Raw genomic sequence first — 50,480 nt, 5'->3', positions numbered from 1 at the left:
GGAGACCCCCGCCTCGGGCAGGCGGGCTGCCGCCCGCGCCGCCAGCTCGGCCACCGGGTCCCGATCGCCGTCGAGCACCGCGGCCAGACGTTGCCGCAGCAGCGGCGCATCGGGCGGACCGCCGAAGGTCGGCATCACCACGAACGAGTCGACGGCGTGCCCGGCATGACCGGCGACCGTCGCCGAGTGCGCGTGCAGGCCCGACAGTGCGAGCACACCGGCCATCTTCGACAGCAGTCCCGGCCGGTCGGGCGCGATCATGGTGACGATCGTCATGTTCGGACCGTCCCCGGGACGCAGGCTCACGTGGAGACCGCCGCGGTCGGCCAGCTCACGCAGGTCCGGCGGGATCGGGTCGGGTGCGGGCACCGGCGCTCCGCCGATGTGCGCGACGACGCGTTCGACCAACCCGGAGATCAGGGTGGCCTTCCACTCCCCCCACACCCCCGGGCCGGTGGCGCGGGAGTCGGCGTCCGAGAGGGCTCCCAGGAGTTCGGCCAGGACCGCGCTCCCGCCGAGCACGTCGGCCACGTGCGCCACGACCTCCGGATCGGCCGGGTCGCGACGCGTCACCACCCGGTGGAGCAGCAGATGGTGGCGGACGAGTTCGGCGAGCAGGCGCCGATCCTGCTCCCACAGGCCCAGACGCCGTCCGATGTGTTCGGCGAGTTCGGCGCCGACGGCGCAGTGGTCGCCGCCGCGCCCCTTGCCGATGTCGTGCAGCAACGCGCCGAGCAGCAGCAGATCGGGACGCGAGACGCTGGTGGTCAGTTCCGCCGCCGCGGCGACCGTCTCGATGAGATGCCGGTCGACGGTCCAGGTGTGAATGCCGTCGCGGGGCGGCAGGTCGCGGACCCGATCCCATTCGGGGAACAGTGCGCCCCACAGTCCGGCCCGGTCGAGGGCCTCGATCGGGCCGGCCATGTCGTGCCCCGACGCCAGCAGCACCAGCAGATCGGCGAGGGCCTCCGACGACCACGGCTCCGGCATCGGCGCACCGTAGGTGGCCAGGCGCTCGAGCGCCGGGCCGTTGATCGGCAGCCGGTTCCGGGCGGCCGCGGCGGCCACCCGCAGCACCAGACCCGGATCCTGGCTGGGAATGGCCGAGCGTGCGAGTACCACCTCGCCGCCCTGTTCGACCACCCCTTCGTCGAGCGGGCGCCGCAATGCCGCGGCGCGGCGCAACCGAGAGAACCCGCGTCGGCTCACGGCGTTCTGGGCGGTGCGCAAACCGGCGTCGACAGCGTACGAGGTGGTCCGTCCGGCATCGCTGATCCGCCGGGAGAGCTCGAAGCGATCGGCGACACCGAGTGCCGCGGCGATGTCGTCGGCATCCTGGGCGCGGATCTGGTCACGTGCCCGGCCGGCGATCCGATGCGCCTCGCCGCGCGCGGCGAGCAGGAAGTCGTAGGCACGCGGCAGCGGCGAACCCTCGGTGCCGGGATCGAGACGGGCGAGCCCGTCGGTCAACTGCGCGAGCGCGAGCGCGTTCAGCAACTGGATGTCGCGCAGTCCCCCGCGGCCGTTCTTCAGATCCGGCTCGGCGCGGTGGGCGATGTCGCCGGTGCGCCGCCAGCGGTCTTCCGCGGCTTCGATCACCTGCGGCAACCGCATCCGCGCCTCCGACCGCCAGAGGTTGCGCACCGAGACGGTCATCAACCGGGCGAGGTCCTCGTCGCCGGCGATGAACCGGGAGTCGAGGAGCCCGAGCGCGGCCGTGGCGTCCTCGCGCGTCACCCGCATGGCCTCCGGCACCGATCGCACACTGTGGTCGAGGGAGATTCCCGCGTCCCACAGCGGGTACCAGAGTCCGTCCGCCACCTCCGACAGTCGTTCGGGGTACCGGTCGTCGTGCACCAGGATCAGGTCGAGGTCGGAGTAGCCGACCATCTCCCGGCGACCCAGGCTGCCGACCGCGACAACGGCGAATCCGCTGCGCTCGACGATCCCGAGCGACCGTGCCCGCTCCACGAGCCAGTCCTCGAACAGTGCGCCGATCGCCTCGCGCTGACGCGCTCCGACCAGGGAATCGTCCTGCAGCAGCACCGATCTCGCCGCACCGAGCGTGGCGCCGGAGGTGGACCCCGGCGCCCGCCCGGCCTCAGATGGCCTCTGGTCCGCGTTCACCGGTCCGCACCCGGATGATCGACTCCACCGGTGTCACCCAGACCTTCCCGTCACCGATCTTCCCGGTGCGGGCCGACTCGACGATCACCTCGGCCACCTGGTCCACTGCCTCATCGTCGACGACGACCTCCACCCGGACCTTCGGGACGAAGTCGACGGCGTACTCGGCGCCGCGGTACACCTCGGTGTGCCCCTTCTGCCGCCCGTAGCCCTGTACCTCGCTGACGGTCATCCCGACGATCCCGATGTGCTCCAGACCGGCTTTGACGTCCTCGAGGGTGAACGGCTTGACGATTGCGGTGATCAGTTTCATGGATAAACCCTTCTCTCCCGATCGAGACTAGTGTCTGCTGAACTCATGCCGGCTCGTACGCACTCTCGGCGTGCTCGGCGCTGTCGATGCCGGTGAACTCCGCCTCCCGGTCCACACGCCAGCCGAGCGGCTTGAGCACCATCGCGATCGCGAAGGTCAGGATTCCGGTGAACACGAGCGCGAACAGGGCGATCGCCGCCTGCACCACCAGCTGTTTGTAGTCGTGGCCGTAGAACAGACCCGAGTCCTTGGCGAGGAGACCGATCGCGATCGTGCCCCACAGACCGGCGACGAGGTGCACGCCCACCACGTCCAGCGAGTCGTCGAAGCCGAGCCGGTACTTCAGCCCGATCGCGACGGCCGCGAGCGCACCGGCGACCACGCCGAGGAACAACGAGCCGACCGGGGTGAGGGCGCCGCAGGCGGGCGTGACTGCCACCAGTCCGGCGACGACGCCGGAGGCCGCACCGACGCTCGTCGGGTGGCGGTCTCGGATCCATTCCACGGCCAGCCACCCGATCATCGCGGCGGCCGTCGCCGCGGCGGTGTTGATCCACACGAGGCCGGCGGTGGCGTCGGCGGCGAGCTCGGAGCCGGCGTTGAAGCCGAACCAGCCGAACCACAGCAGGGCCGCGCCGAGCATCACGAAGGGAATGTTGTGCGGACGGTACGAGGTGCGGCCGAACCCGCGGCGTTTGCCGACCACCAGCGCCAACACCAGGCCGGCCATGCCGGCGTTGATGTGGACGACGGTGCCTCCGGCGAAGTCGATGGGCGCGACCTTCGCCACTCCGTCGGCGACGCCGAACAGCCAGGAGGCGATCGAGTCCTTCGCGTTCGACATCAGTCCGCCGCCCCACACCATGTGGGCGAGCGGGAAGTAGACGATGGTCGCGAACAGCACGGTGAACGCCACCCAGGTGGCGAACTTGACGCGTTCGGCGATCGCACCGCTGATGAGCGCGACTGTGATCACGGCGAAGGTCAGTTGGAACGCCATGAAGACGGTCGCCGGAATCTGGGTGCTCCCCCACACCACGAACTGCGTCGCATCGCCGACCGACCTGGTCTGCATCAGTTGGTCCGACCCGAACAGTGAGAACGGATTGGCGAACAGTCCCCCGATGTCGCCGGTGCCGGTCAAGGAGTTCCCGAAGGACATCGAGAATCCCCACAGCACGTAGATCACCGTGACCGTGCCGAGCGCCGCGAACGACATCATCATCATGTTCAGCACGGACTTGGCACGCGAGAGCCCTCCGTAGAAGAACGCCAGCGCGGGTGTCATCAACAGTACGAGCGATGCGCTCACGATCACCCAAGCGGTATTACCCGCATCAACGGTTCCGAACACGTTGTCCGGCAATGCAGTCTGCACTCCTCGCACCTCCTCGCGAGACGTCGCCGATCGACGTCTCGCGATAAGAGTGCAACGCTGGTGTTGCGTGCCGCGTCGCGCAGAAGTTTCGGGGCCGTCAAGGAATCCGCGGAAATGTTTCGCGGGTGTTGCGCGGCGGCCGGGTCACACTTGTCCGCGCAGGACGTGCTTGAGGATCTTTCCGCTGGGATTGCGCGGCAGTGTCTCGACCGTCACCACCTCGCGCGGCAGTTTGTAGCGAGCGAGCTTGTCGTCGAGGAACTCGCGCACCTCGTCGAGCGTCAGTTCGGTCCCGTCGACGGTGACGCACATCGCGACGACCGTCTCGCCCCATTCGGGGTGCGGACGGCCGATCACCGCGACGTCCGCCAGGCGGGGATGCGCGCGCAGCACCTCCTCCACCTCCTGCGAGTGGACGTTCTCGCCCCCGACGATGATCACGTCCTTCAGTCTGTCGACGATGTAGAGGTAGCCGTCCCGGTCCATCCGTGCGACGTCGCCGGTGCGGAACCAGTCGCCGACGAAGCAGTCGGCTGTGGCGGTCTCGTTGTTCAGGTAGCCGATCATCCGGGTGTCGCCGCGCAGCCAGATCTCGCCCGTGTCGCCGGGACCGACGTCGCGTCCGTCGGCGTCGACCAAGCGCAGGTCGACGCCGACCATCGGACCTCGGCCGATCGAGCCGGCCTTCGCCAGTTGCTCGTGGGGATACAGGGCCGTGCCCGACGGCCCCATCTCGCTCATGCCGTACACCTGGAAGAAGCGGTCGCTGCTGTAGGCCGCCACCAGCCTGCGGGCCGTGGCCTCGCCGAGCGACGCGCCGCCGTACAGCCACTTCGACACGGTCGACAGGTCGTGGTCGGCGAAGTCGAGCGCGCCGGCGTCGGCCAGTTGCACCGGCAGGAGGTACGCGATCGGCGAACCGAAGAAGGCGGTGATCCGGTAGCGCTCGACGGCGGGCAGCAGTTCGGCCGGATGGAACTCACGCATCAGAACAGTCGTCGCACCGAGGGCGATCATCGTCAGCAGCCAGTCGTTGAGCGGCGCGGCGTGCCAGATGGGCATCGCGAGCAGGAACCGCTCGTCCTGCGTGAACCCCAGGGTGGCCGCGAGCGCCGGCGCCAGGCCGGACAGGGTGCGATGCGTGTGCAGGCAGCCTTTGGGCGAACTGGTGGTCCCCGACGTGTAGAGCACCTGCGCCACCGCGTCGAGGTCCGAGTCGACGGCGCCCGGGACAGGAGCGGCGGCGCGGACCGACTCGTCGAAGTCGGGCAGGCCGTCGTGAGCGCTCTCGGTGGTGAACCACCGGAACCCCGGCGCGCCGGCCACCGCGGTCTCGGCGAGGGATCCGGAGACGACGCCGACGACCGCGCCGCTGTGCTCGAGCGCGTAGGCCACCTCCGGCGCGGCGAACTTGTGGTTGACCGGAACCAGCGCGGCACCCGCGAACCAGGCGCCGAACGCCGCCACGACGAACCCCGGCGTGTTGTACGTCATGACCGCCACCCGGTCGCCCGGCCCGACACCGGCGCCGATGAGCACCGACGCCGCACGTCGCGCCCGGTCGAGGAGCTCGCTGTACGTGATCTCGTCCTCGCCGTGGACGACGGCGGCTTTGGTCGGATTCAGGCGCGCGCTGCGCTCCAGAGTGGCGGTCAGATGCATCGAGACGCTCTTTCGAAAGACGACGGCCTCGGGAGGCCGGGGAGGGAGGGTGCGGTGGTGTGGACCGTGGGCCGGTCGCGCCGGATTCAGGCGCGGGCGACGATTCCCGCGAGGTCGAGTGCCGAGTCGAGGACGCCGTACATGTGACCCGGATCGGCGATCCGGCCGGCGACGAATGCGTCGGTCACCGACTCGGGCGCCTGCCGGATGAGGATCGAGCCCTGCAGCGCGATCGCCATCGATTCGGTGAGCCGGCGGGCCACTGCGGGAGCGCCCGCGGGGTCGGCGGACACCTGCGCGATGAGTTTGCGGGTCTTCTCGACGTGGAGGTCGTACTCGCGATACACCCCGAGTGCGCGCTCGAACTCGTTGTCGACCGCCTCCACGGACATCGGGTCACGCATCATGGCACGCAGGACGTCGAGTGCGATGACATTGCCCGACCCCTCCCAGACCGCCATGACCGGCTGTTCCCGGTACCGGCGCGAGAGCGGGAAACCGTTCTCGCAGTAGCCGTTGCCGCCGAGACATTCGAGCGCCTCGTAGGCGTGGTTGGGACCGCGTTTGCAGACCCAGTACTTGCCGACGGCGGTCGCGAGCCTGCGGAAGGCCGCGGACTCGTCGGCGTCGTCGTCATAGGCGGCGGCCAGTCGCATCGCGGTCCAGATCGCGGCCTCGGCCTCCACCTGCAGGTCGGCGACGACGGCGGTCATCGCCGGCTGGTCGACGAGCCTCGCGCCGAAGGCCGAGCGGTGGCGCACATGCCACGCCGCCTCGGCCACCGACTGGCGCATGCCCGCGGCGCTGCCGATCACGCAGTCGAGCCGGGTCTGGTTGACCATCTCGATGATGGTCCGTACGCCCGCGCCCTCGTCGCCGAGGCGCCAGCCGACGGTGCCGTCGAACTCCACCTCGCTCGAGGCGTTCGACTTATTGCCGAGCTTGTTCTTGAGCCGCTGGACGTTGAAGACGTTGCGGGTGCCGTCGGGCAGCACGCGCGGCACCACGAAGCAGGTGACGCCCGGAGCGGTCTGGGCGAGCACCAGGAAGGCGTCCGACTGCGGTGCCGAGCAGAACCACTTGTGGCCGGTGATCGAGTACATGCCGTCCGACAACTCCACCGCGCGGGTGGTGTTGGCGCGGACGTCGGAGCCACCCTGCTTCTCGGTCATCGCCATGCCGAAGATCGCCGAGGTCTTCTGTCCGGAACCGAGGTCGTGCCGGTACTCGCGCGAGAAGACACGCGGAAGCCACTGCTCGGCGAGCTTCTCGTCCACTCGCAGCGACGGGACGACGGCATGCGTCATGCTCACCGGGCAGGCGTGGCCCGGCTCGATCTGCCCGAACTGCATGAACATCGCGGCCCGCGCCACGTGCGCACCCGCGCGCGGGTCCGACCAGCAGCTGGTGTGGGCGCCGTGGGCGATCGCGTCGCCGATGATGCGGTGATAGGCCGGGTGGAACTCGATGTCGTCGATCCGGTTGCCCCAGCGATCGTGGGTGTGCAGTTCGGGGGTGATCGTGTTGGCGAGTTCGGCGTCGCGCTGGAAATCGGCCCGGCCCACCAGGGCGCCTGCCTCGGTGAGCGCATCGGCGGCCCATCCGGCGCCGTAGACGTTCACCGCCTCCACCAGCGCTGTGTGGCTGGTGAACTCGTTGACGTCGACGCGGGCGGGCGCCTGATTGAAGACCTCGTGTGTGGCGGGCATGGCGGCGGGCTCCTTCGGTTGATCGATCGGGGTCTGTCGGTTCGGTTCAGACCGGCGCGGTGGCACCCAGCGCCAGAAAGCAGAATCGGCGGATGGTCGCCACCAGCTCGGCCGGGTCGGAGTGCGGAAGCGGTGCCGTGTCCGGGTCGAGCGCTCCGACGAGCGCTTCGGAGATCGCTCCCATCACGGCCGACGCCACGACCGGCGCGTCCTGGTCGACGAACACTCCGGCGGCGACGCCGTCGGTGATGATCCGCTCGCCGAGCTCGCGGTACGACTGCCGGAGATGCAGACGTTCGGCCTCCACCGTCGGTATCACCGGCTCGAAGAGCAGCGACCACGCCAGGCGGCGGCCGCGAAGAGCACGGTCGGCGAAGACGTCGATGAGCGTGCCCAGCTCCCGGCCGGGATCGCCGCCGACCGCCTCGACCGCGTGACGCACCTGGTCGAACTCGTAGCCGGCGGCGTCCCGGAAGACCTCGGCCAGGAGCGCCTCTCGGTTGTCGAAGTACGAGTACACCGATCCGACGCTGACTCCGCTCCCCTCGGCGATCGCCGCGACGGTAGCGCCGGAGAAACCGGAGTCGGCCACGATCCGGCGCGCCGTCGCGAGGATCGAGGCACGTTTGGCCTCCGCACTCCGTCGGGTGGCCGCGGTCGGTCGGTACGCCATCGTCACCTCTCAGCCCGGGGTCAAACTTTGAATCGCGATTCAACTGTTAGAAGAATTGAATCACGATTCAACCGAAGTCACAAGGGGGTCGGAAAACAAGATCGTCCCTGTGACGGACCGGCGAGGGCGATATGTCCTCGACCGTCCGTCACAGGGACGATCCTGGCGACTCAGTTCGGTACAGACGTCAGTTCGGTACAGACGCCGGTTCGGTACAGACGTCGGTTCGAAAAAGCAGCGCGCTACAGCAGCGCGTCGACGAACGCCTCCGGCTCGAACGGAGCGAGGTCGTCGGCGCCTTCGCCGAGACCGACCAGCTTCACGGGGACGCCGAGCTCTTCCTGGATGCGGAACACGATGCCGCCCTTGGCGGTGCCGTCGAGTTTGGTGAGCACCACGCCGGTCAGCGAGACCACGTCGGCGAACACCTTGGCCTGCATCAGACCGTTCTGGCCGACCGTGGCGTCCAGGACCAGCAGCACCTCGTCCACCACGGCCTTCTTCTCGACCACTCGCTTGACCTTGCCGAGCTCGTCCATCAGGCCCGCCTTGGTGTGCAGACGGCCCGCGGTGTCGATCAGCACCACGTCCACGCCTTCGGTGATTCCGGTGCTGACGGCGTCGAAGGCGACCGAGGCCGGGTCGGCACCCTCCTTGCCGCGGACGATTCCGGCGCCGACGCGCTCACCCCAGGTCTGCAGTTGGTCGGCCGCGGCGGCACGGAAGGTGTCGGCGGCGCCCAGCAGCACGCGGCGGCCGTCGGCCACCAGCACGCGCGCGAGCTTGCCGGTGGTGGTGGTCTTGCCGACGCCGTTGACCCCGGCCACCAGCACGACCGCCGGTCGGTCCGCATGGGGAAGGGCCCGAACGGAGCGATCGAGTTCGGGATGCAACTGCTCCACGAGGACCCGCTTGAGGGCGGCGCGCGCGTCCTCGGCCGAGCGGACCTTGCCCGTCGCCAGTTCCTCACGGAGCCGTTCGGTGACCGTCGACGTGGCGGCGGTGCCGAGATCGGCCATCACCAGCGTGTCCTCGATCTCCTCCCAGCTGTCCTCGTCCAGATCGCCCGCGCCGAGCAGCCCGAGCACGCTCGCGCCGATCGCACCCTGCGACCGCGACAGGCGCCCGCGCAGGCGCGAAAGCCGTCCCGCGGTCGGCGCGATCTCGTCGAGCGCCGGAGCGGTGTCGACGGGTGCCGGTTCGGCGACAGGTGCGGGTTCGGCCACGGGCTCGGGTTCTGCAACCGGCTCGGGCTCGACGACCGGTTCGGGCTCGACGACCGGTTCCGGTTCGGCCGCCGGCGGTTGTACGACGGTGGTTTCGTCGGTCTCCGGCTCGACCTGAGCGGCAGGCTCGGGCTCGGCGACGGGCTCCGGTGTGGGCGGCGTCGGCGGCTCCGGACGGTCGAGGGTCGCCGATCCCGCCCCGCCCTGGCTGAAGGAGAATCCGGAACCGGCCTTGTAGCCCCCGGAACGATCGACTTGCCGTTGCGATCCGTCGGTGACCTGATCGGTCCCGGCGGCGGGCTCGTCCCGGAGCGAGATCCGGCGGCGGCGATTCAGCGCGTAGCCGGCGCCGGCGACCAGGGCGAGGATGACGACGATCGCGATGACGATGCCGACGATGAGTTGGGTGTCCACTGGAGAAGTTGTCCCTTCAGCTCGTGGGAGCGGAGTCGGTTGGTGAAGTCGAAGGATCGGGTGCGGCGGCGGCCGGGGTCACGTCCACCCCGCGCAGTCGTTGGGAGATCACCTGGGTGATCCCGTCGCCCCGCATGCTCACGCCGTAGAGCGCGTCCGCGATCTCCATGGTCGGTTTCTGGTGGGTGATGACGATCAGCTGGGACTTCTCCCGCAATTGTTCGAACAGGGAGATGAGCCTGCGCAGATTCGCGTCGTCGAGGGCGGCCTCCACCTCGTCCATCACGTAGAAGGGCGAGGGCCGCGCCCGGAAGATCGCGACGAGCATGGCGACGGCGGTCAACGACTTCTCGCCGCCGGAGAGCAACGACAGTCGCTTCACCTTCTTGCCCGGCGGCCGCGCCTCCACGTCCACCCCGGTGGTGAGCATGTCGTCCGGATCGGTCAGGACCAGCCGGCCCTCGCCCCCGGGGAACAGCGTCGCGAAGACCTGGACGAACTCTCGCTCCACGTCGGCGTACGCATCGGTGAAGACTTGGAGGATCCGGGCGTCGACGTCGTCGATGACGTCCATCAGGTCTTTGCGCGCAGCCTTCACGTCCTCCAGCTGCGCCGACAGGAAGTTGTAGCGTTCCTCGAGGGCCGCGAACTCCTCCAGGGCGAGCGGGTTCACGCGGCCGAGTGTCTTGAGGTCCTTCTCCGCCTTGCGCGCACGCATCTCCTGGGTGGCGCGGTCGAAGGGCATCGGCGCGGGGGCCACCACTTGTTCGCCGCGAGCCTTGGCGTCCTCGTACTCGCGCATCTCCAGATCCGACGGCGGCATCGGGACATCCGGTCCGTACTCGGCCACCAGGTCGTCCGGCGCGATCGCGAACTGTTCGAGCACCTGTTCCTCGAGCTGTTCGATGCGCAAGGCGGCCTGCGCTCTGGCGAGTTCGTCGCGGTGGACGGCGTCGCGCAGTTTGTTCATCACCGTGCTGAGCTGGTCCACCTGCGCCCGCAGGGCGTCCACCTCGGCCGTGCGCTGGGAACGGATGGCTTCGAGTTCGTCGCGAGCCTGCGCCGCGTCGGTCACGGCCGCGGCCACCGCGTCCGCGAGTCGTTCTCCGGTGTCGGCCACCGCACTCGCCACGCCGGCCGCGTACTTGCGGAGAGCGTCCTGGCGCCGCTGGCGCTCCCGATTGGCCCGCTCGTTGGCCGCCGCGCGACGCAGACTCTCGGCCTTGCCGCGCACCGACGCCAGGCGTTCCTCGGCGGTCCGCAGTGTCAGACGCGTCTCGACCTCGGCGGACCGAGCGGACGCGACTTCCGCCGCGGCGGCATCGCGCATCGCTCTGTCGCCGTCGGCGACCGGCTCTTCGGCTGCACCGTCGACGGCGCGGGCCAGGCGCTCCTCCACCTCGGTGAGCTTCTCGAGATTCTCCGCGCGGCCCTGTTCGACGAAGTTGCGTTGCCGCACGAGCCGGTCGGCCTCATCCCGTGCAGCACGGATGTCCGAACCGAGACGCCCGAGCGACTCGTAGGCCGCCCCGAGGTTCGCGTCGGACTCGTGGAGGGCAGCGAGCGCCCCCTCGGCGTCCTCACGCGCCCGTTCCTGTTCGGCGATGGCCGCGGCCAGCTCCGATTCCAGACGCAGTGCCGTCTCCTCGGCGGCCGCGAGGTCGTGTGTCGCGGTATCGATCGCGGACTGCACCTCGATGGTCGACGGCCGTCGTGCGGATCCGCCCTCCACGCTGGCCGAGGAGATGCGGTCGCCGTCGCGCGTGACGCCGACCACTCCGAGCTCACGGGCCAGGTCCAGCCCGGTCTCGGGATCGTCGACGACGATCGTCTCGGCGAGCAGTACGTCGAGCGCGCCCGCCACCTCGTCGGGTGCGGTGACCAGGTCACGGGCCCACACCGCACCGTCGGGCAGCGACGGCCGACGGTCGGGGTCGACGCCGGGCAGTCCCCCGACGATGAGGGCCGCTCGCCCGCCGTCGCCGCTGCGCAGTTCGCGCAGGGCCCGCACCGCGGCGAGCGCGTCGACCGTCGTGATCGCATCGGCGGCCGGCCCCAGCGCTCCCGCCATGGCGGCTTCGTAGCCCGGCTTCACCGTCAGCAGCTCCGACAGCGGCACGAGGACGCCCTCGGTTCCGCGTTCGATCAGCCAGGCCCCGCCGTCACCGCGTTCCAGACCGACCGAGAGCGCTTCGATCCGCGCGCTGAGCGACGCGATCGATCTGGCGGTCTCGCGCTCACTCTGGCGGAGCCGTTCGACGGTCGCGGAGGCCTCGGCCAGCGCCGCCGCACATCGTTCGTGGTGCTCGTCGAGGCCGCGTTCGGCGTCCTCGAGGATCCTGACCCGCGCCACCTCCTGATCGAGGGCCGCCTGCGCGGTGTCGGCCCGCTCGGCGGCCGCCTCGATCGACGCCGTCAGCCGGGCGGTCTCGGCGTCCACCGACTCCACCTTGGTTCGCAGGTTCGCGGCCTCGCCCTCCAACCGCGCCAGACCCTCGCGGCGGTCGGCGACGGCCTGCACCGCGGCCAGGTGCGCGCGCTCGGCCTCGTTGGCCACCTGCTCGGCGGCCTGCAGCGCGGCGGTCGCGTACTCCAGCCGCTCGGCGGCCTCCTCGACCGCCTCGGTGTGCTCGGCCTCGGTCATCGCAGCGCGTTCGGCCTGCCGTTCCAGTTCCTCGGGATCGGGACCGGAGTTGGCGACGCTCGGCGAGGCCAGGTTCGCCGCGCGTTCACCGGCGAGCCGCAACGTGCCGCCGACCCGCTCCGACAGTGCGCCGAGTTGGTAGAAGACGCGTCCGGCCTCACTCGCCGCGGGCGCCACCTGCGCCAGATGCTCCTGTGCTGCCGACAGCGCCTCCGTGGCGGCGTCCAGCGCGGCCGCCACCTCGTCCTGCTGTCGCCGGACGTCGGCCTCCACGGCGCTGTGCTGCGCCATCTCCTCGCGTCGCTTCACGAGGTCGTCGGCGGCCAGCCGCAAGCGGGCGTCGCGCAGGTCGGCCTGGACGGTCGCCGCGCGCCGCGCCACCTCGGCCTGCCGGCCGAGCGGCTTGAGCTGGCGGCGGAGTTCCGTCGTCAGATCGGTGAGACGGTCCAGGTTGGCGGCCATCGCGTCGAGTTTGCGGACCGCCTTCTCCTTGCGGCGACGATGCTTGAGGACCCCGGCGGCCTCCTCGATGAACGCGCGCCGTTCCTCCGGCCGGGCCTCCAGGATCGCCGCCAGCCGGCCCTGCCCCAGGATGACGTGCATCTCGCGGCCGATGCCCGAATCGGACAGCAGTTCCTGAACGTCCATCAGGCGGCACGAATTGCCGTTGATCTCGTACTCGCCCGCGCCGTCGCGGAACATGCGCCGCGTCACCGACACCTCGGAGTACTCGATCGGCAGCGCGCCGTCCGAGTTGTCGATGGTCAGGGTCACTTCCGCGCGGCCCAGCGGGGCGCGACCGGAGGTCCCGGCGAAAATGACGTCGGCCATCTTTCCGCCGCGCAGGGCCTTGGCCCCCTGCTCCCCCATCACCCAGGTCAGGGCGTCGACGACATTCGACTTGCCCGACCCGTTGGGCCCCACCACACACGTGATGCCGGGCTCGAACCGCAGCGTCGTCGACGACGCGAACGATTTGAACCCTTTCAGGGTGAGGCTCTTCAAGTGCACGACCTGACAGCCTACCCGGATCAGCGCTCGACGAAGCCCGTCAAACCACCGCGTGCCGCCTCGAAGGACTCCACCACCAGATCGACTCGGCCGGGGGTGTCGGACGAGCGCAGCGCGGCCAGCAGTGCCGTCAGCGATTCATGCGGACCTTCGGCGACCACGAGCACCCGACCGTCGGGCTGGTTCGAGGCGTATCCCACCAGACCGAGTTCCAGCGCTCGCGACCGGGTCCACCAGCGGAATCCGACGCCTTGGACTCGCCCGTGCACCCACGCGGTGAGGCGCTGCATCACTCGGTCTCCATGGTGAGCGAGACCTGAGTTCCCGCCTTCAGGGTGCGGCCGACCGTGCAGACCTTGTCGATGGCGCGCTCGACGACCACGAGCAGGCGCTCGGCGGCCTCCGGGTCGAGTTCGGAGAGGTCCACTTCCAGGACCTCGTCCAGCTGCGGGTACTGCTCGTTCTCCCGGTCGGCGTCGCCCGAGACCCGCACGGTGGCGTCGTAGTCGTCGCCCAGTCGGCGCGAGAGCGGCCGGTCCGACGACATCCCGGTGCACGCGGCGAGTGCGATCTTCATGAGTTCGCCCGGGGTGAAGACGCCCTCGACGTCCTCCGAGCCGATGAGGACCTGCGCCCCGCGCGAGCTCTGCCCGGTGTACCTCCGGGTTCCGGTCCGCTGGACCCACAGTTCAGTCATGTCGTCGTGCCTTTCATCTGCCGTTCGTGGAGGTGTTCACGTCTCGGTGTTCACGTCTCGGTGTTCACGCCTCCCCCGGTCGAACGCCGCCGGCCTCGCAGACCTTCCCGGCCGTCGGCGTTCCAAGACTGTTCAACCTACCGGGTGGCCGGCTCGCCCTGCGGATCGGCTTGAGGACGTCGACGAGAGCGCGTCGCCGAGAACGGTGCGCTGAATCCGCCTCGTTCCGTTCGAGTGATTTGTCAGACCCTGCCGATATCATCGAATGTAAGTTCGAGGCACTCGAAGGGGAGGCGTGAACATGCAGGTGAGGGAGCATTCCGGCTCGTCGGTGGTGGTCGACGACGGGTCGATCGTGATCCGGATCGGATGTCCGGCAGGTTCGACCGACGGGTCCGGTTCGGATGCGGCTGCGGTGTCGCGGGCTGATCGTGCCGCGTTGTTGACCTTCGCAGCGCGGGCTGACTGCTATCAGGGGTTGGTGATGTGGCATCGCTATCAGGCGGTGTACTCGCTGTATCGGGCGAAGCAAGCGGAATTAGAGGCCGACGCGTCGGTCGATGCGTACACGCGGTTGTTTGATCCGCAGTGCCAGATGGCGGCCTCGTATGCGACAGCGGCCGGGGTCCGGCAGTACGCGGGTGAGTTGTTCGTCGATCGGGCGATCGCGTGTTTCGAGCGGATTCCGTCGATCGGCCGACTGATGCGCGACGGGGTTCTCACTCCGGGGTGGTTCGTTCGAGCCGTGGAGCAGACCGCGTTGGTCGACGACGGCGACCTGCTCGCCTTCATTGATGCGGAGATCGCACATCGTCTGGCCGGAATGGGTGGACTGTCGGCGAACCGGGTGGAGTCGACCGTCGCCGCGATCGTGGCCGAGCACGACCCGGACGCCGCGACCCTGACTCGTGAGCAGGTCGCGTCGAGCAAGAAGGTGTCGGTGACGCCGGTCGCCGACGGCGTGTCGGAGATGGTGATCGTCGGCTCCACCGAGGACGCGGCGATCTCCCTCGGGGCGATCAACGCGCTCGCCGACGGCGTGTGCCCGTTCGACCCGCGAACCAAGCAGGCCCGCCGGTCCGACGCCGCTACCGCACTGCTGCAGCAGAGCCAGTTCACCTGCCTGTGCGAGCGGGACGACTGCGTCTCGGAGTTGGCGCCCGCGCAGATCGACGCGCGGCGCGCCCAGGTGATGGTTCACGTCGTGGTGCGCAAGGAGGCGCTCGACGGCGTGTCGCAGCTACCGGCGTACGAGGATGGCGTCGGTCCGATCTCCGCCCGCCACGCCCGGGAGTTGGTGCGTCGTCCCGACGCGGTGATTCGCGAGTTGGATCTGGACACGGTGATCGCCGACTGCATGCGACACGCCGGTCGGTACCGCCCCTCGGCGGCGGTCGACACAGCCGTCCGCGCCCTGTTCGGCACCTGCACCGTCGCCGGCTGCGACCGCCCGGCGTGGAAGTCCGACCTCGATCACGTCGTCGAATTCGACCACCGCGATCCGGGCAACGGCGGGCCGACGTGCGTGTGCAATCTGAATCCGAAGTGCCGTTTCCATCATGGCGTGAAAACCCACGCCGAAGGGTGGGTCGATGATCAGATCGTCGACGCCAACGGCGTCATCTGGACCGAAGTCACCACGCCGGACGGGATGACCGTCCGCCGACAGGCGATGAACCTGTGGCTGCTGCCCGAGCTCGGGCACATTCAGTGCCGGCACGGCGTGTCGTTCGGCATGTCGGACTCGCCCGCGACGCGCCCGGAGAACCGACACGCCGAGAATGAACCGGAACGGCGACTGACCCGCACTCAGGCCAAGCACCGCTACCGCACCCAGAGGCGCGCCGCCAACCGCCGACAGCGGGAAATCGCGACGGTCACCGACGGCGAGCCGCCGTTCTGAGTCCAGCGGCATCGGCGGAGCCGGTCGATCGCCACAGACTCGGGGCCTCACCGAAGGCGCGTTTGAACGCACGACTGAACGCTTCCTCCGAATCGTACCCCACCCGTCTGGCCACCGAGCCGATGGGCAGACTCGTCGACGCGAGCAGATTCTGCGCGATGTGCATGCGCCAGTCGTGCAGGTACCGGATGGACGATCGCCCGAGGACGGTTCGGAATCGCTCGTCGATCACTGATCGTGAGACGGCCGCCGCTGAGGCGAGTTCGGCGACGGTCCATTTGCGATCCGGCGCCGAATGCAGTTGTTCGAGTGCCGGGCCGAGAACCGGGTCGCGGAGGGCGGTCAACCAGCCGTGACCGGCCGCGGGAGCCGTGTCCAGATGCAGACGCAGCACCTCGGTCAGCAACAGTTGCATGAGGTCAGTGACGATTGAATCGTCCCGGGTTTGATGGAGACAGGTTTGACCGGAAGGGACACTTGTTTCGTGCCTCGCCCACCGAAGTACTCACCCGAGTTGCGGGACCGTGCCACACGGATGGCCATCGATGCTCGGAAGGATCCCGAGACCGCGCCCGGAGCTCTGGCGCGGATCGCCAAGCAACTCGACGTCAACCCCGAGACCCTGCGGACCTGGGTCCGCCGCGTCGAAGACGGCCAAGCCGAAGCGCCTGGGTCGAGACAGTTTCAGATATCGAGCGGATCCGCTTGTTGGAGAGGGAAGTTCGAGAGCTGCGTCGGGCGAACGAGATGGCGGATTCAAGCGGTCAGTGCAACGAGTCCTGTGAGATGAGGCAGTCACTGATCACAGGAGGATCCGGATGCAGGGCAAGCACGGTCATCTCAGTCGGGAGCAGAAGCGGCTGGCACTCAGGCTGCATGCGAGGGGTTGGCGGCTGGTCGACATCGCCAAGGAGATCGGCTGCAGCGCGCCGATGGTCGGGATCATGGCCCGCACCGGCAGGCACGCCGACGCCAAGCCGTTCGGCTGGGAGCCACGCCAGGGCTGCCTGACGATTGACGAGCGCGAGCAGATCCTGGTGGGGATCAATCGTGGCGACACCTTCACCGCGATCGCCGAGCACCTGGGGCGCGCGGTGTCGACCATCAGCCGCGAGGTGAAGCGCGGCGGTGGTCGCTGCGGCTACTCGGCATGGCATGCGCACGAACGCGCTCGCGATCAAGCTCGTCGGCCGAAGTCTTTCAAGCTCGCGTCAGGCCGGTTGCTCGAGGAGGTCTCCAGCCGGCTGGAGCAGTTGTGGTCCCCCGAGGAGATCGCGGCGCGCCTACGGTTGGATCACGCCGATGATCCGGAGATGCGCGTGAGCCACGAGACGATCTACCAGTCCCTGTTTGTCCAGGGCCGAGGCGAGTTGCGCCGCGAGTTGGCGCGGTGTCTACGGTCCGGAAGAGCGGCCCGAAAGCCCCGCGGCACCACTGACGGCCGCGGCCGGATCCCCGGCATGGTGATGCTCAGCGAACGCCCCGCAGAAGCCGACGACCGCGCCGTGCCCGGACACTGGGAAGGCGACCTCATCCTTGGCGAGGGCAGCCGCAGCGCGGTCGGGACGCTCGTCGAGCGATCGACGCGGATGACGCTGCTGTTGCACCTCCCAGATGGCAAGACAGCCGAGCAGGTCGAGGCAGCGATGCGCGCCGCGATCAGCAAACTACCGTCCTCGTTGGCCAGAACGATCACCTGGGACCAGGGCGCGGAGATGTCGCAGCACGCGGCGTTCACCACTGCCACGGGTATCCCGATCTACTTCTGCGATCCCCACTCGCCCTGGCAGCGCGGGAGCAACGAGAACACCAACGGCCTGTTGCGTCAGTACCTGCCCAAGGGCACCGACCTGAGCGCCGTCACCCGCGAGGAGTTGGACGCGATCCAGGACAGCCTCAACAGCCGACCGCGCAAGACTCTGGGCTATCTGACACCATCAGAGAAGCTCGCAGAGCTTCTTGCGCCCACCGCTTGAATCCGCCGATTCTGAAGACAGCGTCGGCTTTCTTCGCGGCCGAGCTCGACCGGCCACACCGCTGATCGGTCAAGTCCCGGGTAGTGGTGTAACTGGTTGTGGTCCTTCGTAGGTGGTCAGGCGGGTAGTTGGATCAGTGGGTCGGTGTTCACCTCCGGCGTGTGGTCGGTGACGGTCAGGCGGCAACGGCTGAGCACCTCGAGGCCGAGGTAGCGGCGGCCTTCGGCCCATTCATCTGTCTGCTCGGCGAGCACTGCTCCGATGAGCCGGATGATGGCGTCGCGGTTGGGGAAGATGCCGACGACGTCGGTGCGGCGGCGGATCTCGCGGTTGAGCCGTTCGGTGGGGTTGTTGGACCAGATCTGGCGCCACACATCTTCCGGAAACGCGGTGAACGCCAGCAGGTCTTCACGGGCGTCGCCGAGGTGTTCGGCGACGTCGGGTAGCCGGTCTTCGGTGTATTCGAGCAGCCGGTCGAACTGGGCGTTCACCGCCTCTGGTGTGGGTTGGTCGTAGACGCTGTGCAGCATCGCTTTCACAGCCGGCCACATCGATTTCGGGCACACCGCCATCAGATTTGCGGCGTAGTGGGTGCGGCAGCGCTCCCAAGCGGCGCCGGGCAGGGTCGCGGCGATCGCCTCGACCAATCCCGGCATGGGCGTCAGAGGTCACCAGGCGGACTCCGCCGAGGCCGCGGGCGACCAGGTCGGCGAGGAAGGTGTTCCACGAGGCTTTGGTTTCGCTGGTGGCGACCTGCTGGAGTCGTTCATGCCGACGAGGCAGATGACGCTCGTATCTACCCTGACCTCACCGCTGTCTGTCGATTCGCAGCCAAGAAATTGCCATCGCCGGCTGCAGGCTCGAGGAAAGTCCTGTCGACAAAGTCAGTGCCGGTCTCCAGGTCCTCGCGCACCAGGTCAAGCATCCGCTCAACCATGTGGCGCGGCGTGAAGACCTCACCGTGGGCCTTCACACGGTGCCTGGACTTCATCAGTTACTCCCTCCTGTCGGCCCGCGACTGCTGGCCTCTACTCGATGGCTACACCCTATCGGCCGGTACCGACATCGAGTGACGCACACGAGCGCGGCAGGTTCCAAGGAAGGATTCTGAACGGACCGCCCGATAGAAGGCGACGTACACCGACAGCAGGCACCAATACATTGCGAGTAGTCGGTCAGGCAACCCTCCGGCGCCGCGGCACCCGCTGACACGTCGGGCAGAAGAACGAGCTCCGGTTCATGAATGCTTCGCGCACCATCGGCGTCTCGCAGCGACGGCACGGAAGTCCTTCGCACCCATAGGCGTTCAACGATCGTTCGAAATAACCCGACTGCCCGTTCACGTTCACGTACAGGTCGTCGAACGACGTGCCGCCGACCTTGACCGCCTCCCGCATCACCTGGGTTGCGTGATCGACGAGTTCTCCCAGCCGGGCGCGCGGAATGCCGCGCGTGCGTCGCCGGCCGTGCAGGCCGGCGCGCCAGAGCGACTCGTCGGCGTAGATGTTTCCGACACCGGAGATCACGGTCTGGTCGAGGATCGCGCGCTTGATCTCCGTGTCCCGACGCCGCAGCGCGGTGACCACGCCGTCGCGGTCGAAAGCCGGCTCGAAGGGATCCGGTGCGATGTGCGCCACCGACTCGGGTACGCGGCGCGGCCCGGCGTCGACGAGTTCGTCCAGATGCCAGCCGCCGAAGGTCCGCTGGTCGACGAAACGCAGTTCGTTCCCGTCGTCGAGGGGCACGCGGATGCGCAGGTGCACCGGATCGGCGGCGCCCTGCTCGGCGAGGAGCATCTGCCCGCTCATGCCGAGATGGACCACGACGGCCACCTCGTCCGCGCGGTCCGCGGCCAGCAGCCACATGTACTTACCGCGCCGCTCGACGGCCTCGAAGGTCTTGCCGCGCAATCGACTCGAGAGATCGACGGGTCCGCCGACGTGGCGTCTGGCCGCGCGCGGATGCAGCACCTCGACCTCTCGCGCCGTCCGACCGGAGAGATGGGTCGACAGGCCGAGACGGATGGTCTCGACCTCGGGAAGTTCAGGCACCGGACGGTCCGATCAACGCGGCTGTTCCTCGAGTGCCTTCCACGCCAGTTCGGCCGCGTTCTGTTCGGCTTCCTTCTTGGTCCTGCCGGTACCGGTGCCCAGTTGAGTGCCGCCGACCACGGCGATCGCGGTGAACTCCTTGTTGTGGTCCGGTCCGGTCGACGTGACCTGGTACTGCGGCTGGCCGAGGCTCCGCTCGGCCGAGAGCTCCTGCAGCGAGGTCTTCCAGTCCAGTCCGGCACCGAGCCGGCCCGATCGTTCGATGATCGGCTCGAACAGCTTCATGATGACCGTTTTCGCGACCTCGATGCCGTGGTCGAGGAAGATCGCCCCGAACAGCGATTCCAGGCCGTCGGCGAGGATCGACGCCTTGTCGCGGCCGCCGGTCAGTTCCTCACCGCGGCCGAGATGCAGATGTGCGCCGAGCCCGCCGTCGCCCAAGCCGCGGGCGACGTCCGCGAGGGCGTGCATGTTGACCACGCTCGCCCGGATCTTCGCCAGCTCGCCCTCGGGACGGTCCGGGAAGCCGACGTACAGCCGTTCGGTGACGACCACGCCTAGGACGGCGTCGCCGAGGAACTCGAGGCGCTCATTGGTCGGCAGCCCGCCGTTCTCGTACGCGTACGAGCGGTGGGTCAGCGCCAGGTTCAGCAGATCGTTCCTGATCGTGACGCCGAGCACATCGGTGAGCAGCGACGGGTCGGGCCGTTTGCTCACCGGTCACCGTCCTCGCCGGCGTCCCCGTCCGTCTCGGTCAGCCGGTCGGCCAGCTTCGCCCATCGGGGGTCGATGATGTCGTGGCCGTGGCCCTCCTCGGCGTCGGCCAGCTTCACTCCGCAGATCGGGCACAGTCCCGGACAGTCCTGCGTGCACAGCGGCGACAGCGGCAGCTCCGTCGCGATCGCGTCGATCACCACCTGCTCGAGATCGATCCGCTCGTCGACGATGCGCTCGAGTTCTTCCTCGTCCTCCGCTGTGCGGTCGGTCTCACTGTCGGGGTACGCGAACAGTTCCGTCAGGTACACGGAGACGTCCTGGGTCAGCGGGTCCAGGCAGCGGCCGCACTGGCCCTCGGCGACGGCCGTGACCGTACCGGTCACGAGGACACCCTCGGTCACCGACTCGAGACGCAGGTCGAAAGCCACCTCGCCGCCGGCGGGAATGCCGATCATCTCCGCACCGATGCGGTCGGGGGTTTCGAGGGTCCACGCCTTCTCGATCATCGAACCGGCCCGGCGGGGCACCGACCGGACATCGATCACGAATCCAGAATCAGTCACCCGAACGATGTTACTCAGTAGTCCCTGCTCGAACGAAGTTCAGTGGCCGCGTCCCGGATCGAGCGCGACCTCAGCCCGCCATCTGCGCCGGACCCGGCTGCGGTCCCTCGTCCATGCCGTGCGGATACTCGACGTAATCGTGCATGCCCGCGCCCGTCCGCAACTGCTGGCGTCCGCGGTTCACCGACCGCAGCGTGCCGGTGAGGATCTCCTCGAAGTCGGCGAGTTTGTCGTCGACGTAGATGTCGCAGTCACCGCGCAGCCGGTCCGATTCGGCGTGCGCCGCATCGATGATCCGCTCGGCCTCCTGCTTGGCGGCCGAGACCACCTCGGACTCGGACACCAGCCGCTGCTGCTCGGCGATGCCGTCGGCGACGGACTTGTTGTAGCTGGCGTTGCCCGCCTCTACGACGCGTCCGGCCTCGGCGCGGGCTCGGCCGGTCACGGCCTCGTACTCGCGTGCGGCGCTGTGCTCGAGCCGCTGGGCCTCGTCGTTCGCGTCGGCGATGACGGCCTGCGCGTTGCCGTTCGCCTCGTCGAGCATCCGGTCGGCTCGAGCCTTCGCCTCGGCGAGGATCCGATCGGCTTCGGCCCGCGCATGAGCGAGCATCGCCTCGGAGTCGCGTTCGGCACCGGTGATGAGGCGATCGGACTGCTCACGCGCGTTCGACACGAGGGTGTCGCGTTCGTCGAGCACGTCCTGCGCGTCGTCGAGCTCGCCGGGCAGCGCATCGCGCAGATCGTCGAGAAGTTCCAGCACATCGCCCCGGGGAACCACACACCCCGCGGTCATCGGCACGGTGCGCGCCTCTTCGACGATCGCGACCAGCTCGTCAAGCGCTTCAAATACGCGGTACACGATTCAATCTCCGATCCGGCACAGCCGTAGGTTCGGCGGCCTTTGATATCACTGAGGCCATTGTGCCGAATGTTGCGACTGTGACGCCGGAGGGCCGCATCGGGCGTGTCGCCCCGTCAGGCCCCGGACTATCAGTGGGCGTATCCGTCAGACACTGCGCGTCTGCGACAAACGGTCGGCCAGCGCCTGGTGAATGTGCTCGGAGAGATAGGGCGTCACGTCGCCGCCGAGCTTGGCGACCTCTTTCACCAGCGAACTGGAGACGTGCGCGTACCGCGGATCCGTGAGCATGAAGTACGTCTCACACCCGGTCAGCTCCCGGTTCATCTGCGCCATGGGGATCTCGTAGGCGAAGTCGCTCTCCGAACGCAGCCCCTTGACCATCGTGTCGGCGCCCTCTGCCACCAGCAGATCCACCACCAGACCGGTCCAGCTGCGCACCTCGACGTTCTCCAGGTCGGCACAGTCCCGCTCGATGAGCGCGATGCGCTCTTCGACGGTGAACATCCCCTGCTTGTTCGGGTTCACCACGACGGCCACGACCACCCGATCGAACCGGGCAGCCGTGCGTTCGACGACGAAGCGGTGGCCGAGAGTGAACGGATCGTACGACCCGGGACAGACTGCAGCACTCATGTCTGCTGAATCTACGCGACGCCGTCTCCGGCGCCGCGGCGACGGCCGCGGTCAGCGACCGCCCAGCACGACCACCGTGTCGCCGTACTGCTTGGACGTCACTTCCTCCAGTCCGTCGGGCCAGGTGACGGCGGCGCTGCGACGGCCGCGCTCCACCACCACCCAGCCGTCGGACGCCAGAACCGGTTCGCATGCCGAGATCATTCGGTCGACCTCTTCGGAAGGCACCTCGTAAGGCGGATCGAGGAGGATCAGATCGAACGTTCCGGACGGCGCCGCCAGAAACGACTCCACCGGGCGGTTGACGATCCGGACCCGCGACGCTGCGCCGCAGACGGCGACGTTGTCCCGCAGCACCCCGGCAGCCCGGCGGTCGGACTCGACGAGCACCGCCGACGCCGCTCCCCGGGACACCGCCTCGAGTCCGAGCGCACCCGTGCCGGCATAGAGGTCGAGCACCCGGACTCCGGACAGGTCCATCCGGGAGCCGAGCATGGAGAAAAGGGCTTCGCGGACGCGGTCGGAGGTCGGCCGGGTGGTGTCGGCCGGAACGGCGAGCCGACGGCCGCGGAAGTCACCGGCGATGATTCTGGTCATATCGAGGCCCATGGTAGTGGATGGTCGCGGCCGCGAACCCGCCCGCAGTAGCGTTGTCGGCATGCGCATCCGCACGACGGCCTGGACCCCGGCAGCGCCCACGGTGGCCGATCCGGACCCGGACGGCCGTGCCGAGCAACTCGCCGAACTCATGGACGGCCGCCGCGCGGTGGCGCTGACGGGCGCCGGACTGTCGACGCCCTCCGGAATCCCCGACTACCGGAGCCCCGACTCCCCCGTGCGGCGTCCCATGACGATCGAGGCCTTCCTCTCCTCCCCAGAGAGCCGGCGCCGGTATTGGGCCCGCAACCATCTGGGATGGCGGCATATGGACGCCGCCGCGCCGAACGCCGCCCATCGGGCACTGCGCACCCTGCAGGACGCGGGAGTCCTCTCCGGGGTGATCACACAGAACGTCGACATGCTCCACATGAAGGCCGGGTCGCGCCCGGTGGTCGATCTGCACGGCTCCTACGGTCGCGTCCGCTGCCTGGGCTGCGGCGAACAGGTCTCCCGCCACCGGCTCGCCGAGGCTCTGGAGGCGGCGAACCCCGGCTACGCCGATCGGGTGGCCTCCCGAGGCGCGATCGAGGTGGCCCCCGACGCCGACGCCGCGCTCGAGGACATCGGCGACTTCGTGATGCTCGACTGCGAGAGGTGCGGCGGAGTATTGAAGCCCGACATCGTCTACTTCGGGGAGACGGTGGGCCCGGATGTGGTGGCTCAGGCGTTCTCCCTGGTCGACGACGCCGATCTGCTGCTCGTCGCCGGGTCGTCGCTGACCGTGATGTCCGGACTGAGATTCGTCCGCAGAGCGGTGGCCGCGGGCAAGCCGGTAGCGATCGTGAACCGCGGCCGAACGCGCGGCGACGACCTGGCGACCCTCAAGATCGACCACCGGTGCGAGGTCATTCTTCCCGCGGTCGCAGACCGCATCGCTGCCGCACGTTCAACGTTACTGTGACGTACACCACATTGTTTGCTTGAACTGCACAAAGGCGGGGTTCCGCGCAGGCAATATTCGATCTGCGGTGACTTTCCTATGAACGGCCGATAGCCTCGGTCACGTCATGAACCCGAATGATCCTTCACCGGAGACAGACAACGGAAACACGGTCACCTTCCGGCGACCGCGGGCCCGTGACGGAAAGAGAATATGGGAGATCGCTCGCGATTCGCGCGTGCTGGACGTTAATTCGCCCTATGCCTACGTTCTCTGGTCACAGGATTTTTCCGAGACGTCGATCGTGGCTGAATTCGACGGAGACGTCGTCGGCTTCGCTACCGGATACCGTCGACCAGCGGCACCCGACACCCTCATGGTGTGGCAGGTGGCCGTCGACGAGACGCAACGCGGGAAGCAGATCGCCAAGCGGATGGTCTGCGAGTTGTTCCGGCACTGCGCTCAAGCCGGTGTCGTCGCCATCAACACCACGATAAGCCCCGACAATCAGGCGTCCCAGCGACTGTTCGCAGGCGCTGCCCGAGCCCTCGGTTTGCAATTGACACGCGAACCGTTCTTCAGCGCGGAACTGTTCATCGACTCCCATGAGCCCGAGGACCTGTATCTGCTGACGCCGGGCTCCGCTCAATAGCGGAACCGGCAGAACTCAAACGAGGAAACTCTCGAAAATGACAATCGAAACTGCACTGGACGACCGAACTTTCACCAAGCACGAATCCGAAGTCCGCTCCTACTGCCGTGATTGGCCCGCCGTCTTCGACACTGCTCAGGGCAGTTGGCTGACAGACGTCGACGGGAATCGCTATCTTGACTTCTTCGCAGGCGCAGGCGCTCTCAATTACGGCCACAACAATCCTGTTCTGAAGGATGCGCTCGTCGACTACATCGTCCGTGACGGAATCACTCACGGACTCGACATGTCGACCCGCGCGAAGGGCGAATTCCTCGAGACCTTCGCCGCCAAGATCCTGGAGCCCCGCGGGCTGGACTACAAGGTCCAGTTCCCCGGCCCCACCGGGACCAACGCGGTCGAGGCAGCGCTCAAGCTGGCCCGCAAGGTGACCGGCCGCGAAGCGGTCATCAACTTCACCAACGCCTTCCACGGCATGACGCTCGGCTCGCTGGCGGTGACCGGCAACGCCATGAAGCGCAACGGCGCCGGCGTACCGCTGGTGCACACCACGCCGATGCCCTTCGACAACTACTTCGACGGCAGCGTCGAGGACTTCGCCTGGTTCGAGCGTGTTCTCGAGGACTCCGGCTCGGGCTTCAACCGGCCCGCCGGCGTCATCGTCGAGACCGTTCAGGGCGAGGGCGGCGTCAACGTGGCGCGTCCCGAGTGGCTGCGCGGCCTGGCCGACCTCTGCAAGCGCAAGGACATCCTGCTGATCGTCGACGACGTGCAGATGGGCTGCGGCCGCACCGGCGAGTTCTTCTCGTTCGAGGAGGCCGGCATCGTGCCGGACATCGTGACGCTGTCGAAGTCGATCGGCGGCTACGGACTGCCGCTCGCACTGACCCTGCTCCGTCCGGAGCTGGACGTCTGGGAGCCCGGCGAGCACAACGGCACGTTCCGCGGCAACAACCCCGCGTTCGTGACCGCGACCGCCGCCATCAACAAGTACTGGTCCGACGATGCGCTCTCGGTCCAGGTGAAGGCGAAGGGCATGGAGATCGCGCAGTCCTTCGAGGACCTGTGCCAGCGCCACGACGGATTGTCGCACCGGGGCCGCGGCATGGTCCAGGGCCTCGCCTTCGACAAGCCCGAGCTGGCCGGCCGGACGTGCGAGATCGCGTTCTCCAAGGGCCTGCTCGCCGAGACGTCGGGTCCTGACTCCGAGGTCGTCAAACTCCTTCCCCCGCTCACCATGAGCAGCGAGGATCTCGCCCACGGTCTGCAGATCCTGAGCGAATCGGTCGACGAGGCCTTCGCTGCCGACACCGCCCCCGAGGAGGCCGAAGCATGATCGTCCGCACCACCGAAGAGATCACCGGAACCGACCGCGAGGTGGCCGACCCGAAGGGCAACTGGGTCTCCAAGCGGATCGTGCTCGGTGGCGACGGGGTCGGATTCTCGTTCCACGAGACCACGATCGCGGCCGGCTCGATCAACGAGTTCCACTACGCGAACCACGTCGAGGCCGTCTGGCTGGTCGAGGGCAAGGGCACCCTGCTCGACCGGGAGACCGGGAAGATCTACCCGCTCCGCGCGGGCAGCATGTACCTGCTGGACGGCCACGAGCGTCACACCGTGACCGTCGACGAGCAGATGCGGATGCTGTGCGTCTTCAACCCGCCGGTGGTCGGCACCGAGGTCCACGACGAGAACGGCGTCTACCCGCTCGTCACGGTCCCCGCCGGCGAGGGCAAGCACCGAGCCGACTGACTGTTTCCGCAGCGAAAGCGCCCACCCGACCGCTGGTCGGGTGGGCGCTTTCGGTTCCGTGTCCGCCCGGTCTCGATACGCCCCTCCGCTGCGCTCCGGGCCTACTCGACAACCCTGCCGGGCCGTCCCCCACAGGCCAGTCGACAAGCCGCGCCCCCAGGCCCCAGGCCAGTCGACAAGCCGCGCCCCAGGCCAGTCGAGTCGCACGCGAACGAAGTGAGCGAGCGTATCGAGACACCACCGCCTCGACACTCCCCTCCGACGAAACCCGGAGTCAGGCCGGGACCAGGTCGTCGGCGTGGATGATCGGGCGGCGCAGATCGGCGGGGAGGTCGGAGGTCGAGCGGCCGATCATCTGTGCGACGTCGTCGGCGTCGTACGATGTGACGCCCCGGGCGCGAACCGTTCCGGCCGCGTCAACGAGCTCCACCACGTCGCCGTCGGAGTAGTCGCCGACCGTCGCGGTGACACCCGCGGCCAACAACGACCGTCGCCGACCGCAGACCGCGGCGACAGCACCGTCGTCGAGCGTCAGCGTGCCGCGCGCCTCAGCTGCGTGGCGCACCCAGAACCGTCTGGCCGACATCCGGGTCGGCCGGGCTTTGAAGACGGTGCCGACCGAGGCGTTCGACAGCGCCTCACCGGCGGCCGAGGCCGCGGCCAACAGCACCGGGACTCCCGAGTCGGCCGCCAACCGCGCCGCCGCCAGCTTCGATGCCATCCCGCCCGTTCCCAGCGCACCGCCGTTGCCTGCGATCACTCCGTCCAGATCGTCGGGTCCATCGACCTGTTCGATCAGCCGCGCCGGTTGGCCGTCGGGGCCGGGTTTGCGGGGATCGCCGTTGTACAGCCCGTCGACGTCCGACAGCAGCACGAGCGCGTCCGCGTGCACCAGGTGCGCGACGAGGGCGGCCAGCCGGTCGTTGTCGCCGAAGCGGATCTCGTTGGTGGCGACGGTGTCGTTCTCGTTGACGACGGCCACCGCATGCAGCGCGCGAAGCCGGTCGAGCGTTCGCTGCGCATTCGCGTGGTGGGACCTGTTCGACACGTCATCTGCGGTCAGCAGCACCTGGCCGACGGTACGGTCGTAACGAGCGAACGACGTCCCCCAGGCGTGCGCCAGGCGGAGTTGGCCGACGCTCGCCGCCGCCTGCTTGGTCGCGAGGTCGCGGGGCCGTTTCTTGAGGCCCAGCGGCGCGATCCCCGCGCCGACGGCCCCCGACGACACGACGATCACGTCCGATCCGGCGCGCATCCGTGCTTCGAGTGCGTCGACCAGCGCGTCGAGCCTGGCGTGGTCGATGCCGGTCACCATGTCGGTGACGGCGGACGAACCGATCTTCACGACGATGCTGCGGGCCGTCGCGAGGAACTGCCGAACATCACTCGTCATCGACGTCCGACTCCTCCTGACCGAGATCCGCTGCGCCCCAACCCAGCTCGTTCTCATCGGAGGCCTGGCGGCGCATCTTGCGCGCGAGTTTGCGCTCTGCGGCACCCACTCGGTCGTTGCGCTCCAGGCGGATGTCGGTGCCGCGGCCGGTGATCGGCACGGCCTCGCCCATCGGAGTCGTGGGCTCCCAGTCGAAGGTCATCTCGCCGATGGTCACCGGCGCGCCCGGCTTGGCACCCCGCTTCACCAGCGCGTCCTCGACGCCGAGGCGGTTCAGCCGATCCGCGAGATAGCCGACGGCCTCATCGTTCTCGAACTGCGTCTGACGCACCCACCGCTCCGGACGGGCCCCGCGCACGATGAATCCGCCCTCGACATCGGGATCGGCGACGACGGTGAACTCCGACTCGTCGACCGCCTTGGGGCGGATGACGGCGCGGCGGGCCACGGGCTCGGCGTGCTCGGCCCGGTACCGCGCCACCATCTCCGCGAGCGCGAAGGTCAGCTCCGACAGTCCCTGGTGGGCCACCGCGGAGATGCGGAACACCGGCCAGCCTCGCTCGGCGATGTCGGCTTCCACCAGATCCGCCAGCTCAGCCGCCTCGGGAATGTCGATCTTGTTCAGGATGACCACGCGCGGCCTCGTGGCGAGGTCGCCCAGCGAGTGGTCGGCGTCCAGCGCCGGCTGGTACGCCGCGAGTTCGGCCTCGAGCGCGTTGATGTCCGACACCGGGTCGCGTCCCGGTTCGAGGGTCGCGCAGTCGACGACGTGCGCCAGGACGGCGCAGCGCTCCAGGTGGCGGAGGAAGTCCAGTCCCAGTCCGCGACCCTGTGACGCTCCGGGGATCAGGCCGGGCACGTCGGCGACGGTGAAGACCTCGGCACCGGCGGTCACGACTCCCAGGTTGGGAGCCAACGTGGTGAACGGGTAGTCGGCGATCTTCGGCTTCGCTGCGGAGAGCACCGACACCAGCGACGATTTGCCCGCCGACGGGAAGCCGACGAGCCCGACGTCGGCGACCGACTTGAGCTCGAGGGTCAGTTCCCGCTCGTCCCCGGGCTCGCCGAGCAGTGCGAATCCCGGCGCCCGACGCGCCCGCGAGGCCAGCGCCGCGTTGCCCAGACCACCCCGGCCGCCCTGCGCGGCGATGAACTCGGTACCGGCACCGACCAGGTCGGCGACGATCTCGCCGTCCTCATCGATCACCACCGTCCCGTCGGGCACCTTGAGGATCAGGTCCTCACCGGCGCCGCCGTTCCGGTTGCCGCCCATGCCGGGCTTTCCGTTGGTCGCCCGCGCGTGCGGCCGGAAGTGGAAGTCGAGGAGGGTGTGCACCTGCGGGTCGACGACCAGCCGGACGTCGCCGCCCCGGCCGCCGTTGCCCCCGTCAGGGCCGCCCAGCGGCTTGAACTTCTCGCGATGCACGGACGTGCAGCCGTGGCCGCCGTTGCCCGCCACGACCTCGATCTTCACGCGGTCGACGAAGCGTGACATGTTCCAGCCTTCCTCGAATGGGTCCAGATAAGCCGACAGGGCGGGTCAGGGTGTCTAGAGACCCTGCCCGCCCTGTCGAAAAGAGCTATGAGTTCGGATGCCAGGTCAGACTGCGACCGGCTCCGGGACGATGTTCACCGTCTTGCGACCGCGCTTCACGTCGAACTTGACCGCACCGGCCGCGAGAGCGAACAGCGTGTCGTCCTTACCGCGGCCGACACCCACACCCGGGTGGAACTTGGTGCCGCGCTGGCGGACCAGGATCTCGCCGGCGCTGACGACCTGGCCGCCGAAACGCTTCACACCGAGTCGCTGAGCATTCGAATCGCGACCGTTGCGCGAGCTCGATGCACCCTTCTTATGTGCCATCTGGCTGTCCTCCTGAAATGCTGAAGAGCGAGTTCTACTTGATACCGGTGACCTTGAGGACCGTCAGCTGCTGACGGTGACCCTGGCGCTTGTGGTAGCCGGTCTTGTTCTTGAACTTGTGGATCCGGATCTTCGGGCCCTTGGTGTGCTCGACGACCTCACCGGTGACCGAGACAGCGGCGAGCTTGTCGGCGTCGGTGGTCAGATTCGCACCATCGACGACCAGCGCAACCGGCAGCTGCACAGTGCTGCCAGGCTCTCCGTCGATCTTCTCGACCTTCACAATGTCGCCCTCGGCGACCTTGTACTGCTTACCGCCGGTCTTGACGATCGCGTACGTTGCCATTCCCGCTGTCCTCTTAACTCGTCTCATCGGGCCGGAGTGCGCAGGCCGATCCTGCGTGTCCGACATAATCTGGTGTGTGCGGTCCGCGGCCTCAAGGCCCTCGAACCTCTCCCGCCGATGCGCGCAACTGTCTACGCGCCTGCGGGAGGCGACCTGTCAAGGCTACGGTACCGGGCCTGTTCAGGTCAAACTCTCGGCGCGCGGGCCGCGCGCCGAGAGGAAGGTCACTGCTGCGTGGGCGGCGGGCCCGCGGCGCGGCGACCACTGCGCCGCCGGGGCGAGCGAGTGACCGCGACCACCGGCTCGGCGGACTGTTCGGCCACCGTCGTCACCGGCTCATGCTCTGCGACCTCGTCCACCGACTCGACCGCCGTCGTCGGTGCGGCCGCACGGCGTACCGCGCGACGACGTCGACGCGTCACCACCGCCACCGGCGGCTCCGGTGTCTGCGTCATCGTCTCGACGACGACCTCCGCGGCGATTTCGCTCACTGCACCGTCTGTGGCAGCGACCTCGGCCACGGCCACCTCCGCGATTTCGACCTCGGCATTCTCGACCTCGGGCGCCTTCACCTCGGGCACTGAGGTATCGGCGGCCGGCTCGGCCGCCGCGTCGTGCTCGTCGTGATCGTCCGGATGCGCCATGGCGCGGAACAGCGGATGCTCGGCGGCCGGCTTGTGCGGTGCGGGCTTGGCCGGCGCCGCCGCCTCCTGCTGCGGCTGCTGGTCTCCCCCGCGCCGACGCGAGCGGCGCGACTTGCGCGAACCTCCGTCGCCGCCGTTGCGGCTTCCGTCCTCAGCCGGGCGTACCTCCACCGGATTGGCGTGCACGATCACCCCGCGACCCGAGCACGCGGTGCAGGTGGTCGAGAACGCCTCGAGGAGTCCGGTGCCGAGCCGCTTGCGGGTCATCTGCACCAGTCCCAGCGAGGTGACCTCGGAGACCTGGTGCCGGGTCCGGTCCCGAGCCAGAGTCTCGGTGAGCCGTCGCAGAACGAGGTCGCGGTTCGATTCGAGAACCATGTCGATGAAGTCGACGATGATCATGCCGCCGATGTCGCGCAAGCGCATCTGCCGCACGATCTCCTCGGCGGCTTCGAGATTGTTGCGAGTGACGGTCTCCTCGAGGTTGCCGCCGGACCCGGTGAACTTGCCGGTGTTCACGTCGACCACCGTCATCGCCTCGGTGTGCTCGATGATCAGCGTGCCGCCGGACGGCAGCCACACCTTGCGGTCGAGCGCCTTGGCCAGTTGCTCGTCGATGCGGTGCACGGTGAACGAGTCGGGCGCGTCGGCATGCGCCTTGGTGAAGCGTTCGAGCCGCTCGGCGAGGTCCGGGGCGACATCGTTGACGTACCCCGACACCTGCGACCACGCGCGTTCGCCCTCGACGACCAGCTTGCGGAAGTCTTCGTTGAACAGGTCACGGACCACTCGAACCAGCAGATCCGGCTCTTCGTACAGCGCCTTCGGAGTGCCCGGCGCCTTCGACCGGTGATCGTCGGCCGCCGCCTCGATGCTCTTCCACTGTGCTTCGAGGCGCTCGATGTCCGCACCGAGTTCCTCGGCGCTGACGCCCTCGGACGCGGTCCGGATGATGACGCCGGCCTCGTCCGGAACGAGCTTGGCCAGGATCTGCTTGAGACGCTTGCGCTCGGTGTCGGGGAGCTTGCGGCTGATACCCGTCGACGTCCCGCCCGGCACGTACACCAGGTACCGGCCGGCGAGGGAGATCTGCGTCGTCAGCCGTGCGCCCTTGTGCCCGATCGGGTCCTTGCTGACCTGGACCAGAACGTGGTCGCCCGGCTTGAGCGCCTGTTCGATCTTGCGCGAGCCGCCGTCGAGGCCGGCGGCCTCCCAGTTGACCTCGCCGGCGTAGAGGACGCCGTTGCGTCCGCGGCCGATGTCGACGAAGGCGGCTTCCATGCCCGGAAGCACGTTCTGCACGCGCCCCAGGTAGATGTTGCCGACCATCGACTGCGAGGTCTCGGTGGTGACGAAGTGCTCCACCAGCACGCCGTCCTCCAGGACGGCGATCTGCGTGTAGTCCTCCACCGGCGCCGCATGCTGATCGTGGCCGTCGCCCGCACCGGAGGCGGCGCGCTCACGCACCACCATCACGCGCTCCACCGATTCCCGGCGCGCCAGGAACTCCGACTCGGTCAGGATCGGCGGACGACGCCGCCCGGCGTCACGACCGTCTCGCCTGCGCTGCCGCTTCGCCTCCAGCCGCGTGGAACCCGAGATGCCCTGCACCTCGTCACGCACCTTCTTGGCGCGCGGCTCACGCTCGTGGACCACGGTGTTGGGCGGATCGTCCGCCGAGACCGTCTCATCCGAGTCGGACCCGCCACGGCGGCGGCGCCGGCGGCGACGCCGCTTGCTCGACGGGACCGCTGCCTCGGAGTCCGCCTCGGTCTCTTCGTCCGACTCCGATCCGGTCGCATCGGCCTGTGTCTGGTCCGCATCGGCCGTGTCGTCGTCCGGCCCGTTCTTCTCGGGACCGCTCGTCTCGGCGGTGTTCTGGTCCGACTCCACGCCGTCCTGAGCGTCGTCCGACTCACTGTCGGATCCCTCGGGGCCCTGATCGCCGCGTCCGCGACCGCGCCCGCGACGCCCGCGCCTGCGCCTGCGGGACCGGCTCTCGCTCTCGCCGGACGTCTGTTCGTCATCCTCCCCGCCGGCTGCCGGAACCTCCGACTCGGGCTCGACGGGCGCTGTGGCGGTCTCCGGAGCGGCCGGCGTCTCGTCACCGGTGCCTGCCTCGTCGACCTCGGACTTCTTGGGCTTCTTCGCCGACGCCTTCTTCTTGCCCGGCTTCTTGTCGGCCTGCTTCTCGGACCCATCCGATTCCGGGATGTCCGTGGTCTCGGCCTTCTTGCTCTCGGCCTTCTTGCCCTCGGCCTTCTTACCGTCAGCTTTCTTGCCGTCTGACTTCTTGCTGTCGGCTTTCTTGCCGTCCGACTTCTTGCCGCCGGCCTTCTTGGCTTCGGTGTTCTTGGCTTCGGCCGTCTTCTCACCGGCCGGAGCGGTCTCATCGGCGTCCGCCGCCAGGAACAGCGGCGCGGTCGCCTCGGCCTTCGCCGTCGACACCGGCTGCGGCGTCTCGACCGCCGAGAACAGCGACGGCGCCCCCGGCTCTCCGGCCTCATCTGCCGCATCCTCGACGGCACCACTGATACGGAGCTCGACGGCTTCGGCGTCGGCTCGAGAGATCGACGACTGCGCGGTGCGCGCCGTCACCCCCATCTCCTGCAGGTGCGCGAGCACCTGCTTGCTGGTCAGTCCGAGCGTGCGGGCGAGCGCATGCACGCGGAGTCGAAGGGGGAATTTTTCCGCTGGCTGATCTGCCGAAGTGGCATCAGCCGACGACCCGTTATCTGTCACGTGGTCTCCTCAAGACCCCCGGGCGCGTCGCACAGATGAACTCGCCAACGCGGCCACGCGAGGGCCTTTCCAATGTGTGCCGGCCTCTACGGCCGGGTGTTATGTGGTCTTCGCGTCGTCAAGACGCCTTGCGTGACGCAGGCCTGGGACCGAAGCCGGACCCCAGGCTGGGGTCGGACGGAACCGGGTACTCAAAACGGCTGTGCGTCGATCGTCGGTGCCAAAGCGTGACTCCGACGACTAGGCAAGTATCCCACATCACGGGCCGTAACCCGCACACGAGTGACGAAAAGGCTCCCGCGCGCCGTGTCGGCGTCGTCGAATCAGGAGTTCAGAGAGGGGAACCAGAGAGCGATCTCACGCGCCGCGGATTCGGGCGAATCCGATCCGTGCACGATGTTGAACTGCGTTTCCAGCGCGAAGTCACCCCGGATGGTGCCCGGCGTGGCCTTCTCGACGGGATCGGTGCCGCCGGCGAGCTGGCGGAATGCGGAGATGGCCCGCGGACCTTCGACGACGGCCGCGACGACCGGACCCGAGGTGATGAACTCGAGCAGCGAGCCGTAGAACGGCCGCTCGGCGTGCTCGGCGTAGTGCTCGCTCGCGACCTCGACGGTCACGTCACGCAGTTCCAGGGCAGCCAGGCGCAGTCCCTTGCGCTCGATGCGGGCGATCACTTCGCCGACCAGTCCGCGCTGGACGCCGTCGGGCTTGATGAGGACGAGAGTCTGTTCAGTCACGCAGGACACTGTAGCGATGCACGACACCGCCCGCACCGTCCCACCCCGCGGGCGGGTTCACCGTGCCTGACTCACCGCGCCCGAGTCACTTCGGGCAGTACTGCTTCTCGACGGCGAAGAACCCGTAGTTGAACACCCCGCCCGCCTGGCCGGGACCGTCGACGATGATCTGCAGGCACGCGCCCGGCGTGTCGACGGCCGCATCGAGCTCCTGCTTGAGCGTCTTGGCCATCTGCCGGTTGGCGCTGGAGTACGCGGGCGGCGCGGGCAGGTTGGCGATCACCTGGTCGACGCCGCGGTCGGCGAGCCACAGGGTCGAGGACCGCGTCGCGAGATAGCCGAGCGCCCCCTCGCGCACCGGCATCGGAATGCTCGCTTCCGGTGTCTGCGACGGCTGCGACGGCTGCGACGAAGGCTCCGCGCTCGCGATCGGCGCCGCCAGCACCGTCGCCGCAGCGACGGCCCCGACTACGATCCCCACCCGGCCTGCGCGACTCGTCACCCTGTAGGTCCTCCCCATCCACTGCCTCCATCGATTCGATTGCTGCCGTGTCGTACGACACAGTGGTGAGTGAGTGTAACCGACGGTCGCAGAAATCGACGATTCCGCGGGAGCCGAGCGCGTCCGGGCCGATCAGATCGGGTGCTGGCCCGGCAGCCGCCCCTGCTCGATCCGCTTCTCGACGTCGCGCTTGATGTACGCGATGTAGATCCACACGATCAGGAAGATGACGCCGACGATCGCGATGGACCAGTGGAAGAATCCTCCCGCGATCACGAACACCTGCATCACCAGGTTGACCTCCAGCGCGCGGGGCCTGCCCTGACGGCCGGACAACAGCAGCAGGATCAGCGTCACGATGCCGAGGTAGAGTCCGGACGCCCAGGTGACGCCGCCGGCCAGCTTCGCCACCACCGGGAACGCGAGCGCGACCACGATCACCTCGAGGATCAACGTCCCCGCCATGACCCCTCGGAAGCCCTTCCACGGGTCGGCGGCGGGCGGGGTGAACTGCGCGGCGTTCTCCGGAATCGATTTCTCGGTCATGACGGCTCCTTGCCGAAGAGTGTACGGCCCGCGCCCGCGGTGACGACGGATCCGGTGATGATCACACCGGCTCCGGAGACCGCTCCCCCCTCGCCCTCCTCGGCGAGCGAGACGGCGGCCTCGACCGCGTCCGGAAGGAACGGTTCCACCACCACGCGTTCGGCTCCGAACACGTCGTTCGCGATGTCGGCGAGCGCGTCGGTGTCGAGCGCTCGGGGCGAGCCGTTGTTGGTCAGGACGACGACGTCGAGCACCGGCTCGAGTTCGGTGAGCACACCGCGCGCGTCCTTGTCGCCGAGGACGCCGATCACCCCGACGAGCCTGCGGAAGTCGAACTCCGAGACCAGCGCTCGGGCGAGCGCGCGGGCGCCGTGCGGATTGTGCGCGGCGTCGACGAAGACGCTCGGGGCGCTGCGCACCCGCTCGAGACGGCCGGGACTGGCGACATCGGCGAAACCGGCTCGCACCGAGTCGACGTCGAGCCTGCGGTCGGCGCCCGCACCGAAGAAGGCCTCGACCGCGGCGAGTGCGAGTGCCGCGTTCTGCGCCTGATGCGCACCGTGCAGGGGCAGGAAGATCTCGTCGTAGACGCCGCCGAGACCGCGGATCGTGAGCAGTTGTCCGCCGACGGCGGTGGTGGCCTCGAGGACGGTGAACTCCGAGTCCTGCCGGGCGACGATGGTGCCTGCCTCCACCGAGGCCCGCAGCAGCACATCGGTCACCTCGGGCTGCTGAGGTGCGATCACCGTGACCGGATCCATCGGGATCACCGCGTCCGACGGCCCCGGCTTGATGATCCCGGCCTTCTCGCCCGCGATGGCGGCCAGGGTATCGCCCAGATAGTCGGCGTGGTCCATTGCGATCGGGGTGATCACCGCGACCTGCGAGTCGATCACATTGGTGGCGTCCCAGCGCCCGCCCATACCGGTCTCGACGACGGCCACCTCGATCGGGGCCTCCGCGAAGGCCGCGTACGCGATGGCGGTCAGCACCTCGAACTTGCTCATCCGAGGTCCGCCGCCGGCCGTCGACGAGTCGTCGACCATCGTCACGTACGGCTCGATGTCGCGATAGGTGTCGATGTAGGTGCGCGCCGGTATCGGCGCGCCGTCGATGGCGATCCGTTCGGTCACCGACTGCAGATGCGGGCTGGTGATCCGGCCCGTACGCCGATGGAAGGCGCGGAGCAGCGAATCGATCATCCGGGTCACCGAGGTCTTGCCGTTGGTTCCCGCCACGTGGATCGAGGGGTACGCGTGCTGCGGGTTGCCCAGCAGTTCCATCAGCGCGTTGATCCGGGTCAGAGACGGCTCGATCCGGGTCTCGGGCCAACGCGTGTCGAGTTCGGCTTCGAGCGCGTGGAGTTCGGCGAGATCGTCGGCGGAATCGCGTGAGCGCGTCACCGGCCGGCCAGCCCCTCGAGTTTGGCCTTCAGCCGCGCCACCTCGGCCTCGGCGAGATCCCGGCGCGTCTTGATCTTCTCGACGACCGCGTCGGGCGCCTTCGACAGGAACTGCTCGTTGCCGAGTTTGGCGGACGTGCCCGCGAGCTCCTTCTCCGCGGCGGCCAGATCCTTGGCGGCGCGCTTGCGCTCGGCTTCGACGTCGACCGTCCCGGAGGTGTCGATCGCGACGGTCGCGGTGCCGGTGGAGAGGCGGACCTCCACGGTCGCGGTGGCCGCGAAGCCGTCGCCCGCGCCCTCGAGCCGGGCCAGCGAATCGAGTTGCGGGCGCAGTTCGGCCAGCCCCGCGGCGTCGAGTCCGTCGACGGTCGCGGCGACCCGCTGCCCCGGCTTGAGACCCTGGTCGCTGCGGAACCGACGGACCTCCGTGATCAGCTTCTGCAGGTCCTCCACGCGGCGGGCGGCGTCGACGTCGGCGGGCGCGCCCGACGGCGTCGGCCACTGCGCCACGACCACCGACTCCGACCCGGTGAGCGTCTTCCACAGCACCTCGGTCACGAACGGCATCACCGGATGCAGCGCCCGCAGCAACTTGTCGAGAACGGTGCCCAGGACCAGCGCGGTCCGCTCGGCCCGCTCACCGCCCTCGGCCACCTGGACCTTCGACAGCTCGAGGTACCAGTCGCAGACCTCGTCCCACGCGAAGTGGTAGAGCGCCTCGCACGCCTTCGAGAACTCGTAGCTCTCGAAGCCCTCGTCGACCTCCGCGAGCACCTCGTCGAGCCGGGACAGGATCCAGCGGTCGGCGACCGTCAGCTGTTCGCCGGCGGGGAGTTCGCCCACGCGCGCACCGTTCATCAGGGCGAACTTGGTGGCGTTGAACAGTTTGGTGGCGAAGTTGCGCGAGCTCTGCGCGTGGGACTCGCCCACCGAGATGTCGCTGCCCGGATTGGCGCCGCGTGCGAGCGTGAAGCGCAGTGCGTCGGCGCCGAATCGGTCGACCCAGTCGAGCGGGTCGATGCCGTTGCCCTTCGACTTGCTCATCTTGCGCCCGTGCTCGTCACGGACCAGACCGTGCAGGAAGACGTCGTGGAACGGCACCCGTGCGTCTCGGCCGGAGAACCCGCTCGCGTCGAGCTTGCCGACGTAGGTGCCGAACATCATCATCCGGGCCACCCAGAAGAACAGGATGTCGTAACCGGTCACCAGCACCGAGGTGGGATAGAACTTGTCCAGCTCGGCGGTCTTGTCCGGCCATCCCATGGTGGAGAAGGGCCACAGTCCCGACGAGAACCAGGTGTCGAGGACGTCCGGGTCCTGCTCCCAGCCCTCGGGCACGGTGTCGTCCGGACCGAAGCACTCCACCTCGCCGTTCGGGCCGTACCAGATCGGGATCCGATGCCCCCACCACAGCTGCCGGGAGATGGTCCAGTCGTGCATGTCGTCGACCCATGCGAACCAGCGCGGTTCCTGGCTCGCCGGATGGATTACCGTCTCCGAATCGCGGACGGCGTCGCCCGCGGCCTTGGCGAGGGCTTCGACGCTGACCCACCACTGCATCGACAGCCGCGGCTCGATCGGCTCGCCCGCGCGCTCGGAGTGCCCGACGCTGTGCAGGTACGGCCGCACCTCCTTGACGATGCGCCCCTGTTCGGCCAGGGCCTCGCGAACCGCGACCCTGGCCTCGAAGCGGTCGAGTCCGTCGAACCGCGTCCCGGTCCCCTCGATCCTGGCGGTCTCGTCCATGATCGTGATCATCGGGAGATGGTGCCGCTGCCCGATGGCGAAGTCGTTCGGGTCGTGGGCCGGCGTGATCTTGACCGCGCCGGATCCGAACTCCGGGTCGACGTAGTCGTCGGCGATGACCGGGATCTTCCGATCCAGGAACGGGTGATCGAGCTCGACGCCGATCAGATCGCGGTAGCGCTCGTCGTCGGGATGGACCGCGATGGCGGTGTCGCCGAGCATCGTCTCCATGCGGGTGGTCGCGACGACGATGTGCGGCTCGGCGTCGTCGAGCGATCCGTACCGGAACGAGACGAGCTCTCCCTCGACGTCCTCGTACTTGACCTCGATGTCGGAGATGGCGGTCTGCTGGGCGGGCGACCAGTTCACGAGGCGCTCGGCCCGGTAGATCAGCCCGTCGTCGTACATCCGCTTGAAGATCGTCTGGACCGCGCGGGAGAGCCCCTCGTCCATGGTGAAGCGGTCGCGGCTCCAGTCGACGCCGTCGCCGAGCCTGCGCATCTGGCCGGCGATGGTGCCGCCGGACTCGGCCTTCCACTGCCACACGCGCTCGATGAAGGCTTCACGGCCGAGTTCCTCGCGGCTGGTGCCCTCCGCCGCGAGCTGCTTCTCGACGATCGTCTGCGTCGCGATTCCCGCGTGATCCATGCCCGGCAGCCACAGCACCTCGTAGCCCTGCATGCGCTTGCGGCGCGTCAGCGTGTCCATCAGGGTGTGATCGAGAGCGTGGCCCATGTGGAGCGAGCCGGTCACGTTCGGCGGCGGCAGGACGATCGAGTAGCCCGGCTTGGCACTCGAGGCGTCGGCCGTGAAGTACCCGGCGTCCACCCAGCCCTGGTAGAGGTCTGCCTCTACCGCACTCGGGTCCCAGCTCTTCGGCAGGGCTTCGGCGGTGGTCTCTGGGTCACGGGATTGCGCACTGGTCACCTGGGTGATTCTAGAGAACACCGCGCACCGCCGTCGCCGCCATGTCGCCGTAAGCGGCCTGGGTCACTCCCCGAGCCCCGGTCCCGGTGTCAGCCGAGGTCGTCGAGTCGCGCCGCGAGCGCTGCGAGCGCGGGCACCGCGACCCTGATCGCCGCGCGCTGGTCGCCGTCCAGCCCGGCCAGCGCCTCCGAGATCCGCCGCTCGTTCGCCCGCGTCCACTCGTCCAGCCGGGTGCGCCCGACCTCGGTGAGCCGTACCTGGACAGCGCGGCGGTCGTCAGGGACCGGTTCTCGGACGATCAGCCCGTTCTTCACCATCTGATTCACCAGAGTGCTGACCGTGTTGGTCGCCATCCGGTGTTTGCGGGCCAGCTCGCCGATCCGCAGTCCCGGCTCCCGCGCGAGGCGCTGCAGGAACTCGACCTGCGCCATCGGCAGCGACTCCCACGCGAAGTCCTCGCGCACGCTCGACCGCAGCGACCGGCGCAGCTGCGTGATCACAGCGGTCAACTCCCACGCGCCGTCGTCTTCTGTGACCCGGTCCACACCGGGCTCGGTTTCAGTCATGTTAATCTACTTCTGTCTGCTACAGAACTATTTACGTCGACGCTGTTCATGTCGACACGCCTCCGCGCCGGTACCCCGGCACCGGCCACGACGATTGAGATCAATGAGCAATACCCTCCCGCAACGCCGACCCGCCGCCGTCTACTCCGTCGGTGAGGAGCCGGACGTCCGCTTCTCCCTCGCGAACGAACGCACGGCACTGGCCTGGGTCCGCACCGCTCTCGCCCTGATCGCCGGCGGTATCACGCTGACGACCGTCGCCGGCCTGACCTCGTCTCCGATGGTCGTCCACCTGCTGTCTCTGGTGGCATGCGTCGCCGGCGGCGCGCTCGCTATCGTCGCACTGCTCTCGTGGCGGCGCAACGAGCGGGCCCTGCGACTCGGCCTGCCCTTGCCGCCTCCGCTGCCGCTGCCCTGGCTCGTCATGGGCATCGCGGTCGTCGCCGCTGGGCTCGTCGGCTTCGGCGTCGTGTCGATTCTGCGTCTCTCGTGAGCATCGACCCGGGCCTCCAACCGCAGCGCACCGCATTGGCCTGGCAGCGGACCGGCCTCTCCGTCCTGCTCGCCTGCGCGGCCGCCGGCTTCGCCGCCCTGCGTCACGGATTCCCGGCGGCGGCCCTCTGCACGTTCGTCGCCGGTGTCGTCCTGTGCCACGTCGCCGTCCGGCACTTTCCGAAGGGGCCTGACCGTGTCGCCGGGACCGGTTCGGTCTGGCCGACGATGGTCGCGACCGTTGGCGTGGTGGTCGTCATCGCGCTAGCGGGTACCGCACTCGCCATAGCCGATATGGTCTTCGGCTGACCGGCCCTCACGATGCGCGCGAACTGCGCAATCGATGCAGGTCCTCGGGTGCGTCGACGTTGGTGAGCCAGTCCGGGTCCGAGACCCCGATGCGGCGTGTGACGAGCGCATCGAGGGCCGCACCCATCCGGAGCTCGCCCTTCTCCACGAGGTCGGCGAGTTGCTGCGCGGAGCGAGTGCGGTAGACGCCGGCCATCGGGTGATCGCGCCCGCCCTCGTGCGCGACGACGACGTCGGTCGATTCGGTCAGCCCGTCCAGGAGTTCGTCGATCAGCCCGGTGTCCACGAGCGGCATGTCGGTGGCGCAGACGAAGGCCGCCTCGGCACCGGCGTCCGCCGCCGCCTGCAACGCCGCCACCAGTCCACCGAGGGGACCGCTGCCCGCCTTCTCCGTGGTGACCCAGTCGAGGTCCGTCTCGTCGCTCAGCTCGAGGTACGCCTGCGATGTCCGCGGCGCCGCGACCAGCACCGGTTCGCACCGGGCGCTGATCGCCCATGCGATCCGGCTGAGCATCGGCGCGCCGTCCCACTCCATCGCCGCCTTGTCCTGCCCCATGCGGCGGGAACGCCCGCCCGCGAGGATGATTCCGGCCAGTCTGTCTTCGCCCGTGCGCGTCATCTGCCCAGTGTCCCAAAGACTCCGCGGAACCGGGTCCGTCTTGGTTCAAACGGTCGGCCGCGGGCTGCATCGCACGGGAGCCGGGCCGCGCACGACGACGGCCGGCGTCCCCGTCTCGACGGGAACACCGGCCGTGTCGTGATTCTCGGTCAGGCCGACTTCTCGCGCGGCCCCTCGTCTTCGCTGCGCGGCACGATGGTCGGCAGCACGTTGTCGCGCACCGTCTCCCCCGTGACGACCACCTTGGCCACATCGTCGCGGCTCGGAATGTCGTACATCACCGGCAGCAGTACCTCTTCCATGATGGCCCGCAGACCACGCGCTCCGGTTCCCCGGTGGATCGCCTGGTCGGCCACTGCTTCGAGCGCGTCCTGACTGAACTCGAGTTCGACGTTGTCCATCTCGAACAGGCGCACGTACTGCTTGACGAGCGCGTTCTTGGGCTCCGACAGAATCGAGACCAGCGCCTCCTTGTCGAGGTTCGCGACCGATGCGACCACCGGCAGGCGCCCGATGAACTCGGGGATCAGACCGAACTTGATCAGATCCTCGGGCATCACCTCGGCGAAGTGGTCGGTCGTGTCGACCTTGTCCTTACTCGGGACGTCGTTGCCGAAGCCGATGCTGCGCTTGCCGATCCGCTCGTCGACCACCTTCTCGAGGCCGGCGAACGCACCCGCGACGATGAAGAGCACATTGGTCGTGTCGATCTGGATGAACTCCTGATGGGGATGCTTGCGGCCGCCCTGCGGCGGCACGCTGGCCTGCGTTCCCTCCAGGATCTTCAGCAGCGCCTGCTGCACGCCCTCGCCCGACACGTCGCGGGTGATCGACGGGTTCTCGCTCTTGCGGGCGATCTTGTCGACCTCGTCGATGTAGATGATGCCGGTCTCGGCCCGCTTGACGTCGTAGTCGGCGGCCTGGATCAGCTTCAGGAGGATGTTCTCGACGTCCTCGCCCACGTAGCCGGCCTCGGTCAGTGCGGTGGCGTCCGCGATCGCGAACGGGACGTTGAGCATCTTCGCGAGGGTCTGCGCCAGGTACGTCTTGCCGCAGCCCGTGGGGCCGAGCATGAGGATGTTCGACTTCGCCAGTTCCACGGGCTCCACCGCGGACGAGCGCTTGTCGCCGGACTTCTTCTCACCCGCCTGGATGCGCTTGTAGTGGTTGTAGACGGCCACCGCGAGGGTGCGCTTGGCCGAATCCTGGCCCACCACATAGTTGTCCAGGAAGTCCCGGATCTCCGCGGGCTTGGGCAACTCGTCGAGCTTCACATCGCTGGTCTCGGCGAGTTCCTCCTCGATGATCTCGTTGCAGAGGTCGATGCACTCGTCACAGATGTACACCCCCGGACCTGCGATGAGCTTCTTGACCTGTTTCTGGCTCTTGCCGCAGAAAGAGCACTTCAGGAGGTCACCACCGTCTCCCATTCGCGCCACTACGCCCCACCTACTTCCCTATCTGCGGACAACCTCGACGGTACCCGCGCACGATGCCTTCGACGAGCCGAAATGCGGCAGTCGCTGAGATTCGACGTTCGCTCAGCTCCGCGCCGACTTCTTGCGGTAGTCGAACACCTCGTCGACGATTCCGTACTCCTTGGCCTGGTCGGCCGTGAGGATGTTGTCGCGGTCGGTGTCCTTGCGGATCTTCTCCGGGTCCTGGCCGGTGTGCGAGGCGAGGATCTCGTCCAGCCGCCTGCGGATGCGCTCGATCTCCGCCGCCTGGATCTCCAGATCCGACACCTGGCCCTGGTAGGCACCGCCGGTGCGCGGCTGATGGATCAGCACCGTCGCGTTCGGCAGCGCCGCACGCTTGCCCGGCGTGCCGCCGGCCAGCAGGATCGCCGCGGCCGAGGCCGCCTCGCCGAGGCAGACGGTCATCACGTCGCAGTGCACGTACTGCATGGTGTCGTAGATGGCGAGCATGTCGGGCACGCTGCCGCCGGGCGAGTTGATGTACATGGTGATGTCGCGGTCGGGGTCCTGGCTCTCCAGGACCAGCAGCTGGGCCATCACGTCGTTGGCGACCGTCTGATCGATGGGCGTTCCCACGAAGACGATCCGCTCTTCGAACAGCTTGGCGTACGGGTCGTACTGGCGCTGGCCGTTGGGGGTGTTCTCGATGAACGACGGCAGGATGTACCGAGCCTCGATGCTCTTGAGCGCCAGGGCCGCATCCGGGATGCCCGCGCGGACGTCGGCGGGAAGCAGGTTAGTCATGTTCTCTCCGTAACCGGTGAAGTGAGGTGAACGTGGGTGGCGACGGGATCAGGCGACCGCGCCCGCGCTGGTCACGACGTGGTCGACGAAGCCGTAGGCCTTGGCCTCCTCGGCGGTGAACCAGTTGTCGCGGTCGGCGTCCGCCTCGATCTTCTCCAGCGGCTGGCCGGTGAACTCGGCGTTGAGCCGGTTCATCTCACGCTTGGTGGCGGCGAACTGCTCGGCCTGGATGGCGATGTCCGCGGCCGTGCCACCGATGCCCGCCGACGGCTGGTGCATCATGATCCGCGCGTGCGGCAGCGCGTGACGCTTGCCCTTGGCGCCGGCGGCCAGGAGGAACTGTCCCATCGAGGCGGCCATGCCCATCGCGTACGTGGCGACATCGCATGACGCGAGCTGCATCGTGTCGAAGATGGCCATCCCCGCGGTCACGCTGCCGCCCGGCGAGTTGATGTAGAGGTTGATGTCCTTGGTCGGATCCTCGGCCGCGAGCAGCAGGATCTGCGCGCAGAGGCGGTTCGCGATGTCGTCGTCGACCTGGGTGCCCAGGAAGATGATGCGCTCGCGAAGCAGACGCTCGAAGACCGAGTCGGTCAGGTTCAGGCCGACTGCGCCCGAGCTCATCGAGGGCGTGTACAGATTGCTCACTGAGATGTCCCATCTGTCTAACGGTGCGGATCTCCCCGGAAGGTCTCGTCGACCGAGTCCATCGGACGCATCGCGCCCGTCCTTCGGAGAAGCTGTCACCGAGATTAATCAATTCCACCCCCGGGGTTGTTCCTCCGACACCCCTTATTCGCTTACAGCGGAACGGTTCGGCGGATGTTCGATCCCCGGTCGAAGGCCCTCTGACAGCGCGACAGCCGGGACGATCACTCGTCCCGGCTGTCGCCGTGGTGTCGGAGGCCGGCGGTCAGGCGTCCTCGGCCTCGTCGGTCTCGGCCTCATCGCTCTCGGTGTCGTCCGCCGATCCGAAGAAGGCCTTGGTGTCGATGGTCTCGCCGTTGGTGTCGGTGACCTTGACCTCGCCGATGACCTCGGCGAGCGCCTTGTTGCGGCGCACGTCGGCGTACAGCGCGCCGATCTGGTTGGCGTTCTGCAGCTGCTGGATGAACTCCTGCGGCGCGATGCCGTAGCGCTGCGACTGCATCAGGATCTGCTGGGTCAGCTCGTCCTGAGCGACCTCCACCTCCGTCGCGTCGGCGATGGCGTCGAGCAGCAGCTGAGTGCGCACCGACTTCTCCGCGTCGGCCTTGCTCTCGGCGTCCCACTCCTCGCGGGTCTTGCCCTGCGCTTCGAGGAAGCGGTCGACCTGTGCGTCGTCGTGTCCGAGGGCGTGGACCAGCTGGTGCTGAACGGCCTCCACCTCGTCGGCGACGACGGACTCGGGCAGCGGGAAGTCGACGGTGTCGAGCAGCTGCTCCAGGACGGCGTCACGGATGGCGCCCGCCTGCTCGTACTTCTTCGAGTCGGCGACCCGATCGCGAACGCTGTCGCGCAGTTCGTCGACGGTGTCGAACTCCGAGGCCATCTGAGCGAACTCATCGTCCAGCTCCGGCAGTTCACGGACCTTCACCGAGTTCACCTTGGCCGTGATCTCGGCGTCCTCGCCGGCATGGTCACCGGCGACCAGCTTGGAGGTGAAGGTGGCCGAGTCGCCGGCCTTGACGCCCTCGAGCGCCTCGTCCAGGCCCTCGATCAGGGTGTCGCTGCCGACCTCGTGCGAGAGCCCCTCGGTGGAGGCGTCTTCGACGGTCTCACCGCCGACGGTCGCCGACAGGTCCAGTGACACGAAGTCGCCGCCGGTGACGCCGCGGTCGACTCCGACGAGGGTGCCGAACCGGCCCCGCAGGTTGTCGAGCTCCTCTTCCACGTCGGCGTCGGCGATCTCGATCGGGTCGACCTCGACGGCGATGGACGAGAACTCCGGCAGTTCGATCTCCGGGCGGACGTCGACCTCGGCGGTGAACTTCACCGGCTCGCCGTAGACGAGCTCGGCCAGATCGATCTCGGGCTGACTGATGGCCTTGATCTCGGCCTCGGTGACGGCCTGCGAGTACTTCGCCGGAACGGCGTCGTTCACGACCTGCTCCAGGATCGCCTGCCGGCCGACACGCGCCTCGATCAGCTTGGCCGGAGCCTTGCCCGGGCGGAAGCCGGGGATGCGGATCTGCTGGGCGAGCGACTTGTACGCGCGGTCGAAGTCACCGGAGAGTTCCTCGAACGGAACCTCGACATTCAGCTTGACTCGGGTCGGGCTCAGCTGCTCGACGGTGCTCTTCACGGTGTTGGTACTCCTTGTCGGTTCGTGCTGGCAGTTCGTACTGTCGGGCCGTTCTCCGGCGGTGCCGTCGGGCCTGCGACATCTTCGTCGGGATGACAGGATTTGAACCTGCGACCCTCCGCTCCCAAAGCGGATGCGCTACCAAGCTGCGCCACATCCCGTCGGGCCACGCCGAACACCGGCGGGACCAAAGGAACATAGTACGGGCCGAAGCGCCGCCACGACGAACCCGCCTCCCGTTTTGTGAATCGGCGCGAGGCTCGGTAGAGTTCTGCAAGCGCGCAGCGCGGCCGGGACTCCCGGCACGTCAGCCGCACGCGGGTGTAGCTCAATGGTAGAGCCCTAGTCTTCCAAACTAGCTACGCGGGTTCGATTCCCGTCACCCGCTCCAGGCGACGATTCAGGGCCGGTCTCCGACACAGGAGGCCGGCCCTGAATCGTCGTGAGTGTCTCGTCCCGTCCGAACGGTCAGAGCCCGCCGTCGCGGAGACGCCGGGAGTAGTCCTGAGCGCCGTGGCGCACCGCGGCGTGGACGGCCCGCGCGAGCGCCCCGCCCCAGTGCGACCGCGGCCCCGCGAAGGGCTCGGGTTCTCCGCCGTGATCGCAGACCACCACGACGGCGTCCGATGCGGTTCCGGTCGCCGGGTACCCGGCCTCGAGCAACGCCTGGGTCTTGGCTTCCGTCACGGTGATGACGGCGTTCACCATTGCCGCGTCGGTGAGGGCCACCGGAACGTCGACGGTGATGTTGACGGTCCCCGGCACAACGGTCCCGGGCACCGGCCGGTCGGACGGAAGCAACGGCGCCAGTCCCGGATCCGCGGCATCGACGGGCGCCGCCGCCCAGGTCGGCACCCTCAGCCCGACGGTCGCCGACGCGGTGACAGCGCCGTCGGCGCATGTCACGGTCCGATCCACCGCCGCCGCGGTCAACATGCCCACTCCGCGTCCGCGCAGTCCGCTGCCCGCGGCGACCTCCCGGAGATGCGCCACCGGGTCCATCCGCCGATAGTCGCCGGGGACCTGCACGTTGAGCACCCACTCCACCGCTCCGATACCGCCGCCGAGCATGGCCGACGAGACACCGCGACGTCCCGGCCCGACGCGCCAGATACTGGTGACGAGCGGAGCCTCGTCGCCGAACGCCCGAAGGAACTGCAGGTCGATGCTCATATCGCCGTTCACGCTAGCCGAGAACGACGGGCCGCTCACGGCCTGCCGACACCCAGCCCGCGGAGCACGATCCCGGCGAGCAACGCCCAGAAGGCCGAACCGACCCCGACCACCGCGATCCCCGATGCCGCGACCACGAACGTGACCGCGGCCGGCAGCCGATCGTCGACCTGCGACATCGCTGCCGCGCAGGCACTCGCGAAGGCTCCGAGGAGTGCGACGCCGGCGACCGCCTGAACGACCCCGTCGGGCGCCGCGAGCACCACCGCCACGAGCCCGGTCGACGTGAGTCCGAGGACGAGGTACGTGACGCCGGCGCTCAGTCCGGCGACCCACCGTCGTTCCCGATCGGGATCGGCGTCGGGCGCCGCGGCGAGGGCCGCGCTGATCGCGGCGAGGTTGATCGCGTGTCCACCGAACGGCGCGGCCAGCATTGATCCCACGCCGGTGACCGTCATCGCCGGACGCCAGGGAACGTCGTAGCCGAAGCCGGCCATCACCGCGACGCCCGGTATGTTCTGCGCGGCCATCGTCACCAGATACAGCGGCAACGCCGCCCCGATCGACGCGCCGACGGTCCACGACGGCGAGGTCACACTCAACTGCGGAACGCAGTCCGCCGGTCCCGGACCGCCGCCGTCACGCGCGAGAGCTATTCCGATCACCACGAGCGCGGCCCCGAACGCCCCGGGCACCGCCCACCGCGGTCGCACCTTCAGCAGCACCAGCCACACCGCCAGCACGGGTCCGACCGCCGCCGGGTTCGTCGCCAGCCCGCGGAGGGGTTCCACGCACAGCGGCAGCAGCACGCCCGCCAGCATCGCCTGCGCGATCGACACCGGAATCCGCCGCACCAGCTTCGCGAGTCCGGGCCACCACCCGGTGACGACGAGAAGCACACCGCACGACAGAAATGCCCCGACCGCTGCCGACCACCCGCCGGCGACCGCCCCGGTGGTCGCCAGCAGCGCCGCCCCCGGCGTCGACCACGCCGAGGTGACCGGTATCCGGAACCGCCACGACAGCAGGACCGTCGCGGCACCCATCGCCACCGACACCGCGAACAGACCGGACGCGGCCTGCGCGGCATCGGCCCCGACGGCCCGCAACCCGGCCAGGACCACCGCGAAAGACGAGGTGAAGCCGACGAGCGCGCAGACCACCCCTGCTCCGACGGGTACCGCGATCGATACCCGCTCGCGCCCGCACACCTCGGCGTTCCGAGTGGTCTCAGTCATGGGACTACCGTTCCATAAACCGAACGTTCTGTAAACCGAACGGTCCTGAGGGTGTTCCCGCCGTACCATCGGCAGACGTGAACGACCTCGGAATCGCCGACCGGCTGCGCGAGCTTCGGCTCGCACGCGGGTTCAGCCTGTCGGAGCTGGCGCGCCGTGCGGACATCGGCAAGGCCACGCTGTCGGAGATCGAGAGCGGCCGCCGCAATCCCAACATCGAAACCCTCTACGCCCTGTGCGAGCCGCTCGACGTCCCTCTCACCGGCATGCTGGGCGAGACTCCCGGCGCACACGGCACCGCGGCCGGCGGCATGGTGACGGTGCTGTTGTCGACGCGACATCTCGACGGCGCGACCATCGAGGTGTTCCGCCTCGAGTTCCCCGCAGGGGCGCGCCATGTGTCGCCGTCGCACGGCGAAGGGGTGCGCGAACAGCTGTCGGTGGTCTCGGGGACGCTGATCGTCGGCGTCGCCGACCGTCCCGCGACGGTGCACGCAGGAGAATGCCACGCGTGGACCAGCGACCGGGAACACGTCTTCGCCGCGCCGGACGGTCCGGCCGAGGCGGTCGTCGTGATCACCACCCACTCCACCACCTGTGACCGATGACACCCCACTGAGCTGCCGATTCGCCCGATTCACAGGTGAAGTTCACCCGGAATGTGTTGGCGCGGGTACAACGGTTGTGTAACGATACTCTTCGAGCGCCCACGGGGGTGGCGCTAGTTCACGACCACGAAATGAAGGTAGAGACCACGTGTTTTCCACCAAGTCTTCGAGCCGCCGGGTGAGCCGGACCGCTCGAGTCGTTGCTGTGGCAGCCGGTGCGGCTGCGCTGGCGATGGGGGCGCCCGCAGTGGCCGAGGCAGCGCCGGTCACCGTCGTTCCCGGCCTTCCGCCGGTCCAGGTCCCCGATCTGCCGACCGTGCCCGGGCTGCCGCAGGCGCCCGCGCCGAAGCCCAAGCCCAAGCCTCAGCCGCAGACCACGACGCCGGAGAAGCCGGCCGTGCCTGCTGAGCCGAACGTCAAGAGCCCGACCGGCTGGGTCGCGCTCGCAGTCGACGGCGACCACCAGATCTACTGGTGGAAGAACCACGAGTTCGTCAAGCAGATGCCGATCTCGATGGGCACCGACAAGCACCCGACTCCTAATGGCGTGTACCACACCAAGGAGAAGTACCGGGACATGTACATGGACAGCTCCACGTATGGAGTGCCGGTCGACTCGCCCGAGGGCTACCGCACCTACGTCGAGTACGCCACGCGCATGTCGTGGGACGGTATCTTCATCCACGCCGCTCCCTGGTCGGTCGCTCAGCAGGGCGTCTCGAACGCCAGCCACGGCTGCATCAACGTGAGCACCGAGAACGGCAAGTGGGTGTACGACAACATCGGTCAGGGCACCCCGATCGTCGTCCGCGGCACCGTCGGCGGTCAGTACACCGGAGACTAGTCGGCGTGCACTGACGAATACTGTCAGAGACACATCAGAAGCCGGGCCTCCCCGATCAGATCGGGGAGGCCCGGCTTTCGTGTGCGCGTCACCCGGCGCGGCTGAGCTCTCCCATGGTCGCCTGCAACTGCAGCCAGTGGGCCAGCGTCTCGCATCCGGTGGTGTCGGGCGCCGTCATCGGGGCGCGACGGTACGGTTCGCTCGCGTACGAGACGTGACGTCCCCCCAGCGGATTGCGCACCCGCCAGCGGCCGAGTTCGACGGTCGGCGGCAGGTATCCGCGGATCTCGCGGGCCGCGGTGCGCAGCCGCACCACATCCCGGCGCCACTGAGCCGGCGAGAAGCGGGTGGCATCCGCGTTCTGCATGCGCCGGCTCATCACCCGAGCCGTCGCGTCGACCACCCACTGTCGCAGCGCGGTCAGCGACAACGAGTCGGTGAGGTCGGCGATGTCCCGGATCAACGAATCGTCACTGGCATTGCAGATCATGTCCGACGGCGCTCCCACCCAGTACGCGGGGAGATCGTCGGGCAGATCCGCGCCGGGGCCGGCGACACCCCAGCCGTTGCAGCCGTCGATCACGCCGGGCGGCTGATTCGGATCCGCGACGAAACCGACCGCCGCGATCGCGCCCGCGAAGCGCAGACTCGCCGGGTGGGCGAGCAGCGTCCTGATCACCGCGGCTCCCTGCGAGTAGCCGATCAGCATCACGGGCCGCTCCGCCGCAGCGATGGCCCGCGCCAGGTTGGTCACGCCGGCCGACACG

The 50,480-nt window shown here is 68.6% G+C and carries 47 protein-coding genes, 2 tRNA genes and 1 pseudogene (1 of these 50 only partly in view); 12 read left to right on the top strand and 38 right to left on the bottom strand.

What is annotated here, in order from left to right; translation table 11 throughout:
• From GSI01S_RS11245 to GSI01S_RS11200, 10 genes are all read right to left on the bottom strand, one after another.
• On the bottom strand, window positions 1–2,127 hold a 2,127-nt coding region (locus GSI01S_RS11245; RefSeq protein WP_039867548.1), incomplete at its 3' end, for a [protein-PII] uridylyltransferase.
• A complete protein-coding gene (locus tag GSI01S_RS11240; RefSeq protein WP_006896676.1) occupies window positions 2,102–2,440 on the bottom strand; it encodes a P-II family nitrogen regulator in 339 nt (112 codons plus the stop codon). The genes GSI01S_RS11245 and GSI01S_RS11240, both read right to left, overlap by 26 nt.
• Before the next feature lie 43 nt (window positions 2,441–2,483).
• Complete coding sequence (locus tag GSI01S_RS11235; RefSeq protein WP_006896675.1) at window positions 2,484–3,818, bottom strand: ammonium transporter; 1,335 nt, start codon at window positions 3,816–3,818, stop codon at window positions 2,484–2,486.
• A gap of 144 nt (window positions 3,819–3,962) precedes the next feature.
• Window positions 3,963–5,480, bottom strand: coding sequence for a class I adenylate-forming enzyme family protein (locus GSI01S_RS11230; RefSeq protein WP_006896674.1), 1,518 nt, complete (start codon window positions 5,478–5,480; stop codon window positions 3,963–3,965).
• Window positions 5,481–5,566: 86 nt separating this feature from the next.
• Window positions 5,567–7,189: an acyl-CoA dehydrogenase family protein gene (locus GSI01S_RS11225; protein WP_006896673.1), complete on the bottom strand. Its 1,623-nt coding sequence runs from the start codon at window positions 7,187–7,189 to the stop codon at window positions 5,567–5,569.
• Between the two features lie 46 nt (window positions 7,190–7,235).
• Window positions 7,236–7,862 carry a TetR/AcrR family transcriptional regulator gene (locus GSI01S_RS11220; RefSeq protein ID WP_006896672.1) on the bottom strand — a complete coding sequence of 209 codons (627 nt, stop codon included), beginning with the start codon at window positions 7,860–7,862 and terminating at the stop codon, window positions 7,236–7,238.
• 242 nt (window positions 7,863–8,104) lie between these two features.
• Window positions 8,105–9,502 (bottom strand): signal recognition particle-docking protein FtsY, encoded by a 1,398-nt coding sequence (ftsY, locus tag GSI01S_RS11215; protein WP_006896671.1) that lies wholly within the window; start codon window positions 9,500–9,502, stop codon window positions 8,105–8,107.
• 16 nt (window positions 9,503–9,518) lie between these two features.
• Window positions 9,519–13,157 carry a chromosome segregation protein SMC gene (smc, locus tag GSI01S_RS11210; RefSeq protein ID WP_006896670.1) on the bottom strand — a complete coding sequence of 1,213 codons (3,639 nt, stop codon included), beginning with the start codon at window positions 13,155–13,157 and terminating at the stop codon, window positions 9,519–9,521.
• A gap of 20 nt (window positions 13,158–13,177) precedes the next feature.
• Window positions 13,178–13,447: an acylphosphatase gene (locus GSI01S_RS11205; protein ID WP_006896669.1), complete on the bottom strand. Its 270-nt coding sequence runs from the start codon at window positions 13,445–13,447 to the stop codon at window positions 13,178–13,180.
• On the bottom strand, window positions 13,447–13,854 hold the full coding sequence (locus GSI01S_RS11200) for an OsmC family protein (protein WP_006896668.1): 408 nt from the start codon (window positions 13,852–13,854) through the stop codon (window positions 13,447–13,449). Before GSI01S_RS11200 ends, GSI01S_RS11205 begins: the two co-directional genes overlap by 1 nt.
• 301 nt (window positions 13,855–14,155) lie before the next feature.
• Here GSI01S_RS11200 and GSI01S_RS11195 point away from each other — a divergent pair, with 301 nt between their 5' ends.
• Window positions 14,156–15,757 (top strand): DUF222 domain-containing protein, encoded by a 1,602-nt coding sequence (locus tag GSI01S_RS11195; RefSeq protein ID WP_439644239.1) that lies wholly within the window; start codon window positions 14,156–14,158, stop codon window positions 15,755–15,757.
• On the opposite strand, the gene GSI01S_RS11190 is transcribed toward GSI01S_RS11195, so the two are convergent.
• On the bottom strand, window positions 15,732–16,172 hold the full coding sequence (locus GSI01S_RS11190) for a helix-turn-helix transcriptional regulator (RefSeq protein ID WP_006896666.1): 441 nt from the start codon (window positions 16,170–16,172) through the stop codon (window positions 15,732–15,734). The genes GSI01S_RS11195 and GSI01S_RS11190 overlap by 26 nt on opposite strands.
• Window positions 16,173–16,205: 33 nt before the next feature.
• Here GSI01S_RS11190 and GSI01S_RS20685 point away from each other — a divergent pair, with 33 nt between their 5' ends.
• Together GSI01S_RS20685 and GSI01S_RS11185 are read left to right on the top strand one after the other, a co-directional pair.
• The gene (locus GSI01S_RS20685; RefSeq protein ID WP_081598112.1) at window positions 16,206–16,547 is read left to right on the top strand and encodes a transposase; all 342 of its coding nucleotides are present in this window, start codon (window positions 16,206–16,208) and stop codon (window positions 16,545–16,547) included.
• A gap of 28 nt (window positions 16,548–16,575) precedes the next feature.
• Complete coding sequence (locus tag GSI01S_RS11185) at window positions 16,576–17,733, top strand: IS30 family transposase (protein WP_006896665.1); 1,158 nt, start codon at window positions 16,576–16,578, stop codon at window positions 17,731–17,733.
• 116 nt (window positions 17,734–17,849) lie between these two features.
• On the opposite strand, the pseudogene GSI01S_RS11180 reads toward GSI01S_RS11185, so the two are convergent.
• The 7 genes and pseudogenes from GSI01S_RS11180 to rsmD all read right to left on the bottom strand — a co-directional run.
• Window positions 17,850–18,489, bottom strand: a pseudogene (locus tag GSI01S_RS11180) (IS256 family transposase); the annotation flags it as partial.
• Window positions 18,490–18,908: 419 nt separating this feature from the next.
• Entirely contained in the window at window positions 18,909–19,784 is an 876-nt protein-coding gene (gene mutM, locus GSI01S_RS11170; protein WP_006896662.1) for a bifunctional DNA-formamidopyrimidine glycosylase/DNA-(apurinic or apyrimidinic site) lyase, read from the bottom strand.
• A gap of 12 nt (window positions 19,785–19,796) precedes the next feature.
• The gene (gene rnc, locus GSI01S_RS11165; protein ID WP_006896661.1) at window positions 19,797–20,501 is read right to left on the bottom strand and encodes a ribonuclease III; all 705 of its coding nucleotides are present in this window, start codon (window positions 20,499–20,501) and stop codon (window positions 19,797–19,799) included.
• The gene (locus GSI01S_RS11160; RefSeq protein ID WP_006896660.1) at window positions 20,498–21,046 is read right to left on the bottom strand and encodes a YceD family protein; all 549 of its coding nucleotides are present in this window, start codon (window positions 21,044–21,046) and stop codon (window positions 20,498–20,500) included. Before GSI01S_RS11160 ends, rnc begins: the two co-directional genes overlap by 4 nt.
• 88 nt (window positions 21,047–21,134) lie before the next feature.
• Window positions 21,135–21,923, bottom strand: coding sequence for a DivIVA domain-containing protein (locus GSI01S_RS11155; RefSeq protein ID WP_006896659.1), 789 nt, complete (start codon window positions 21,921–21,923; stop codon window positions 21,135–21,137).
• 147 nt (window positions 21,924–22,070) lie between these two features.
• The gene (coaD, locus tag GSI01S_RS11150) at window positions 22,071–22,559 is read right to left on the bottom strand and encodes a pantetheine-phosphate adenylyltransferase (protein ID WP_006896658.1); all 489 of its coding nucleotides are present in this window, start codon (window positions 22,557–22,559) and stop codon (window positions 22,071–22,073) included.
• Window positions 22,560–22,610: 51 nt separating this feature from the next.
• Window positions 22,611–23,156 (bottom strand): 16S rRNA (guanine(966)-N(2))-methyltransferase RsmD, encoded by a 546-nt coding sequence (gene rsmD, locus GSI01S_RS11145; RefSeq protein WP_039867503.1) that lies wholly within the window; start codon window positions 23,154–23,156, stop codon window positions 22,611–22,613.
• Window positions 23,157–23,217: 61 nt separating this feature from the next.
• Here rsmD and GSI01S_RS11140 point away from each other — a divergent pair, with 61 nt between their 5' ends.
• The 4 genes from GSI01S_RS11140 (at window position 23,218) to GSI01S_RS11125 (ending at window position 26,506) form a co-directional block, all read left to right on the top strand.
• Window positions 23,218–24,120 (top strand): Sir2 family NAD-dependent protein deacetylase, encoded by a 903-nt coding sequence (locus tag GSI01S_RS11140; protein WP_006896656.1) that lies wholly within the window; start codon window positions 23,218–23,220, stop codon window positions 24,118–24,120.
• Between the two features lie 106 nt (window positions 24,121–24,226).
• Complete coding sequence (gene ectA, locus GSI01S_RS11135; protein ID WP_006896655.1) at window positions 24,227–24,751, top strand: diaminobutyrate acetyltransferase; 525 nt, start codon at window positions 24,227–24,229, stop codon at window positions 24,749–24,751.
• A gap of 37 nt (window positions 24,752–24,788) precedes the next feature.
• Complete coding sequence (gene ectB, locus GSI01S_RS11130) at window positions 24,789–26,087, top strand: diaminobutyrate--2-oxoglutarate transaminase (protein WP_006896654.1); 1,299 nt, start codon at window positions 24,789–24,791, stop codon at window positions 26,085–26,087.
• Window positions 26,084–26,506, top strand: a complete 423-nt coding sequence (locus GSI01S_RS11125) for an ectoine synthase (protein ID WP_006896653.1) — start codon at window positions 26,084–26,086, stop codon at window positions 26,504–26,506. Before ectB ends, GSI01S_RS11125 begins: the two co-directional genes overlap by 4 nt.
• Window positions 26,507–26,780: 274 nt before the next feature.
• On the opposite strand, the gene proB is transcribed toward GSI01S_RS11125, so the two are convergent.
• From proB to GSI01S_RS11070, 11 genes are all read right to left on the bottom strand, one after another.
• Window positions 26,781–27,899 carry a glutamate 5-kinase gene (gene proB, locus GSI01S_RS11120; RefSeq protein ID WP_006896652.1) on the bottom strand — a complete coding sequence of 373 codons (1,119 nt, stop codon included), beginning with the start codon at window positions 27,897–27,899 and terminating at the stop codon, window positions 26,781–26,783.
• Window positions 27,889–29,394 (bottom strand): GTPase ObgE, encoded by a 1,506-nt coding sequence (gene obgE, locus GSI01S_RS11115; RefSeq protein ID WP_006896651.1) that lies wholly within the window; start codon window positions 29,392–29,394, stop codon window positions 27,889–27,891. Before obgE ends, proB begins: the two co-directional genes overlap by 11 nt.
• Before the next feature lie 105 nt (window positions 29,395–29,499).
• Window positions 29,500–29,763, bottom strand: coding sequence for a 50S ribosomal protein L27 (gene rpmA, locus GSI01S_RS11110; RefSeq protein WP_006896650.1), 264 nt, complete (start codon window positions 29,761–29,763; stop codon window positions 29,500–29,502).
• Between the two features lie 34 nt (window positions 29,764–29,797).
• Complete coding sequence (gene rplU / locus GSI01S_RS11105) at window positions 29,798–30,109, bottom strand: 50S ribosomal protein L21 (RefSeq protein ID WP_006896649.1); 312 nt, start codon at window positions 30,107–30,109, stop codon at window positions 29,798–29,800.
• A gap of 224 nt (window positions 30,110–30,333) precedes the next feature.
• Entirely contained in the window at window positions 30,334–33,495 is a 3,162-nt protein-coding gene (locus GSI01S_RS11100; RefSeq protein ID WP_006896648.1) for a translation initiation factor IF-2 N-terminal domain-containing protein, read from the bottom strand.
• 323 nt (window positions 33,496–33,818) lie between these two features.
• Complete coding sequence (gene ndk / locus GSI01S_RS11095) at window positions 33,819–34,235, bottom strand: nucleoside-diphosphate kinase (protein ID WP_039867500.1); 417 nt, start codon at window positions 34,233–34,235, stop codon at window positions 33,819–33,821.
• Between the two features lie 85 nt (window positions 34,236–34,320).
• Entirely contained in the window at window positions 34,321–34,737 is a 417-nt protein-coding gene (locus GSI01S_RS11090; RefSeq protein WP_157225324.1) for a hypothetical protein, read from the bottom strand.
• A 132-nt stretch (window positions 34,738–34,869) separates the two neighbouring features.
• Window positions 34,870–35,283 carry a DUF4233 domain-containing protein gene (locus GSI01S_RS11085; protein WP_006896645.1) on the bottom strand — a complete coding sequence of 138 codons (414 nt, stop codon included), beginning with the start codon at window positions 35,281–35,283 and terminating at the stop codon, window positions 34,870–34,872.
• Complete coding sequence (folC, locus tag GSI01S_RS11080; protein ID WP_006896644.1) at window positions 35,280–36,686, bottom strand: bifunctional tetrahydrofolate synthase/dihydrofolate synthase; 1,407 nt, start codon at window positions 36,684–36,686, stop codon at window positions 35,280–35,282. The genes GSI01S_RS11085 and folC overlap by 4 nt, the downstream gene beginning before the upstream one ends.
• Complete coding sequence (locus GSI01S_RS11075; RefSeq protein ID WP_045537006.1) at window positions 36,683–39,358, bottom strand: valine--tRNA ligase; 2,676 nt, start codon at window positions 39,356–39,358, stop codon at window positions 36,683–36,685. Before GSI01S_RS11075 ends, folC begins: the two co-directional genes overlap by 4 nt.
• Before the next feature lie 89 nt (window positions 39,359–39,447).
• A complete protein-coding gene (locus GSI01S_RS11070; RefSeq protein WP_006896642.1) occupies window positions 39,448–39,924 on the bottom strand; it encodes a MarR family winged helix-turn-helix transcriptional regulator in 477 nt (158 codons plus the stop codon).
• Window positions 39,925–40,027: 103 nt separating this feature from the next.
• On the opposite strand from GSI01S_RS11070, the gene GSI01S_RS11065 reads away from it, so the two are divergent.
• Both GSI01S_RS11065 and GSI01S_RS11060 read left to right on the top strand, forming a co-directional pair.
• Window positions 40,028–40,417, top strand: coding sequence for a YidH family protein (locus tag GSI01S_RS11065; protein ID WP_039867498.1), 390 nt, complete (start codon window positions 40,028–40,030; stop codon window positions 40,415–40,417).
• Window positions 40,414–40,725: a DUF202 domain-containing protein gene (locus tag GSI01S_RS11060; RefSeq protein ID WP_006896640.1), complete on the top strand. Its 312-nt coding sequence runs from the start codon at window positions 40,414–40,416 to the stop codon at window positions 40,723–40,725. Before GSI01S_RS11065 ends, GSI01S_RS11060 begins: the two co-directional genes overlap by 4 nt.
• Before the next feature lie 7 nt (window positions 40,726–40,732).
• Here the strand turns inward: GSI01S_RS11060 and mobA are convergent, their stop codons facing one another.
• The 6 genes from mobA to GSI01S_RS11030 all read right to left on the bottom strand — a co-directional run bounded on the left by mobA (window position 40,733) and on the right by GSI01S_RS11030 (window position 46,011).
• Window positions 40,733–41,344 carry a molybdenum cofactor guanylyltransferase gene (gene mobA / locus GSI01S_RS11055; protein WP_006896639.1) on the bottom strand — a complete coding sequence of 204 codons (612 nt, stop codon included), beginning with the start codon at window positions 41,342–41,344 and terminating at the stop codon, window positions 40,733–40,735.
• A 149-nt stretch (window positions 41,345–41,493) separates the two neighbouring features.
• Entirely contained in the window at window positions 41,494–42,783 is a 1,290-nt protein-coding gene (clpX, locus tag GSI01S_RS11050) for an ATP-dependent Clp protease ATP-binding subunit ClpX (protein ID WP_006896638.1), read from the bottom strand.
• A 102-nt stretch (window positions 42,784–42,885) separates the two neighbouring features.
• Complete coding sequence (locus GSI01S_RS11045) at window positions 42,886–43,566, bottom strand: ATP-dependent Clp protease proteolytic subunit (protein ID WP_006896637.1); 681 nt, start codon at window positions 43,564–43,566, stop codon at window positions 42,886–42,888.
• Between the two features lie 48 nt (window positions 43,567–43,614).
• Window positions 43,615–44,190 carry an ATP-dependent Clp protease proteolytic subunit gene (locus GSI01S_RS11040; RefSeq protein ID WP_039867541.1) on the bottom strand — a complete coding sequence of 192 codons (576 nt, stop codon included), beginning with the start codon at window positions 44,188–44,190 and terminating at the stop codon, window positions 43,615–43,617.
• 289 nt (window positions 44,191–44,479) lie between these two features.
• Window positions 44,480–45,850 carry a trigger factor gene (gene tig, locus GSI01S_RS11035; protein ID WP_006896635.1) on the bottom strand — a complete coding sequence of 457 codons (1,371 nt, stop codon included), beginning with the start codon at window positions 45,848–45,850 and terminating at the stop codon, window positions 44,480–44,482.
• An 87-nt stretch (window positions 45,851–45,937) separates the two neighbouring features.
• A tRNA-Pro gene (locus tag GSI01S_RS11030) sits at window positions 45,938–46,011 on the bottom strand.
• Window positions 46,012–46,167: 156 nt separating this feature from the next.
• On the opposite strand from GSI01S_RS11030, the gene GSI01S_RS11025 reads away from it, so the two are divergent.
• A tRNA-Gly gene (locus tag GSI01S_RS11025) sits at window positions 46,168–46,241 on the top strand.
• Between the two features lie 77 nt (window positions 46,242–46,318).
• On the opposite strand, the gene GSI01S_RS11020 is transcribed toward GSI01S_RS11025, so the two are convergent.
• Both GSI01S_RS11020 and GSI01S_RS11015 read right to left on the bottom strand, forming a co-directional pair.
• Window positions 46,319–47,023, bottom strand: a complete 705-nt coding sequence (locus GSI01S_RS11020; RefSeq protein ID WP_039867497.1) for an adenosylcobinamide amidohydrolase — start codon at window positions 47,021–47,023, stop codon at window positions 46,319–46,321.
• 35 nt (window positions 47,024–47,058) lie between these two features.
• On the bottom strand, window positions 47,059–48,261 hold the full coding sequence (locus GSI01S_RS11015) for a benzoate/H(+) symporter BenE family transporter (protein ID WP_006896633.1): 1,203 nt from the start codon (window positions 48,259–48,261) through the stop codon (window positions 47,059–47,061).
• 77 nt (window positions 48,262–48,338) lie between these two features.
• Between GSI01S_RS11015 and GSI01S_RS11010 the strand changes: the two genes are divergently transcribed.
• Window positions 48,339–48,869, top strand: coding sequence for a helix-turn-helix domain-containing protein (locus tag GSI01S_RS11010; protein ID WP_006896632.1), 531 nt, complete (start codon window positions 48,339–48,341; stop codon window positions 48,867–48,869).
• Window positions 48,870–49,017: 148 nt separating this feature from the next.
• The gene (locus tag GSI01S_RS11005; RefSeq protein ID WP_006896631.1) at window positions 49,018–49,713 is read left to right on the top strand and encodes a L,D-transpeptidase; all 696 of its coding nucleotides are present in this window, start codon (window positions 49,018–49,020) and stop codon (window positions 49,711–49,713) included.
• 88 nt (window positions 49,714–49,801) lie between these two features.
• On the opposite strand, the gene GSI01S_RS11000 is transcribed toward GSI01S_RS11005, so the two are convergent.
• Window positions 49,802–50,480, bottom strand: partial view of a PE-PPE domain-containing protein gene (locus GSI01S_RS11000; RefSeq protein ID WP_006896630.1) — the 3' portion only. The gene runs 212 nt beyond the window's last position; the window shows 679 of its 891 coding nt (coding positions 213–891); its start codon lies off the right edge, out of view; its stop codon occupies window positions 49,802–49,804.

It is taken from the genome of Gordonia sihwensis NBRC 108236, assembly GCF_000333035.1.
Lineage (GTDB): Bacteria > Actinomycetota > Actinomycetes > Mycobacteriales > Mycobacteriaceae > Gordonia > Gordonia sihwensis.
The sequence above is the reverse complement of the archived record's forward strand: the minus strand, read 5'-3'. Positions and strand labels throughout refer to the sequence as shown.

Coding starts and splice junctions, on each gene's coding strand:
- GSI01S_RS11240 (WP_006896676.1), bottom strand. CDS start 2,440: ATGAAACTGATCACCGCAATCGTCAAGCCGTTCACCCTCGAGGACGTC.
- GSI01S_RS11230 (WP_006896674.1), bottom strand. CDS start 5,480: ATGCATCTGACCGCCACTCTGGAGCGCAGCGCGCGCCTGAATCCGACC.
- GSI01S_RS11225 (WP_006896673.1), bottom strand. CDS start 7,189: ATGCCCGCCACACACGAGGTCTTCAATCAGGCGCCCGCCCGCGTCGAC.
- GSI01S_RS11220 (WP_006896672.1), bottom strand. CDS start 7,862: ATGGCGTACCGACCGACCGCGGCCACCCGACGGAGTGCGGAGGCCAAA.
- GSI01S_RS11205 (WP_006896669.1), bottom strand. CDS start 13,447: ATGCAGCGCCTCACCGCGTGGGTGCACGGGCGAGTCCAAGGCGTCGGA.
- GSI01S_RS11200 (WP_006896668.1), bottom strand. CDS start 13,854: ATGACTGAACTGTGGGTCCAGCGGACCGGAACCCGGAGGTACACCGGG.
- GSI01S_RS11195 (WP_439644239.1), top strand. CDS start 14,156: ATGCAGGTGAGGGAGCATTCCGGCTCGTCGGTGGTGGTCGACGACGGG.
- GSI01S_RS11190 (WP_006896666.1), bottom strand. CDS start 16,172: ATGCAACTGTTGCTGACCGAGGTGCTGCGTCTGCATCTGGACACGGCT.
- GSI01S_RS20685 (WP_081598112.1), top strand. CDS start 16,206: ATGGAGACAGGTTTGACCGGAAGGGACACTTGTTTCGTGCCTCGCCCA.
- GSI01S_RS11185 (WP_006896665.1), top strand. CDS start 16,576: ATGCAGGGCAAGCACGGTCATCTCAGTCGGGAGCAGAAGCGGCTGGCA.
- coaD (WP_006896658.1), bottom strand. CDS start 22,559: ATGAGTGCTGCAGTCTGTCCCGGGTCGTACGATCCGTTCACTCTCGGC.
- rsmD (WP_039867503.1), bottom strand. CDS start 23,156: ATGACCAGAATCATCGCCGGTGACTTCCGCGGCCGTCGGCTCGCCGTT.
- GSI01S_RS11140 (WP_006896656.1), top strand. CDS start 23,218: ATGCGCATCCGCACGACGGCCTGGACCCCGGCAGCGCCCACGGTGGCC.
- ectA (WP_006896655.1), top strand. CDS start 24,227: ATGAACCCGAATGATCCTTCACCGGAGACAGACAACGGAAACACGGTC.
- ectB (WP_006896654.1), top strand. CDS start 24,789: ATGACAATCGAAACTGCACTGGACGACCGAACTTTCACCAAGCACGAA.
- GSI01S_RS11125 (WP_006896653.1), top strand. CDS start 26,084: ATGATCGTCCGCACCACCGAAGAGATCACCGGAACCGACCGCGAGGTG.
- proB (WP_006896652.1), bottom strand. CDS start 27,899: ATGACGAGTGATGTTCGGCAGTTCCTCGCGACGGCCCGCAGCATCGTC.
- obgE (WP_006896651.1), bottom strand. CDS start 29,394: ATGTCACGCTTCGTCGACCGCGTGAAGATCGAGGTCGTGGCGGGCAAC.
- rpmA (WP_006896650.1), bottom strand. CDS start 29,763: ATGGCACATAAGAAGGGTGCATCGAGCTCGCGCAACGGTCGCGATTCG.
- rplU (WP_006896649.1), bottom strand. CDS start 30,109: ATGGCAACGTACGCGATCGTCAAGACCGGCGGTAAGCAGTACAAGGTC.
- GSI01S_RS11085 (WP_006896645.1), bottom strand. CDS start 35,283: ATGACCGAGAAATCGATTCCGGAGAACGCCGCGCAGTTCACCCCGCCC.
- GSI01S_RS11070 (WP_006896642.1), bottom strand. CDS start 39,924: ATGACTGAAACCGAGCCCGGTGTGGACCGGGTCACAGAAGACGACGGC.
- GSI01S_RS11065 (WP_039867498.1), top strand. CDS start 40,028: ATGAGCAATACCCTCCCGCAACGCCGACCCGCCGCCGTCTACTCCGTC.
- mobA (WP_006896639.1), bottom strand. CDS start 41,344: ATGACGCGCACGGGCGAAGACAGACTGGCCGGAATCATCCTCGCGGGC.
- GSI01S_RS11045 (WP_006896637.1), bottom strand. CDS start 43,566: ATGACTAACCTGCTTCCCGCCGACGTCCGCGCGGGCATCCCGGATGCG.
- GSI01S_RS11040 (WP_039867541.1), bottom strand. CDS start 44,190: ATGAGCTCGGGCGCAGTCGGCCTGAACCTGACCGACTCGGTCTTCGAG.
- GSI01S_RS11020 (WP_039867497.1), bottom strand. CDS start 47,023: ATGAGCATCGACCTGCAGTTCCTTCGGGCGTTCGGCGACGAGGCTCCG.
- GSI01S_RS11015 (WP_006896633.1), bottom strand. CDS start 48,261: ATGACTGAGACCACTCGGAACGCCGAGGTGTGCGGGCGCGAGCGGGTA.